Origin of the sequence: Pseudomonas sp. S4_EA_1b (genome assembly GCF_016307435.1) — a bacterium.
Lineage (GTDB): Bacteria > Pseudomonadota > Gammaproteobacteria > Pseudomonadales > Pseudomonadaceae > Aquipseudomonas > Aquipseudomonas rhodesiae.
Window position 1 is genome coordinate 56703 of the sequence record NZ_JAEILC010000048.1, and the last position, 52603, is coordinate 109305.

Genomic DNA, 52603 nt, shown 5'->3' on the forward strand with positions numbered 1-52603 from the left:
GCTTCGGCCGGGGAAATGCTCGGAATCGCCTGGGCAGTCATTGGTATATTGCTGGGGTTGTAGGCCACGAACAGCATCTCGTTGACCGCCCCAGGGTGGACCACCAGTTCATCGGCCTTGGAGCGAAACTCCCAGACCATGTCGATGGCATTGGTGGCCAGAAACTGCACGCGCACCTGGCGCGACGGGTCCACTACCTGCGAGCCCTCATACTGCCCTGCGGTCTTGCCGTTGATGCCGAACGCCTTGCACATCACGTCGTAGATGGGCACCAGGGCGAACCCGAAGGCGAACATCGCCACCACCAGGATCAACAGCCGGGTGACCAGGCGCTTGAGGGGCACGGGGTCAGCCATGACGTCCACCTGCTGCGTTGCAAACCAGGGTGATGTCGGCTGGCATACCATCATCGGGGGCAAGCCCCCTCCCACAGGGGATTAGCGTCTTCATTTGACCTCCGGCGGCGTGGTGAAGGTGTGGTACGGCGCCGGCGATGGAATGCTCCATTCCAACCCTTCGGCGCCATCCCACGGTTTGGCCGGTGCCGGTGGGCCGCCACGGATGCACTTGATCACGATAAACAGGAAGAAGATTTGCGTGGCGCCGAACATAAACGCGCCGATCGACGAGACCATGTTGAAGTCGGCGAACTGCAGGTTGTAGTCCGGCACCCGCCGCGGCATGCCCGCCAGGCCCACGAAGTGCATCGGGAAGAACGCCATGTTCATGCCCACGAAAGACAGCCAGAAGTGCAGCTTGCCCAGGGTTTCGTCGTACATATGGCCGGTCCATTTCGGCAGCCAGTAGTACGCCGAGGCGAAGATGCCGAAGATCGCGCCGGGCACCAGTACGTAATGGAAGTGCGCCACCACGAAGTAGGTGTCGTGGTACTGGAAGTCCGCCGGCGCAATCGCCAGCATCAGGCCGGAGAAGCCGCCGATGGTGAACAGAATCACGAAGGCCACGGCAAACAGCATCGGCGTCTCGAAGGTCAGCGAGCCTTGCCACATGGTGCTGACCCAGTTGAACACCTTCACCCCCGTGGGCACGGCGATCAGCAACGTGGCGTACATAAAGAACAACTCGCCCACCAGCGGAATGCCCACCACGAACATGTGGTGCGCCCACACGATAAACGACAGAAACGCGATGCTCGCCGTGGCGTAGACCATCGAGGTGTAACCGAACAATGGCTTGCGCGAGAAGGTCGGGATGATCGAGCTGACGGCGCCGAAGGCCGGCAGGATCATGATGTACACCTCAGGGTGGCCGAAGAACCAAAACACATGCTGGAACAGCACCGGATCACCGCCACCGGCGGCACTGAAGAAGCTGGTACCGAAGTGGATATCCATCAGCATCATGGTCACACAGCCGGCCAGCACCGGCATGACCGCGATCAGCAGGAACGCGGTGATCAACCAGGTCCACACGAACAGCGGCATCTTCATCAATGTCATGCCGGGCGCACGCAGGTTGAGGATGGTAGCGACCACGTTGATCGCACCCATGATCGAACTGATGCCCATCAGGTGAATCGCGAAGATGAAGAACGTCACGCTTTCCGGCGCATAGGTCGTGGAGAGCGGCGCGTAGAAGGTCCAGCCGAAATTCGGCCCACCGCCTGGCGTGAACAAGGTCGACACCAACAACAGGAACGCCGCCGGCAACAGCCAGAAACTGAAGTTATTCATGCGCGGCAGGGCCATGTCGGGGGCGCCGATCATTAGCGGAATCATCCAGTTGGCCAGGCCGACAAATGCCGGCATCACCGCGCCGAACACCATGATCAGGCCGTGCATGGTGGTCATCTGGTTGAAGAACGCGGGTTCCACAATTTGCAAACCCGGTTGGAATAACTCGGCGCGAATCACCATGGCGAAGGAGCCGCCCAACAAGAACATGGTGAAGGCAAACCACAGGTACATCGTGCCGATGTCTTTATGGTTGGTGGTCAGCACCCAGCGCATCAAACCTTTGGCGGGGCCGTGGGCATGGTCACTGGCGTGGCCATGGTCATCGATCACAGCGCTCATGGCCGTTCTCCTGCAAACGAAGGGGCGGGGCGGTTCAGGGCATTTGCAATGAAAGGAGTCATTTGCTTTCCGCCTGCTTGATGGCCAACACGTCTTTAGGCGTGACCATGTCGCCTTTGTTGTTGCCCCAGGCGTTGCGCTCGTAAGTCACTACGGCGGCGATATCAACTTCCGAGAGCTGCTTGCCGAACGCGGCCATCGCGGTTCCCGGCTTACCGTGATACACGATGCTCAGGTGATCGGCCGCAGGCCCCGTGGCGATCTTCGAGCCCTTGAGCGCCGGGAACATCGGCGGCAGGCCCTGGCCCTCGGCCTGGTGGCAGGCCACACAGGTGGTGTGATAGACCTTGTCGCCACGAGCCACCAGCTCGTCGAGGGTCCACTCTTTGGATGTCAGCTCCTTAAGCTTGGCGGCTTCGGCCTTGCGCTCGCCCAGCCAGGTGTCGTAGTCGGCCTTGGACTTGACCTCCACCACGATGGGCATGAAACCGTGGTCCTTGCCGCACAGCTCGGCGCATTGGCCACGGTAGAGGCCGGGCTTCTCGACGCGGGTCCAGGCTTCGTTGACGAACCCCGGAATGGCATCGCGCTTGACGGCGAAGGCCGGCACCCACCAGGAATGGATCACGTCGGCGGCCGTCACCAGAAAGCGCACCTTGGCGCCCACCGGCAGCACCAGCGGCTGGTCGACTTCCAGCAGATAATGCTCGCCCTTGGTAGCCTGGTTACGGATCTGTTCGGCGGGTGTGGCCAGGTTGCTGAAGAACTCCACATCCTGGCCCAGGTATTTGTAGTGCCACTTCCACTGATAGCCGGTGACTTGGATATCGATATCCGATTCACTGCTGTCGTAGATATTGATCAGGGTCTTGGTGGCCGGGATGGCCATCGCGATCAGGATCAGCAGAGGGACCACGGTCCAGAGGATTTCCACGGTGGTGCTCTCGTGGAACTTGGCGGCGACCTGCCCGGTGGAGCGGCGGTGGACCATCATCGACCAGAACATGGCGCCGAACACGACGATGCCGATCACCACACAGATCCAGAAAATGGTCATATGCAGGTCGAACACAGCGTGACTGACTTCTGTCGCCCCTGGCGCCATATTCGTGGTCCAAGCGGCGTGCGCCTGGCCGAATACCGACCACAACAGGAGGCCCATCCAAACGTGTGGATGTCGCATCATTGCGGGTTCCCCTTATCGTTCTTGTTATCCCGCCGGTTTGCACCTGCGTCGAAGGGAGCGGCTTCCATACTGCTTACAACCGCTTAGCCTTGCCTGCTTATGCAGTCTGGCGTCATCAGCTAATCGCGTACAAATCCGAGTATAGACAGGGTCTGCAACCCCGCAATGTGTAGGGGCAAATGAGCCGAAAAGGCTGGGTGGAAACCCAATGGAAGCGGGGAGCGGAATCGTTTTTCCGACGAACGATGGCTATCCGATATAACGCCTGCGTATAACCGTGAAATAATTATGACAAATGCATCTGAGGCTCTCGTATAAACGAGCTACCTTATGCTCTTTCTTCTTATGCCTGCACTACTGGAGCGTTCATGAACACCGCCGCATTGCGCGAGCAGATTTCCCGTGCCCATCAACACGAGACCGAAACGGGCCAGCTGGGTTGCCAGCTGGAAAAACAATTGCCGCACCTGCATTCGGCCATTTCCCTGGCTGACGGTGATCACGTCGCCATCATGACCCGCTTTGTCACTGCCTACATCGACCTCGTGCCGGACCTGCTGGATGCGGCCAACGAGGTGGCGCGCGAGGCCGGTATCGAAAGTCAGATCAAACCCGTCCTGAAGATCGCCGAGCATTTTTTCCTGCAACCCCCCGCTTTGCTGCAAGGCCACGAAGAGCTCGACGGTCTGCTGGATGAAGCGTACCTGGCCCATCGTCTGGTGGAAGAGGTCAACGACTTGTATATCAAGCACTTTGGCCAGCCATTGATTCCGGTGGATATCACCGTCGCCAACGTGATCGCCCATCAGTTGATCGGCGAGGCATTCGCCAACCAGCTGGATGAAGCCGTACACCACGCCGTGGATGAAATGCTCAACGAAGACAGCTTTGCGCTGGAGTCTGTGGAGACCTATCGCGAGCAGCTCAAAAGCCCGGAAACGGAAGCCGCGTGGAAGCGCTGGCCGTGCCTGTCGCGCCAGTTGGGTGTTGAGCTGGAGCTGGATCAGCCGGCTTGAACTTTCAATCTAATGCGGGAGGGTGGTAACCCTCTCCCGCATTTGATCCGGCTCCGTCAGCCGATAGAGGGTGCCGAGCCGATCCCCGTCGTCGTCCTGATTCGGCCTTCGAGCCTGCGCTTCAACCCCCGCGCCTCAATCACCAACTTCGACCCTTTGGCCGCATTTGCCCGGCCCCATTCTTCCAGCAACTCCAGGCAGGAATGGTCGATGTAGCTCAGGTTGTTAAGCGGCACATGCACCGTGGTGCCGGTAGGCACGGTCGACAGCACTTGAGTCAGCGCCGGGACTTTGAGAAACGTCGCCGCGCCAATCAACCGCAGTTCCATCTCGCCGTCCTGAGGCAGATCGATCAGGCTGACTTTCAAGCGCGACGCCTTGAACGCCAGCTTGACCAGGGTCAGCCCGAAGCCCACCAGCACACCCGTCAGCAAGTCGGTGAAGATGATTGCCAGCGCTGTGGCGGCATAGGTGAACATCGGCATCCGTCCGTAGCGTCCCAGCGCCTTGAACGCCTTGACGTCCACCAGCTTGATCCCGGTGTACACCAGCACACCCGCCAGGCTTGCGACCGGAATGCTTTGCAGCACACTCGACAGCAGCAGCACAAAACCCAGCAGCCACACGCCGTGGAACATCGCCGACAGCCGCGTGGTAGCGCCTGCTTGGACGTTAGCCGAACTGCGCACAATCACACCGGTCATCGGCAGGGCGCCCACCAGACCACACAGCATGTTGCCTACACCTTGGGCAGATAATTCCTTATCAAAATCGGAACGTTGACCACTGTGCATGCGATCCACAGCCGCCGCGGAGAGCAGGGTTTCGGCGCTGGCAATGAAAGCAACGGCGAACGCGGCGATCAGCAGTTGGGGGTCAGCCAGGTTGAGCAGGTCGCTGGGGCGCAACCAGTCGATGGCATCGGCGAGGTTCTCCGGCACCTCCACCCGCTTGACCTGCAGCGCCAGCACCAGGCTGGTGACCGTCGCCAGGCCAACACCGAGCAAGGCTCCCGGCACGAATCGTAGTGACTGCGGGCGCAGTTTGTCCCACAGGTACATCACCAGCATGGTGGACAAACCAAGCAGTCCCGCTTGCCAGCCGAGGCCACCGCCAAGGGTGGGGATCGCCTCGGCCAGCGCGGCCGGGAAGCCCGCCAGGTTATCCAGCCCTGAAGGCTTGGGCGCGGCGTCGAGCATCACATGGACCTGCGACAGCACAATCAGCACGCCAATCCCCGCCAGCATGCCGTAGACCACCGCCGGTGCGGTCACACGAAACCAGCAGCCCAGGCGCAATCGTCCGGCCACCAGTTGCAGGAAACCCGCCAGCAGCAGGATAGGCCCGAGCATCAGCATGCCGTGCTGGCGCACCAACTCGAACACCAGCACTGCCAAACCCGCCGCCGGACCGCTGACTTGCAACGGCGACCCCGCCAGCCAGCCCACCACCAGGCCACCGATGATGCCGGTGATCAGGCCCTTGGCCGGCGGCATGCCGGACGCAATGGCGATGCCCATGCACAGGGGCAGGGCGACCAGAAACACAACCACCGAAGCGAGCAGCTCCCGTGGCAGTACAGCTTTCAATTGAGCAGCACGCATGATGGCTCTCCCGAGGCATTCGCCGGGCGCGGTAAAGCCTGGCTGCGTCCATGGCAGCCACCGCTTTACCCGGCAGGGAAGTGTTTTAGAAGCGCGCTTTAGGCGTCGCGCAAGGGATAGGTCCGGAACCGCTCAACGGTCGGAACGCTGATTGCTCCGCGTCGTACGCGCGAATTTCACTGGTCTCGATGTTGTAAATCCAGCCGTGGATAAACAATTGACCGTTGGCCATGCGCGAAGCCACCGAAGGGTGGGTGCGCAAATGCTGCAACTGGGCGATGACGTTTTCTTCGGTCAGCACCTTCATGCTCTCGCCTTCATTGGCGCAGTCGCAGTTGTCATGAACCATGGCCTTGGCGACCTCGGCGTGCCGCAGCCAGGCCCTGACCGTGGGCATTTTCTCCAAGCTGTCGGGGTTGAGCACCGCGCGCATGGCGCCGCAATCGGAATGCCCGCAGACGATGATGTGCTGTACACCCAGGGCAAGCACCGCGTACTCGATCGCCGTGGAAACACCGCCGTTCATCTGCCCGTAAGGGGGCACCACATTACCGACGTTACGGGTAACGAACAGGTCGCCGGGCGAGCTTTGGGTGATCAATTCAGGGACGATGCGCGAGTCTGCGCAGGTGATGAACATCGCTCTTGGGCTCTGGGCCGTGGCGAGTTTCTTGAAGAGTTCTTCCTGCTGAGGGAAGACGTCGTGATGGAAATGCAAAAAACCGTCAACGATATGTTGCAACGCTGCATCGGCGGATTCTGCCACCTGAGGGGCTGATGCCGACGCAGCCAACGGCTGTTTATCCTTGTCACTCATGATTCATCCTCTTAATTAATGCAGGGGAGTTTTCAGGTCAGTTCGACGCCTGGCTAGTGGAATAGTTGTAAACCCCCACGGACTCCAGGGCCGACTCATCAGTCACTCGCTGAACAAGGTAACCATCGAAACTTAACTCAAACTGAATGAACCGCTCTAGATCGCGGGTTTCAGTGATGTCAAAACGCGACTATTCCTACAGGAATGGTGCATCCGTCCCAGCCAGTCTACAACAATGCCATTTGTCGGCCAGGTGGACAGAACGCCTCGCAATCCAGATTGAAGCCTTCCCGACGATTCAGACCCAAACGCTTGATCGCTTTGCTGAAGCGCTGGGCCAGTAGATCGGCAAACGGCCCTTCACCACGCATGCGCACGCCGAAACGGCTGTCATACACCTCTCCGCCGCGCACCTGGCGCACCAGGCTCATCACATGGGCCGCGCGCTGCGGATAATGCGCCGCCAGCCATTCTTCGAACAGCGGCGCCACCTCCAACGGCAAGCGCAGCATCATGTAGGCCGCGCTCTGGGCACCGGCGGCATGGGCTTCGCTCAGCAGGCTTTCCAGCTCGCTGTCGTTGATCATCGGGATCATCGGCGAACACAGCACGCCCACCGGGACCCCCGCCTCACGCATCACCCGAATCGCTCGCAGACGCGCCTTGGGCGCCGCCGTGCGTGGCTCCAGGATGCGCTTGAGCTCATCGTCCAGGCTGGTGAGGCTGATCATCACCGCCACCAGACGCTGGCGCGCCAACTCGGTGAGCAAGTCCAGATCGCGCAGGATCAGCGAGCCCTTGGTGATGATGGTCACCGGGTGCCGGTATCGCAGCAACACTTCCAGGATCTGTCGGGTGATGCGGTGCTCGCGCTCGATGGGTTGGTAGGGATCGGTGTTGGAACCGAGGTTAATCGGCGCACACACATAGCCCGGTTTCGACAGCTGCTGCTCCAGCACCTGGGCGGCATTGTGCTTGGCGATCAGACGGGTTTCGAAATCCAGCCCTGGGGACATGTCCCAATAGGCATGGCTGGGCCGCGCGTAGCAGTAGATACAGCCGTGCTCGCAGCCACGATAAGGGTTGATCGAGCGGTCGAACGGCAAGTCTGGTGAGTTGTTGCGCGTGATGATGGTCTTGGCCGTCTCGATACGCACTTCGGTGCCCTGGGTCGGCGGTACTTCCTGATGCCAACCGTCATCCTCGACCACGCTGACCGTGGGCGCAAAGCGGTTGTGCAGGTTGGTGGCCGTGCCCCGGCCCCGGGGTGGCAGCGCAGTCGACATAAGAACGCCTCGATACTGTTTTTATATACAGTATCGAGGCGCAAGGTGTCTGACCAGTGCCGTTTGGCGGTCAATGCAAGATCAGTGCTTTTTCGTCACTTGCCCCAGGTCATCGCCGGAGGTGGTGCGCATGTCGTCTTTGCGCAGGTCCGCCACGTCGCTGGCCTTGACTGGCCCACCTTGGTTGCCCCAACTGCCCCGGATAAAGCTCACCACATCCGCCACTTCCTGGTCCGACAGACGCCAGGCGAACGCCGGCATGGTGAAGGTGGACGGTGCCGCGTGGGTGGCCGGTAATGTGCCGCCGTTCAACACGATGTTGATCAGCGACGTCGCATCCGCCGTCTGCAACACCGGGTTGCCCGCCAGCGCCGGGAACACCCGCGTATAACCATGCCCGTCGGTACGGTGGCAGGCCGCGCAGTTGTCGATATACACCGACGCACCCCGCTGGCTGTCGTCGCCTTTCCACAGGGCTTGCGCCACCTGCTTGTCGTACTGGTGCGGCTGATCCTTGGGATCCACCGCCGGTAGACTCTTGAGGTACCGGGCGATAGCGGTCAGGTCGTCTTGCGACAGGTATTGCATGCTGTGCACGACCACATCGCTCATGCCGCCAAACACCGCGCTGCGGTCACTGCGACCGGTCTTGAGGAATTGCACCAGTTGCTCTTCGCTCCAGCTGCCGAGCCCATCCTTGTGGTCGCCGCGCAGGCTTTTGGCGATCCAACCTTCCAACGGCGCACTGCCGGACAGAAACGCGCTGCCGTCCTGAGCACTCAGGGCTTTTTCCTGCATGGTCAGGGCGCGCGGCGTATGGCATGCGCCACAGTGGCCAAGGCCCTCCACCAGATAGGCGCCGCGACTGATCACCGGGTCGGAGCCCGCTACGGCCTGATAATCCTCAACGGCCGGCGCAAACATCCAGCGCCACGCCGTCAACGGCCAGCGCATGCTCAAGGGCCAGGGAATATCGCTGTCCTTGTTCGCTTGGGCGACCGGTTCGACGCCTTTCATGAAATACGCGTACAACGCCTGCATATCGCTTTCGCTGACACGAGCGTAAGACGGGTAGGGCATGGCTGGGTAAAGCGTACTACCGCTTTTGGCGACGCCATGGCGCACGGCCTTGTCGAAGTCCTCGAAGCTGTAATCACCCAGGCCGGTCTTGTCCGGGGTGATGTTGGTGGAATAGATCACACCGATGGGGGTTTCCATCGGCAGGCCACCGGCAAAGGGTTTGCCGCCCTTGGCGGTGTGGCAGGCCACGCAGTCACCGGCGCGGGCCAGGTACTCGCCTTGCTTGATCAGGTCGGTTTCAGCGGCGCTGATCGAGCAACTGCTGAGCAGCGCCAAGGTCGCGATAACAAATGCTTTCATGGTCATCGCTCCTTATGCCTGAACCAGCGGGCCGGGGTTTTTCAGGTACTGCTCGCGGATCGCTCGGGCCGACCAGTAGGTCAGCGCCGCCACCAGGCCGGTAGGGTTGTAACCCAAGCCTTGTGGGAAAGCGGATGCGCCCGGGACAAATACGTTGTGCACATCCCAGGACTGCAGGTAGCGGTTGACCGCGCTGGTTTTCGGGTCGGTGCCCATGATCGCGCCACCGTTGAGGTGGGTGGTCTGGTAGGACGCGGTATTGAAGTGCTCACCGACCTTCTTGCCCAGCAGAGCGATCGCCTTGGGGTTCATGGCCTGCGCCACCTTGCCCATTTTCTCGACCATGAAGCGGTTCATTTTGATGTCGTTTTCCTGCCAGTCGAATGTCATCCGCAGCAGTGGCAGGCCGTAGGCATCGCGATATACCGGGTCCAGATCCAGGTAGTTGCCCCGGTAGGATTGATGAGCGCCGTGGGCATCCATTGACACCTGATGGGTGTAGTAATCGGCGGTGGCGCGCTTCCACGCACTGCCCCAGGCGGGGGTGCCCGGCGGGTTGGACGTACCTGCGATCGGCCGGCTGCCGGCCTGGTTGACCCACATCGGCGAACCGCCCACAAAGCCGTGGGGGCCGTGGTCGAAGTTGTCGGCGTTGAAGTCATCAATGGCCACGCCGTTGCCGCCGGCACCGATGAAATTGTTGGTGTGGGTGTCCTTGTCAAAGAACGCTTTGATGGTGGCCATGTTCTGGTAAGCGAAGTTCTTGCCGACCACGCCTTCGCCGCTGATCGGGTCGTAGGGCTTGCCGATACCCGATAACAGCATCAAACGCACGTTATGGAACTGGAACGCACCGAGGATTACCAGGTCCGCCGGCTGCTCGCACTCGCGGCCCTGGCCGTCGATGTAGGTCACACCGGTGGCCTTGCGCTTGGTGCTGTCGAGGTTGACCTTGAGTACGTGGGAATTGGGCCGCAATTCGAAATTCGGCACCTGCCGCAGGGCCGGCAGGATGTTCACGTTCGGCGACGCCTTGGAGTACATGTAGCACACGTAGCCACTGCAGAAACCGCAGAAGTTGCACGGCCCCATTTGCGCACCGTAGGGGTTGGTATAAGGCCCCGACGTGTTGGCCGACGGCAGGTTGTAGGGCTTGTAACCCACCTCCGTAGCGGCTTTCTGAAACAGCTGTGCAGAGACGGTATTTTTCTGCGCTTGCAGGGGGAACGGGTTGGAGCGGTCCGGCGCATAAGGGTTGCCGCCGCGCCCTTCGCCCACCAATTGACCTTTGACGGTCCAGGCCTGGCCTGAGGTGCCGAAGACTTTTTCCGCATAGTCGAAGAACGGCTCCAGCTCTTCATAGCTGACGCCGAAGTCCTGGATGGTCATGTCCTTGGGTATGAAGTGCTTGCCGTAGCGCTCTTCGTAGTGGCTGCGCATGCGCAGCTCAATAGGGTCGACGCGAAAATGCACGCCCGACCAGTGCAAGCCCGCACCGCCCACGCCATTACCGGGCAAGAATGCACCGAGCTGCCGATTGGGCAAGGCTACGTCATTCACACTATGGCGAATGGTTACGGTCTCTTTGGAAATATCCTGGAAGAGCTTTTTACGCACGCTGTAGGTCAGTTCGTCGATGACCTGGGGATAGTTGCCGTCGGGGTAGGTGTCCTGCATCGGGCCGCGCTCCAGCGCAACCACGTTCAAGCCCACTTCCGTCAGTTCCTTGGCCATGATCGCGCCGGTCCAGCCAAAGCCTACGATCACTGCATCGACTTTCTTCATGATGGTCGCCACGCTTATGCCCTCTCACCGCGGATGGAAACTGCCGGGAAGGGGTATTGCTCGTTGCGTTCCACCCAATCCATAAAGTCGGCGCGCGCGCCGGGGAAACCGATCAGTGTCCAGCCGACCATGCCTTTATTGCCCCCGTGAATCGGGTCGCAGAAAAATCCTTCTTTGGTGTTCTGCAGTAACAGGTTGAAGAACATCTTCGCCGGCACCGCATCGAAATGGGCCGACACCTCGCCGCCGCCAGCTTCAAGGCGACGCAGCATATCGTCCTGGGTAGCGCTGTCTTGAGCGGCAAAGGCTTTGCCGTTGAATGCCTTCGACCAGGCATCGGTCGCGGCAATGCCCAGGCGATAGATCTCTTTGGGCACCAACTTGCTCTGCCAGCCCATCTCTGGGGCGGCATCGGCGTTGAATGGCCCCTGCATGTACCACAACGCCCCACTGGCATAGGGCGTGTTCATCTGACGGTCGATGTACTCCGGCGCACCCGCTTCAAGGGCGCCGGGACCTTGGGCATCGGCAGGGATCAAGCGCGCGACGGCAGCCTGGATAAACGCCCATTCCTCAGCCGTGAAATAGCTGGGTTCGTAGGCTTTTTCGCTAACCGCTGGCTTGGCCGCGCTGGCCTGCGCCGGCTCAGGCGTGGCCATCAGCATCGAACCACCCAGGCCGGTACTGGCAACCGTGACCACCGGGATCAAGGTCAAGGATTTGCGTAAAAAGTCACGCCGGGGGTTGTCTTGATCTTGATCAGACATGGAGCACCTCATCATGTGGTCACGGATTGAACAGCCGCTTCTGGCGAGCGGCTTGAGCGTCTACAGGGCAATTGGATCCAACTGTTTCAGAGAGATAGAACACAGCTGACATGAATAGTTACGAATGATAGCAGGCTAAGCATCGAGGAAAATCGATTCAGCTGAAAATCACCGGCCACAAAGCCCGCCAAATCACGCTTCTTTGACGACCGACTCACACGGCATTGACCCGACGTCACCCAATCTGAAAGCCATTAGCTCCTTTCGGTTACGTCGACCATGTTGAAACACGCCTTATTTGCGGCTCTCTGCCTCACGCTCGTCAGCCTGTTCGCCACTACCCCCGTGCAGGCCGATGAGATCATCACTTCCGTGCGCTCACCCGAATGGGCGCAACCGATTGATACCCACTACAACTTGCACCAGATGACCCCCACGTTGTACCGCAGTGGCTTACCGGATAGCGGCGCGCTGCCATTGTTGGAAAAGCTGAAGATCGGCACGGTGATCAATTTCCTACCGGAATCCGATGCCACTTGGCTTAAAACAGCCGATATCAAGCAAGTGCAACTGACTTATCGCACCAATCACGTTGATGATTCGGACGTACTGGCGGCGCTACGCGCCATTCAGCAAGCAGAGAGCAACGGCCCAGTGCTGATGCACTGCAAGCATGGTTCGGACCGTACGGGCTTGATGGCAGCGATGTACCGGGTAGTAATTCAAGGGTGGAGCAAAGAAGACGCGCTGAACGAAATGACCCTGGGTGGATTTGGCAACAGTAATGGTTTCAAGGACGGCGTTCGCTACATGATGCGGGCCGATGTCGGCAAATTGCGCACAGCCTTGGCAAACGGAGATTGCAGCACTAGCGCGTTTGCACTGTGTTCGATGAAGGATTGGATCTCCACCTCAAACAAGGAGGGAGCAGATGCAGTAGGGGCGGACGTGATCAAAACAATGCAGCCACGTGAATGACCGCATTGTCTTGAGGCTCTTTGCGAGCCCCCAGCTCCTAAATGATTGCGTGAGGTTTCTTCAGTCTTTTTTCAGCTTTGGGTTCGGAAAGAACTGCACCGCCTGCACCTTCGGATCCGGCACTTTCAGCGCCGAGGTATTGACCCGCGTACCCAGTTCCTTGGGCACCGACAAGCCTTGGTCATTGAGCGTGTCGGTATAGCCGCAGGCCACGCATTCGCGATGGGGCACGTTGTCCTCCGTCCACATTTTCAGCTTGTCCGGCTCGCTGCACGCCGGGCACACAGCCCCGGCGATAAATTGCTTTTTGGTGATTACAGGTCCTTGGCTCATGCTGCTTCCTCGCTCAAGCCGCTGTGACGCAAGAGAGCGTCAATGGAAGGCTCGCGGCCGCGGAAATCGACGAACAGCACCATCGGTGCCTGGGAACCGCCACGCGCCAGGATCGCATCACGGAACGCACGGCCGGTTTCAGCATTGAGCACGCCCTCTTCTTCGAACTTGGAGAAGGCATCCGCCGATAGCACTTCGGCCCATTTGTAGCTGTAGTACCCCGCCGCGTAACCACCGGCGAAGATGTGCGCAAAGCTGTTGGGGAACCGGTTGTAGGCCGGCGGGCGCATGACCGAAACCTCGTCGCGTACTCCTTCAAGCACCTGCGCCACGCTGCGACCATCGCCATGAGTGGCATGCAGTTCGAAGTCGAACAGCGAGAACTCCAGCTGCCGCACCATCATCAGGCCGGATTGGAAGTTCTTCGCCGCAAGCATTTTTTCCAGCAGGTCCTGGGGCAGCGGCTCGCCGGTTTCATAGTGGCCGGAGATCAGCGCCAGACCCTCGGGCTCCCAGCACCAGTTCTCCATGAACTGGCTCGGCAACTCCACCGCATCCCACGCCACACCGTTGATCCCGGAGACACCAGCGTGGTCGACACGGGTCAGCAGGTGGTGCAGGCCGTGACCGAATTCGTGGAACAACGTGGTGACTTCATCGTGGGTCAGCAGAGCAGGCTTGCCGCTGTCGGCCGGGGCGAAGTTGCACACCAGGTTGGCCACCGGGCTTTGCAGCACGCCATCGATGGTGCGACGACGGTCGCGCGCGCCGTCCATCCAGGCGCCGCCGCGCTTGTTGGCGCGGGCGTACAGGTCGAAAAAGAAGCGTCCGACGTGCTGGCCGTTTTCCTTGATTTCGAACAGGCGAACGTCCGGGTGCCAGGTGTCGAAACCCTTTTGCTCGGCGATCTCAATGCCATACAAGCGCTGCACGATGGCGAACAGGCCGCTCAGCACTTTGTCGATCGGGAAGTAGGCGCGCAGGGCTTCCTGGGACACGCTGTAGCGCTGCTCGCGCAGTTTTTCGCCGTAGTAACCGCTGTCCCAGCTCTGCAAATCGGCACAGCCCTGTTCGGCGGCGTAGGCTCTCAGCTGCTCCAGGTCCTGAGCGGCAAACGGCTTACTGCGCTTGGCCAGGTCACGTAGGAAGCTCAGCACTTGGTCGCTGGACTCGGCCATTTTGGTGGCCAGGCTCAGTTCGGAGAACGAGGCGTAGCCCAGCAGGCTGGCCAGTTCCTGACGCAGGTCGAGAATCTGTTCCATCACCGGGCCGTTATCGTTCTGACCGGCATTCGGGCCTTGGTCCGACGCACGGGTGCAGTAGGCTGCGTAGATTTCCTCACGCAGGGCGCGGTCCTGGGCGTAGGTCATCACCGCGTAGTAGCTAGGGAATTCCAGGGTGATCAGCCAACCTTCGAGGCCCACGGCCTGTGCGGCGGCGGCCATCTGCGCCTTGGCCGAGTCAGTCAGGCCGGCGAGGATGGCTTCATCGGTGACGTGCTTGGTCCAGGCCTGGGTGGCGTCGAGCAGTTGGTTGGAAAACTTGCTGCCCAGCTCGGAGAGTTTGCTTTGCACTTCGGCATAACGTTTTTGCTGCTCGGGCGGTAAATCGATACCCGACAGGCGGAAGTCGCGCAGGGAGTGTTCGAGGATGGTTTTTTGCGCCACATCGAAGCCAGCGGCTTCCGGGCTATTGGCCAAGGCTTCGAAGGCCTGGAACAACTCGCGGTTCTGGCCCATTTCGGTGGAATAAGCACTCAGTGCCGGCAGGCACGCCTCGTAGGCTTCACGCAATTCAGCGCTGTTACACACGGCGTTGAGGTGGCTCACCGGGCTCCAGGCCGCGCCCAGGCGATCATTGAGTTCATCCATGGCCAGGACCAAGCCGGCCCATGTCGGATTTTTCCCCTGGCTTTGCAGGATGCCTTCGATGGCAACGCGGCTGTCGGCGAGGATCTGTTCAATGGCCGGCTGAACGTGCTCGGCACGGATCGCCGAGAACGGCGGCAGGTCGTAGGGCTGCAGAAGAGGGTTGTTCGCGCTCACGGTGGGTACCTTGGCTGGAGAAACATGTAAGAACAAAGATGGGGCCATCTTAATTACAATCAATGCCCACCGCAGCTATCAGCAAAAGAGAGAGAAGCTATCGTGACCCTTCGCACCTATCAGAACCACACGCCAACCCTGGGCGTCGGGGCGTTTGTCGATATTTCGGCGGTGGTGATCGGCGATGTCGAAATCGGCCCCGACAGCTCCGTATGGCCGCTGACCGTGATTCGCGGCGACATGCACCGCATCCGTATCGGCGCGCGCACCAGCATCCAAGATGGCTGCGTGCTGCACATCACCCACGCCGGGCCCTTCAACCCCGACGGTTTCCCGCTGCTGATCGGCGACGATGTGACCATCGCCCACAAGGTCATGCTGCATGGTTGCACGGTGGGCAGCCGTATCCTGATCGGCATGGGCAGCATCGTGATGGACGGCGCAGTGGTGGAGGATGACGTGATCATCGGCGCCGGCAGCCTGGTGCCGCCGGGCAAGACGCTGGAAAGCGGTTTTTTGTATGTGGGCAGCCCGGTGAAACAAATCCGTGCGCTGACTGACAAGGAACGCGCCTTTTTCACCTACAGCGCGGCGAACTACGTGAAGCTCAAAGACCTGCACCTGGCGGAAGGATTCGACCGATGACCCTGCATTACTCCACCGTGCTGTTCGATCTGGACGGCACCCTCACCGACCCGCGCGAAGGCATCACCCGCTCGATCCAGTACGCCCTCGCCAAGTTGGGCATTGATGAACCAGACCTGACCCGCCTGGAACACTTCATTGGCCCGCCGTTGCTGCAAGCCTTTATGCAGTTCTATGACTTCGATGAAGCCAAGGCCTGGGACGCGGTGAATTTCTATCGCGAGCGCTTCAAGGTCACCGGGCTGTACGAAAACCGCGTATTCGACGGGGTGATGCCGTTGCTGGAGGCACTCAACAACCAAGGCCGCCAGCTGTACATCGCCACCTCCAAGCCGTGGGAATTTGCCCGGGAAATTGCGCGGCATTTCGACTTTGCCAAGCACTTCAAGGTGATTTACGGCAGCGAGCTGGACGGTACCCGCACAAATAAGGTCGAGCTGATTGCCCACCTGATCAAAGAAGAGAGCCTGGACCCGGCCAACACCCTGATGATCGGCGATCGCAAGCACGACCTGATCGGCGCCCGTAGCAACGGGCTGGATTCGGCGGCGGTGGGGTATGGATTTGGCAGCTTTGAAGAATTGAATGCCGAAGCGCCGACCTGGCATTTCGAGACATTGGCCGCGATGCACGGGGCGTTTTTGCAGCGGCCTTAAAAATCGTCACCGGGGGCAAGCTGTGCAGCGTAAAAAGGTGGGAGGGGGCTTGCCCCCGATGAGGCCCTACAAGCCCACACCCTCCAACTGCCTTAACGCAGCCTTGCGCTGCATCTGCGGCATCTCGCCCATCTTTTCCACCGCGGCGTAGAATTTCAGCCAATCCCCACCTTGCTGGGCAAACAACGCCGCAAACGCCGGCACCCACTGGTCATACAGCCCAAACGGCAGCAGCCGAGCGTTATTCATCGGCTGATTGATCCAGGCGTCATAGCGTTTATCGCCCGCCCACTGGGTGTCGCGCAGTTGTCGATAGTCGTGGCGCAATTGCTCGAACTGCGCCGCCTTGGCCTGCCGCATCACCTCCGGGGCCAAGGGCTGTGCGTAGAGTTTTTCCAGGCATTGGCGGGTGTCGAGGATCAGGCGGATAAATTGCTCGCGCTGCCGCGCCTGGGTATTGCTGATCGGCCCCAGCCCCCTCGCTGCACGCCATTGGCGCGTGCCTTCTTGCTCGACGAAACTGGCAAACGACTCGTTGAACTCCGTGTCGTCTTTTACATAGAAACGCTGGTGAGCCAATTCATGGAAGATCAACGTGGCCAGCCGCTCATCGCCCCAGTTCATCATCGAGTTCATGATCGGGTCGTCGAACCACCCCAGGGTGGAATAAGCCTCCACGCCGCCGATCGCCACATCCATGCCTTGCAGTTTCAACACTGCCGCCTCGCCGCGTGCGGCGCCCTGGTTGTAATAACCGCGATAGGCCACGCAGCCGGCAATGGGAAAGCAATGGGTCTGAGGCGTCAGAGAAAACTCCTGCGTGGCAAAGACATTCCAGACCACATAGGGACGACCGATGTCCGCGTACAGCCTGTAACTCAGGTTATCGGGCAAGTGCAGATGGTCGCTGGCGAAGGTGCGTGCCTTCTGCGCTTGTGCCAGGTGTTCGCGCAGTACTTGCGGGCGCGTCGGGTCGGCAATGACTTGGGCCACGGGCTCGCGGGCGCGCAATAACTGCCATTGACCGCTCGCCAATTGGCTGTAGTAAGTGACACTGGAGCAACCGCTCAGCAGCACAGTCAACGCCGCAACAACAAAACGCCTGACCATATTCCGACTGCTCCTGGGTAATGTGCGCGCCAGACTAGCGTGCCTGCCGGGAATTTTTCCACGGCCTGAGGTGTTTATACTCAAACCTCATCCTGCATAGAGACTGTGCCATGCGCCCATTGCTTTTTGCCGCCGCTGCCTTACTTCTGAGTGCCTGCACCACAACACCGGTGCCGTCGGCCGACCCACAACAGGCATGGGTCGATTTCATCACGCCCACTCCGGGGGCGAAGCTGGTGATGGCACAGCGTCTGGACGGCAAGAATCTCGACGACGGGCGCTACTTCCAAATGCCGCCCGGCGCCCATGAACTGATGGTGCGGTTTGATTTTGAGGTGCCGGCGGGTGGCGGCCTAGGTAGCCTCAGCCAGATGATGTACCGAACCTGCTTTATGACGTTGCAGTACGACCACTTCCAGGCCGGCCAGCGCTACCTGCTGGAAGGTCGCTCGCTGGCCTTCACGCCCAACATCCGGCTCTACGACTCGGGCCGTCAGTTGCTGGCAGAGGAGCGCAGTGTGAACTGCCTTTAATCAGTCGTTGTTTTTCTGGTAGATGATGCGTTTGGTGCCGTTTTCGCACGTACCGACGATCATGGCGCTGTCGTGGTTCTTCGCTTCTTCGGCGGTGATGATTTCCAGGGTGTAGGACGGAATCGCCTTGGCCTGGATCTTCACTTCGATCTCTTTCCTGAGTTCTTCACAATCTTTTGGAGCGGCCACGGCCGATGTGGCCAACACACCGCAGATGATCGCCAAGGCAAAACGTTTCATGTTGAAGCTCCCTGAATGCATTGCGCACGAGTGTGCGACTAGGCTGCATAGGGTATAGGACCACAGTTGCGAATCGGGAGTTCTGATTTAACGCAGAACATCGCGGGAGGCGGCTTACGCCCTCCCACGATGGACCTTGTGTCAGTTTACGAGCGTGCCATCCAGGGTGATGGTTGCATTCAACACCTTGGATACCGGGCAACCTTCCTTGGCCTTTTTGCTTAGTTCATCGAACTGGGCCTGGCTGGCGCCTGGGATCTTGGCCTTGAGCGTCAGGTGCACGGCGGTGATCGCAAAGCCACCGTCGACCTGGTCCAAGGTCACGTCTGCCTGGGTGTCGATGCTGTCAGCCTTAAGGCCGGCATCGCCCAGAATCATGGAAAACGCCATGGAGAAACAGCCGGCGTGGGCGGCGCCGATCAGTTCTTCCGGGTTGGTGCCTTTGCCGCCTTCAAAACGGGCCTTGAAACCATAAGGCGCTTCACGCAGTACGCCGGTTTCGGTGGAAATGGAGCCCACACCTGTCTTCAGATCACCTTCCCAATGCGCGGATGCCTTTTTAACGATACTCATAGCTTTCTCCTCGAACGGTGGTTTTGCTTCAGTAAGGTTCTGAGGATAGAAGCTCTGGCAAAGTTCAGTCATAGGAAAAACCCAGCAATTAAGTAGGATTTTTTACACGCACTATTGAATCTCGGGTATATGCCCTCATTGCATAGAACATGCACATGAAGCGGCAGGTTTTGGTTCGTCTTAAGAAGCCTGCGCCCCTACTGGAGAAGCAGGCTTATGAAATCGCTGTCCGACATTAAGTTTTCCGCCCTCGACCTGGTGCCCGTGCGGGCCAATGGCAGCCCGGCGCAGTCCTTGCGCAATTCCCTGGACCTGGCTCAGCACCTGGAAAAATTCGGCTACAACCGCTTCTGGGTGGCTGAACACCACAACATGGATGGCATCGCCAGCTCAGCCACCTCAGTATTGCTCGGCTATCTGGCCGGCGGCACCTCGACGATTCGCGTCGGCTCCGGCGGTGTGATGCTGCCCAACCACGCGCCGCTGGTGATCGCCGAGCAGTTTGGCACCCTCGAAAGCCTGTACCCCGGGCGCATTGACCTGGGCCTGGGCCGCGCGCCTGGCTCCGACCAGATGACCGCCCGCGCCCTGCGCCGTGAGCGCTCGGGCAGCGCCGATGACTTCCCCGAAGACGTGGCCGAACTGATGGCCTACCTGGGGCCGCGCACGCCAGATCAAAGGGTCATCGCTGTTCCCGGCACCGGCACCAACGTACCGGTGTGGCTGCTGGGTTCGAGCCTGTTCAGTGCGCAACTGGCCGGCGAGCGCGGTTTGCCTTACGCCTTCGCCTCCCATTTCGCACCGCGCCTTATGCACGAAGCGATTCGCGTGTACCGCAACCACTTCAAGCCTTCAGCCGTGTTGGATAAACCCTACGTGATGTTGGGCATTCCGCTGGTGGCAGCCGATACCGACGAGCAGGCCGATTACCTGGCGACGTCCGTCTACCAGCGCATCCTCGCCTTGATGCGCGGCCAGAGCCTGGTGCAGCGCCCACCGGTGAAAACCATGGACGGCCTGTGGTTGCCCCATGAAAAGGACGCAGTCGGAAGTTTCCTCGGCCTGGCCATGGTGGGCAGCCCGGCGAAGATCCGCGCCAAACTTGAGGTGCTGATCGAACAGACCGGCGCGGACGAGTTGATCTTCACCTGCGATCTGTACGAACACGCCGACCGGATTCATTCCTACGAGTTGCTGGCGCAGCTGATGAAGGGCTGACCCAACCTCAGGCGAAAAAAAACCGACGCACCCGCGTCGGTTTTTTATGTCTGCAACACGGGGTTAGCCGCGTTTGTAGACGATTTCCTTGGTACCGCCTTCGCAACTACCGACCACTTGGGCGTCGGTCGAAGCGCCTTTGTCGACGATTTCCAGCGAATAGCCCGAAGCACCTTTGGCGTCGATTTTCGCGGCAATTTCGCTTTTGAGCTCTTCACACGGCTTACCCGCGGCCAGTGCGGAGCCTGCAATGCTCAACAAACCTACTGCTAACAGGAGCTTCTTCATCCGTTACTTCCTTGCGCTGATCGAAATGGACATACCGTTGCAATGGCATCGGCACCCGAACGGTGTAGCGCAGGTTATGGCAATCGGCCAGTCAGCAAGTTCAACTCACGGGATCAACTGCTGGCAATCCGGAATCCCACTTTCAACGTCACCTGGTAATGCGCCACCTTGCCGTTTTCGATATGGCCACGGGTTTCGGTGACTTCGAACCACTCCAGATGCTTGAGGCTCTTGTTCGCTTCGGCGATGGCATTGTTGATTGCGTCTTCAATGCTGGTGGTGGACGAACCCACCAATTCGACTTTCTTGTACGTGTGATGATCGCTCATGGTGTTTCTCCTAAGGGTGGTTTATGCAGCCTAGCAGTCAATCTTCGTACTGCTTCTGGCGGCCGTTCCTACCCGAAAGTTCAGATTTACTGCACTTTCTGCAAACCCCGCAGTCGGTATCTACACACGCCACTCAATCACTTCAGGAGAGTCCACATGGCCAACACTTCTTTACGCAAAGCGTCGCTGGAAAGCATGGAAGCCGAGATTTCGAGCCTGCTCAAGTCCCTTGAAAGTCTCAAGGACGATGCGTCCGATGAGTCGCGCAAAACCTTGAAGGCCCTGAAAAGCAATGCCGAGAACGCGCTCAAGCATTCCCGTCACCTGATCACCGACGCCTACGAAGAAAGCAAAGTCAAACTGCGCGAAACCGGCGTGGCGACTCGCGATTACGCACAAGAGCACCCATGGACCACCGCCGGCGTCGCCGTTGGCGCACTGGGCCTGCTGGCGGCTTACCTGCTGTGCAAGCGCGGTGACTAAACCAGTTGGCGCGACAGCTCAGCCTTGAGCCATTGCGCCAACTGCCGAGCGCGCCCATCCGCGGCGCGCTTGGGTAGCCACAACGCCAGGTGCGCCGGGGTTTCGCTGAAACCCCACGGCGCCACCAGGCGACCGGCCCGCAGATCCTCTGCCACCAACGGCTCCGGCGCGATCGCCACGCCCAGCCCGGCCACTGCCGCCTCCAGCAAATAATACAAATGCTCAAAGCCTTGCCCGTGCTTTAACGCCGCCGGTGCGATGCCATATTGCTGCGCCCAGCTGGGCCATGCCTGAGGTCGTGAAGTGGTGTGCAACAGCGCCTCGCCACACAACGCCGAGGCGGGCGCCTGGCGCAAACGCTCGTAGCCGCTGAAGCGCGGGCTCATTACCGGCCCGATACGTTCACTGGCCAACTCGTACACTTGCATATCCGCCGGCCATGGCGGTTCGGCGAACACCAGCAAGGCATCCAGCCCAGGCCGACGCGGGTCCAGATCGCCATCGCCCGCCGAAAGATGCAGGCGCAGGTCCGGCAGATCGGCATTCAGCCGGCCAAGCCGCGGGATCAACCAGCGCGCGAGCAAACTGCCTGAGCAACCGAGCACAAATGGGGCATCCACGCTGCTCTGAGTAAGTTCGGCACACACATCCCTCAAGCGCTCGAACGCCTCGCCGCTGGCATCCCGCAGCCGTACCCCGGCATCTGTGAGTTTAAGGCCACGACCCTCTTTGACGAACAGGCTGACGCCCAGGTGTTCTTCGAGCACCTTCAACTGGCGACTTACTGCGCCGTGGGTCACATGCAGTTGCTCAGCGGCCTGGCTGACGCTGTTAAGGCGCGCGGTGGCCTCGAATGCACGCAAGGCATTGAGGGGCGGGAGGTCTCGGCTCATCTGTGAGTTTTCCTGACAGGTTGCGGCGATCTTATCGGTTTTCAGCATCGAATGTGAGGGGTAGAGTGGCCCTCATTGCTTCCCACACGAATTCTTTCCTGGAGCGTCCCATGACTCAGTCCCAGACCGATCTACGCAACGGCCCAGACGCCAGCGGCCTGTTTGGCGCGTTCGGCGGCCGCTACGTCGCTGAAACCCTGATGCCGTTGATCCTCGACCTGGCCCGCGAATACGAAGCGGCCAAGATCGATCCGGCATTCAACGAGGAATTGGCTTACTTCCAACGCGACTACGTCGGTCGCCCAAGCCCGCTGTATTTCGCCGAACGCCTGACCGAATACTGCGGCGGCGCCAAGATCTACCTCAAGCGCGAAGAGCTGAACCACACCGGCGCGCATAAGATCAACAACTGCATCGGCCAGATCCTGCTGGCGCGACGCATGGGCAAAAAACGCATCATCGCCGAGACCGGCGCTGGCATGCACGGCGTGGCCACTGCCACCGTGGCTGCGCGTTTCGGCCTGCAATGCGTGATCTACATGGGCACCACCGACATCGAGCGCCAGCAGGCCAACGTGTTCCGCATGAAGCTGCTGGGCGCTGAAGTAATCCCAGTGGTCGCCGGCACCGGCACCCTGAAAGATGCGATGAACGAAGCCCTGCGCGACTGGGTCACCAACGTCGACAGCACCTTCTACCTGATCGGCACCGTGGCCGGCCCGCATCCGTACCCGGCGATGGTGCGCGACTTCCAGGCCGTGATCGGCAAGGAAACCCGCACCCAGCTGCAAGCCCAGGAAGGCCGCCTGCCGGACAGCCTGGTGGCGTGCATCGGCGGTGGTTCCAACGCCATGGGCCTGTTCCACCCATTCCTGGACGACAAGAGCGTGGAAATCATCGGCGTCGAAGCGGCCGGCCACGGCATTGAGACCGGCAAGCACGCCGCCAGCCTCAACGGCGGCGTACCGGGCGTACTGCACGGCAACCGCACCTTCCTGTTGCAGGACGACGACGGCCAGATCATCGACGCCCACTCGATTTCCGCCGGCCTGGACTACCCCGGCATCGGCCCGGAACACGCCTGGTTGCATGATATCGGCCGCGTCCAGTACACCTCGGTGACCGACCACGAAGCCCTCGATGCTTTCCACAAATGCTGCCGTCTGGAAGGGATTATTCCTGCACTTGAGAGCGCCCATGCCCTGGCCGAAGTCTTCAAGCGCGCACCGACGCTGCCGAAGGATCACCTGATGGTGATCAACCTGTCCGGCCGTGGCGACAAAGACATGCAGACCGTGATGCACCACATGGAACAGTCTCAGCAGGAGAAACACTAAATGAGCCGCCTGCAAACCCGCTTTGCGCAACTCAAGGAACAAAACCGTGCCGCCCTGGTGACCTTCGTCACCGCCGGCGACCCCGGCTATGATGCCTCCCTGGCGATCCTCAAAGGTCTGCCGGCTGCCGGTGCCGATGTGATCGAGCTGGGCATGCCCTTCACCGACCCAATGGCCGACGGCCCGGCCATTCAACTGGCCAACATCCGCGCGCTGGCCGCCAAGCAGAACCTGGCGAAAACCCTGCAGATGGTTCGCGAGTTCCGCAAGGACAACAACGAAACACCGCTGGTGTTGATGGGCTACTTCAACCCGATCCACAAATACGGCGTGCCCGCCTTTATCGACGATGCCAAAGCCGCCGGTGTGGACGGTTTGATCGTGGTCGACATGCCACCTGAGCATAACGGCGAGCTGTGCGACCCGGCCCAGGCCGCAGGCATGGATTTTATCCGCCTCACCACGCCGACCACCGATGACGCGCGCCTGCCGACCGTACTCAACGGCAGTTCCGGGTTTGTGTATTACGTGTCGGTGGCCGGTGTGACTGGCGCCGGCGCCGCCACCTTGGAACACGTCGAAGAAGCCGTCACGCGTCTGCGTCGGCACACCGATCTGCCGATCAGCATCGGTTTCGGTATTCGTACGCCGGAACAGGCCGCCGCAATTGCACGGCTGGCGGACGGTGTGGTGGTGGGCTCGGCGTTGATCGATCACATCGCCAATGCCAGCAGCGACCAGCAGGCTATCGACGGCGTGCTCAGCCACTGCGCAGCATTGTCGGAAGGTGTACGTAACGCTCGTAAGTAAAGGCCTCAGGCTCCCGACTGATCTAGGCTAGGCTGAAGGTGGGCATTGCGCCCCACCTTCAACGCACTTCTTGCCTATTGCTGTCTAACCACCTCTGCAAGCCCCACCGTTCTTGCTCCGTCGGTCGTTAAGTTAGTTGCATCAGAAGTCATCATTGTCTCCCTGGAGTCCATCATGGCATTTGATCTCGTCCCACCTTCAGACCCGCGTCACTCCACCTTGCAAAAAGGCTTCAACCTGCGCTGGCCAAAAGGCAACGTTCAGGGCGAGTCGTCGCCCGACGGCGCCAACCTGATATACCTGTGTCACACCCCCCAGGACATCATCGACGCCGCCGCCCAGGCATTGGCGATGCCCAACGGCCGCATCACCGTGCGCAGCGGCGGCCACTGTTACGAGGGCTTCGTCTCCAACGTGATGCCCAATGCGCCTGGCGAGGCATTATCGATTTTGGATGTAGGCCAGATGAACCAAGTGGCCTACGACCCCAGCGGGCAGATTGGCTCAGTGCTGATGCCCGACTCGACCTACCGCTACAGCGTGCGCCTGGAACCCGGTTGCCAGAATTGGGACACCAGCGTCGCGCTGTACAAGCTGGCGGGCAAAGCCTTGCCGAGCGGTTCCTGTTATTCGGTGGGGCTGGGCGGGCATATCTGCGGCGGCGGTTACGGGTTGCTATCGCGCAAATACGGGCTGGTCTGCGACTGGCTGGACGGTGTGGATATCCTGGTGGCCGATGCCACCGGTACAGGCCTTGAACCGGTGCATGTGTCCCGCGACAGCACCGATAGCGACGAGCTGGATTTGTTCGCGGCCTGCTGCGGTGCCGGTGGCGGCCAGTTCGGCATCATCACCAGTTACTACTTCAAGGCGCTGCCGCCAGCACCGAAGGAAGTGCTTTGGCTGCCGTTGGAATGGGATTTGAACGAACTGGACCGCACCAAGCTCGGCGGGCTGCTGGACGCTTATCAGCTCTGGTTTGCAAGCCATCAGGCGGACCCCAGCACCTGGGGCCTGGCCACCAAGCTGGAGATGCGTCACGCCAATACCGGCAACGTCACTCTAGGCATTCATTACGTCGACAAGGATGGCCAACTCGATGACCTCGCGCCCTTCGACGACTTTGTCAGCAGCATGCTCGCTGCGGTCGGCGGGAGTGCACGGGAATCATTGTTGCCGTTTCATGTGGTGCACCAGCCCAGCGGCATGAATAAGGGCCGCCACATCACCTCCCTGCGCACCGCCCATGACGCCGCCAGGCGCCTGGACTGGCTGTACGCCACGCAATCGCTCAACGGCTCTGGCGACAATCAGCGCGGTCGCTATAAATCGGCGTATCAGAAAGGCGCGTTCACGCTACAGGTCAAGGACGCGATCTGGAACACTTTGAAATGGCCCGACCCAGCGCAATACCTGACCCAGAGCCTGATACAGATCCAATCGTTCGGCGGGCGCATCAACGAAATGGAGGCTCCGATCCTGGCGCAGACCTCCGCCGCCCAGCGTTCCTCGTACCTCAAATGGCAACCGCAGTGCTATTGGCATTCGGCGGACGATGCAGTGGACCAGGCCCATGCCAACTGGATTCGCGGACTTTTTAAAGCGGCGTTCAGCACCGGCGTGCCGGACGATGCGCAATTCGAGGGCTGCTACATCAACTACCCGGACTTGGATATGACCTACATCGGCGGCGACCCGGCCAATGCCAAGAACCCGTCGTGGTATGGAATTTTCTTCCCCAACCCCCTCATCGAGAGCCGTCTGCGTAGAACCAAGCAACGCTGGGACCCATTGAATGTGTTCCGCAACGAAATGTCGGTGCCACTCCCATAACGACCGGCCTCTTAGGCTACAGCCCCGCTGGCGAGGGCATTGCGCCTTCGCCAGCGGGTGGCTGGTTTACAGCTCGATGCGCTCGACCTTGCCTACCAGCAGCACGTAGGACAACGCCCCCAGCAACGCCAGCAGCGCGATGTAGGTGATCGCTGGCGCAAACGAATCGCCGCTGGCCAGGAAACCGATGACGATTGGCGTGGTAATCGCCGCCAGGTTGCCGATGAAGTTGAACACCCCGCCGGTCAGGCCCAGCAGGCGCGCCGGGGCGAGGGTCGAGACCAGCGACCAGGTGATCGAAGCCAGCCCGTTGCCGAAGAACGCCACGGCCAGGAAGGCGATAACCAGCAGGGTCGATTCGACGAAGTTGGCGCCGATGATCGCCGTGGAGATCAGCAGGCCGCTGATGATCGGCAACTTGCGCGCAAAACCCACGCTCGCGCCGCGACGGATCAGCCAGTCGGAAAACAGCCCGGAACACAGCACCCCAACGAATGCCGCGAGAAACGGCAGCGACGCGAGCATGCCGGACTTGATGAAGTCCATGCCGCGGTACTTCACCAGATACGTCGGGAACCATGTCAGGAAGAACCACAGCGTGGAGTTCAGGCAGAACTGCCCGAGGTAGATCCCCCACAGTTTGCGCTTGCTCAGGACAATACCCAGGTCGACCCAGCTGAATGGCGTCTTGGTCTTGGCTGTTTGAGTGCTGAGGTCCACCAGCCCGCCACCGTCGCGGATCAGGTCGATTTCGGCCTGGTTGATACCTTTGAAATCACGCGGCTCGCGGTACACCGCGTACCAGATCGCCGCCCACAGAATGCCGACGCCACCGGTCACCACAAACACCATGTGCCAGCCATAGCGATGCTGCAGCCAGGCCAGGACCGGCGTCAGGAATGCCAGCCCGACGAATTGCCCGGAGGTGTAAAAGCCAATGGCGGTGGCGCGTTCACGCTCTGGAAACCAACTGGTGACCACGCGGCTGTTGATCGGATAGGCCGGCGCTTCCAGCGCACCGACTGCCATGCGCAACACGAACAGCGCGATGAAGCTGGCGGCAAACCCCAGCATCACGGTAGCGATGGACCACAGCAGCAGGGCAGCAGTGTAGAGAATGCGCGGCGGCACCCGGTCCACCAGCCAGCCGCCGGGGATTTGCATGGCCGCGTAGGTCCAGCCGAAGGCCGAGAAAATCAGGCCGACGTGCACCGGGTCGATACCAAGGTCACTGGTCAGGGCCGGAGCTGCAATCGAGAGGTTGCTGCGGTCCAGGTAGTTGATCACCACGGTGATAAACAGCAGCACCATGATGAAGAAGCGCTTTCGGCTAGGCGTGACTAAAGGAGCCTGCCCGGTCAAGGATTCAGGTTGCATGGGGGTAGTCTCTTCTTATGTTTATTGAGGACAAGTCTTACTGAAGAAACCGGATTGAATGTGGAGGGGAGGTTGCCGCCGATAGCTGAGTGTCAGTCGACATCGTCAGTGGCAGGGCCATCGCAATCGGGGGCAAGCCCCCTCCCACATTTTTTAACCGGCGCTCTTCATTGGGTGATCACCACTCGGCGAAGCTGCCGTCGGCGTGGCGCCAGATCGGGTTGCGCCAGCGGTGGCCGATGGCCGCGCGCTCGATCACGTATTCCTCGTTGATCTCGATGCCCAGGCCCGGGCCGTTAGGGATCTTGACGAAGCCCTGCTCATAGTCGAACACGCCGGGGTCACGCACGTAGTCGAGCAAGTCGTTGCTCTCGTTGTAGTGGATCCCCAGGCTTTGCTCCTGGATAAACGCGTTGTAGCAGGCCGCATCCAGTTGCAGGCACGCCGCCAGCGCAATCGGGCCCAGCGGGCAGTGCAGGGCCAGCGCTACGTCATAGGCTTCGGCCATGTTGGCGATCTTGCGGGTTTCGGTGATGCCGCCGGCGTGGGAGGCGTCCGGCTGGATGATGTCGACATAACCTTCGCTGAGCACGCGCTTGAAATCCCAACGCGAGAACAGGCGCTCGCCCAGGGCGATCGGGGTGCTGGTCAACGGCGCCAGCTCCTTGAGCGCTTCGTAGTTTTCGCTGAGTACGGGCTCTTCGATAAACATCAGCTTGTACGGGTCCAGCTCTTTCATCAGCACCTTGGCCATCGGCTTGTGCACGCGGCCGTGGAAGTCGACGCCGATGCCGACGTTGGGGCCGACCGCATCACGCACAGCGGCGACGTTGGCCAGGGCCAGGTCGACTTTTTCGAAGCTGTCGAGGAATTGCAGCTCTTCGGTGCCGTTCATTTTCACCGCAGTGAAACCACGCGCCACGGCGTCTTTGGCCGCGCGGGCAGTATCAGCGGGGCGGTCGCCGCCGATCCATGAATACACGCGGATTTTGTCGCGCACCTGGCCGCCCAGCAGATCGCTGACGGAAACGCCGAGGGCCTTGCCTTTGATGTCCCACAGCGCCTGGTCGATACCGGCGAGGGCGCTCATGTGCACCGCGCCGCCACGGTAGAAACCGCCGCGGTAGAGCACGGTCCAGATGTCTTCGATGTTGCGTGGGTCTTTACCGATCAGGTAGTCGGACAGTTCTTCAACGGCAGCAGCCACGGTGTGGGCGCGGCCTTCGACCACAGGCTCACCCCAGCCGGTCACGCCCTGGTCGGTTTCGACCTTCAGGAAGCACCAGCGCGGCGGGACGATAAAGGTCGTCAGTTTGGTGATTTTCATCTGTTATCTCTCTTGTAGATGCAGCGCCAGGGGCGCGGAACTTGAATTCAGCTCAGGGCTTTCCAGGCGGCGACATAAGCCTGGGCGCGGCTCGCTACCTGATCCACTGTCATACCCGGTTTGAACAACCCGGAACCCAGCCCGAACCCCTTGGCGCCGGCGTCGGTGAACACCTGCATGTTGTCCGGGGTAATGCCGCCCACCGGCAGCAACAACGTGCCCGCCGGCAATACCGCCAACCACGCCTTGATCACCGGCGGGCCCATTTGCTCGGCCGGGAACAGCTTCAACACGTCGGCGCCTTCGGCCAGTGCGGCAAAGGCCTCGGTGGGCGTGGCCACACCCGGCGACAGGTACAGGCCCGCCGCTTTGGCAGCGCGCAATACCTTGGCGTCACTGTGGGGCATGACGATCACTTGACCACCGGCGGCTTTCACCTGCTCGACCTGCTCGGGCGTCAACACCGTGCCGGCACCGATCAGGCAATCGGCGGGCAAGCTGTCACGCAGGATGCGGATGCTGGTGTAAGGGTCCGGTGAATTAAGGGGTACTTCGATCACGCGAAAGCCGGCCTGGTACAGCACCTGGCCGACCGCCTGGGCTTCCTCCGGGCGCAGGCCACGCAGGATGGCGATCAAACCGTTTTGAGCGAGTGCTTGCTTGAGCATGTCAGGCCTCCGTTGCAGGTTGAGTGAGCCCGGCCGCCAGCGCCAATTGCCACAGGCCGCGCTCGGTGGCTTCTTCGGCCAGGCTGACATGGGCAAAGCCGCAGAGGGCGAGGGCGCGTTGGTAGCGCGCGCATAAAGGGCCGGCGCCGACCAGGATGATCGGGGTGTGCCGGGCGCGCTCAGGCAGACCGGCCAGCTCATGACCGATCATCAGACCGGACAGGTAGTCCGCTTGCTGATCGGGCGCGAGTTCGGCGGTCAGACCTAGGGTGCGAGCGCTGAACAGCGTCGACAGCACGCCGCGCTGGCCATCCTGAGAGCGCGCCACTTGCACGCCGCGATCAAAGGCTTCGGCCTGGAAATGCTCGCAAGGCTGTTGCGTACGCCCCAGGATGCTGTGCTTGCTGAGGATCGCGAACACTTCACCGGTCATAAAGGTGTCGAAATGGGTGATGCAGCCACCGACCACCTCGACCCACTTGGAGTGGCTGCCCGGCAGGCCGATCAAGACTTCACCGCCGGCAGGCCGGTTGTGCAGCACGCCGAGCACCTGGGTTTCTTCGCCGCGCATTACGTTGGGCAAGCGGCCTTGCTCGATCACGCCGGGCACGATATGTACCGCCACGCCACGCAGGCTGCGTACGCTGTGCAAGGCTTTGCCGAGACTGGCGACGTCCACCGGCGTATTGCGGTATGCCGCTTCGCTCCAGCCCTGAGCGCTGCCCACCATGCCGCAGGCGATCACCGGCAGGTGTGGCTCGGCGTCGAGCCAATCCCCACACGCCGCGTCGAACGCCAACTCAAAACCATCGCTGCAGAGCACGCCGGCAATGTCGCGGGGTTCGCTGGGCAGATGCATGATGCCCGACGCCAGCGAGCGTTGTTCCAGCACCACGCCTGCGGGGCCGAGTTTGTAAGCACGAAGGGAGCTGGTCCCCCAGTCGAGCGCGATCAATTGCGCCTGCATCGCTTCACCTGAAATGTGTGGGTGCTGAAATAAGCAGATGGGCGACTATAAACCTATGCCGTGAAATATCTCAATATATAAATGGCTATCCCACATAGTGGGAGATAGACAAGCAAAGTCCTACGTGTCATCGGGAATGTGCGGACTTGCGTCTTGCAAGAAGCGGTTAAAAAACCGACAGATCCAGCTCGCGCATCGCACCCATCCAGATCGCGTAGTCGGTGTGGTCCTTCAACTCATCGCCGGTATCGGGGTGCAGGAACACCACCAGTCCGTTTCGATGCAGCGCCAGCCACGGCAGCATGACGCCGATGTACTCAGCGTCGAAGGCCAGTTGGCAGCTCCAGTCTGGGTGCGGGCCTACGGGGCGCTCATGCACACGGCCCATGCGTATCGGGAAGAGCTTGGCCGCGTCCTCGCACAAGGCGCGCGCTTGTTCGAGCGTGCTGGCATCAAAGTAGATATGAGCGTGATAACCCTTGATACGGTGCATGACCGGCTCCGATGGGGATGTGCGCCAGATGCTAGACCGCAATCGAGGGCAGGGCCAGTCCGGTCAGCGATTGCGCGCTGCTGGCTTGTTCGGCCACCAGCCAATCGACGAAGCGCTCCACCAGTTGCCCACGCCGTTTGCGCTGCGGTTGCACCACGTAATAGCCGAAGCGCGAGATCACCGTGTCGCTGAATGGCCGGCACAGCCAGTTCTGTTCCAGCAGGTTATCCACCAGATGACGCCAGCCAATGGCCACGCCTTGGCCGGCGATCGCCGCCTGGATCAGCAAGGTGTAATTGTCGAAGCGTAATTGGCCGGGGGGCGGTGCGGCGCTGAGGCCCAATTCGCGGAACACGCCGCTCCAATCGAACCACTGGCTGTTGTTTTCCTGGCGCAGGTGCAGCAGGGGGCAGTCGGGCAAGTCCTGCACGGTCAAGGCTTTGTATTGGCCCTTGAGCCACTGCGGGCTGCACACCGGGAAAACCTCCTCGTTGAACAACCACAGACTGTCGCCCTGCTTGAACCGGCCATCGCCGAACAACACCGCCACGTCGATATCGCTGCGCAAGGTGGCGTGGTTGCGTTCGCTGGTCACCAGGCTTACATCCACCTGCGGGTTGGCCTGGTGGAATCGATGCAGGCGCGGCATCAGCCAGTAAGCGGCGAAAGCAAAGTCGGTGGCCACTTGCAGCACTTCGTGCTGGCTGTGCTGGGTGATCGTACTCAGGCCTTGGTTGATAGCCTGCAGGCCGCCTTGGACGTGTTCGAACAGCAGAGCGCCAGCGTCGGTCAGTTCAATGCCACGGTAGATGCGGTCGAACAGGCGAATCGCCAATTGTTCTTCCAGGCGCTTGATCTGCTGGCTGATGGCCGGCTGGGTGGTGCCCAGCTCCATGGCGGCGGCGGTAAAACTACGGTGGCGCGCGGCGGCTTCAAATGCGCGCAGCAGGTCCAGTGACAGATCTCCCAGGGCTTCATACATAAGCTGTGCTTATCCTAGACATTGCTTTTCATGGGCTTTACCCCATTTTTCATGGGCTGCATGCTCACTGGCATAAACATCGCCTATGGAATGCCGATAACCCATGAAGCGCAAGAACATTCTTTTCATCATGGCCGATCAAATGGCCGCGCCGCTGCTGCCGTTCTACGGCGCCTCGCCAATCAAGTTGCCCAACCTCAGCCGTCTCGCCGCCCAGGGTGTAGTGTTCGACGCCGCTTATTGCAACAGCCCGCTGTGTGCGCCCTCGCGTTTCACCTTGGTCAGCGGCCAGTTGCCAAGCAAGATCGGCGCCTACGACAACGCAGCGGATTTCCCCGCCGATGTACCGACCTATGCCCACTACCTACGCCGCCTCGGTTATCGCACTGCGCTGTCGGGCAAGATGCACTTCTGCGGCCCCGACCAATTGCACGGCTACGAAGAACGCCTGACCAGCGACATCTACCCCGCCGACTATGGCTGGGCGGTGAACTGGGACGAGCCGGACGTGCGCCCCAGCTGGTATCACAACATGTCCTCGGTGCTGCAAGCCGGCCCGTGCGTGCGTACCAACCAGTTGGATTTTGACGAAGAAGTAGTGTTCAAAGCCCAGCAATACCTGTTCGACCATATCCGCGAAGACGGTGACCAACCGTTCTGCCTCACCGTGTCGATGACCCATCCCCACGACCCGTACACCATTCCCAAGGCGTTCTGGGATTTGTACGACGACAGCGATATCCCCTTGCCCGCCACACCGGCCCAAGGCGACCTCGATCCCCATTCCCAACGCTTGCTCAAGGTCTATGACCTGTGGGACAAGCCGCTGCCTGTGGATAAGATCCGCGACGCCCGCCGCGCCTACTTCGGTGCGTGCAGTTACATCGACAGCAATGTCGGCAAACTTCTGCAAACCCTGGAAGACACCGGCTTGGCCGACGACACCCTGATCGTGTTCTCCGGCGACCACGGCGACATGCTCGGCGAGCGCGGCCTCTGGTACAAAATGCACTGGTTCGAGATGGCCGCCCGCGTGCCGCTGCTGGTATACGCGCCGGGGCAATTCGCGGCGGGCCGGGTGAGCGCTGCGGTGTCCACCGCCGACCTGCTGCCGACCCTGGTGGAACTGGCCGGTGGCGAACTGGACCAACGCCTGCCGCTGGACGGCCGCTCGCTGGTTCCGCATCTGCAAGGGCAGGGCGGCCATGACGAGGTATTCGGCGAGTACATGGCCGAAGGCACCATCAGCCCACTGATGATGATCCGCCGGGGCGCCTATAAATTCATCTACAGCGAGGACGACCCATGCCTGCTGTTCGATGTACACAACGACCCGCACGAGCGGGAAAACCTCAGCCAGTCACCGGAACACCGGCCACTGTTCGAGGCGTTTTTGCAGGAAGCGCGGGCTAAATGGGACATCCCGGCGATCCACCAGCAGGTGCTCGCCAGCCAACGCCGTCGTCGCCTGGTGTTCGAGGCGCTGACCCACGGCAAGCTGAAGAGCTGGGATCACCAGCCACTGGTCGACGCCAGTCAGCAGTACATGCGCAACCATATCGACCTCGACGACCTGGAGCGCAAGGCACGTTATCCACAACCCTGCCAACACTAATAAAACTGAGGGAAGGCCATGCAAAAGTTAACGGTAGTACTGAGCATCCTGGCGCTGACCAGCGCCAACGTGTACGCAGACACCAGTTGCGAGACGGTGAAGATGGCCGACCCAGGCTGGAGCGACATCGCCGCGACCAATGCCATCACCGGTTTTCTGCTGACGGGCATGGGCTACAAACCCAAGGTCGATACCCTGGCCGTGCCGATCACATTCGGCGGGCTCAAGGACGGCCAAGTGGATGTGTTCATGGGCAACTGGATGCCGGCACAGCAAGGCTTCTACGACAAATTCGTGGCCAATGGCGACGTGGTGCAACTGGCGAAAAATCTCGACGGCACCGAGTTCACCCTCGCCGTGCCGGACTACGTATGGGATGCCGGTGTGCACAACTTTGCTGACCTGAACAAATTTGCCGACAAGTTCGACAAGAAGATCTACGGCATCGGCTCCGGCGCACCGGCCAATATCTCGCTGCAAGAGATCATCAAGAAGAACGACTTCGACCTGGGCCAGTGGAAGCTGATCGAATCCAGCGAACAGGCGATGTTGGCCGAAGTGTCGCGAGCGGTGAAAAAACAGCGTTTCGTCACCTTCCTGGGCTGGACCCCGCACCCGATGAACGTGCAATTGAAAATGCACTACCTCAAGGGCGGCGAGAAGTACTTCGGTGACACCGGCAGCGTCTACACCCTGACACGCAAAGGTTATGCACAGGCCTGCCCGAACGTAGGAAAACTGCTGACCAACTTGAGTTTTACCCAAGAGATGGAGAACAGCATTATGGCCGAGGTCGCCCACAACAAAGTCAGCAATGCCGACGCGGCGAAGGCATGGATCAAGGCGAACCCAGCGGTGCTGGACAAGTGGCTCGACGGCGTAAAAACCCTGGACGGTCAAGAGGCATTGCCGGCGGTAAAAGCCAAACTCTAAAGGCTGACATTGTGGGAGGGCCCCCTCCCACAAACTTCGGTGTGTACTGATACCCTGATTCAAACCTTTTCAACCGAGTTATAAATGCCCCGGCTCAACCGCCACACTCTCTTGCCTTTCCTCAGTTGGCTGCCGCGCCAGACCCGCGCCAGCGTGGGCCGCGATGCAATAGTCGGCCTCAGCGGCGCGGTGTTGGCGTTGCCGCAGTCGATTGCCTACGCGCTGATCGCCGGTCTACCACCGGAATACGGGCTGTACGCCGCGATCATCCCGGTGCTGATCGCCTGCCTGTGGGGTTCGTCGTGGCACTTGATCTGCGGCCCGACCGCCGCGATTTCCATCGTGCTCTACGCCAGTGTCAGCCCTCTGGCCGTGCCCGGATCGCAGGACTACATCACCTTGATCCTGTTGCTCACCTGTATAGCCGGCGTTTTCCAGTGGTTGCTGGGCATGCTGCGCTTCGGCGCGCTGGTCAATTTCGTCTCCCATTCGGTGGTGCTGGGGTTCACCCTGGGCGCCGCGGTGGTGATCGCGCTGGGGCAACTGCCCAATTTGCTGGGGCTGGATTTGCCCAGCCAGGCCACGGCGATTAACAGCCTGCTGGCGCTGATCGAGCACCGCGGCGAATGGGACCACGCCTCGCTCGCTCTGGGCCTCGGCACATTGCTGGCGGGGGCGCTGCTCAAATACTGGAAACCGCGATGGCCGACGCTGTTGATCGCCCTGGCCCTCAGTAGCCTGGTGGCCTGGCTGTGGCCGGCGATGTTCGGGCAGGTGGCGCGGGTCAGTTCATTCGTGGGCAAATTGCCGCCGTTCAGCCCGTTGCCGATGGACCTGGACACGATTCTGCGCCTGCTCCCCAGCGCCGTGGCCGTGGGCATGCTGGGGCTGGTGACCAGCCTGTCGATTGCGCGCTCGCTGTCGGCCCGCTCGCAACAGCTGCTCGATGCGAATCAGGAAATTCGCGCGCAGGGACTCTCCAACATCATCGGCGGATTTTTCTCCGGATACCTGTCAGCCGGGTCCTTTACCCGTTCCGGGCTCAGTTATGAAGCCGGCGCCTGCTCACCGCTGGCTGGGGTGTTTTCCGCGTTATGGGTGGCACTGTTCGCGCTGTTTGGCGCGGCATTGATCTCACAAATCCCGATCCCGAGCATGGCCGCCAGCATCCTCCTGATCAGTTGGGGCCTGGTGGATCACCGCGGTATTCGCGCATTGTTCCGGGTCAGCCGCGCCGAATTTGCGGTGATGGGCCTGACCTGCGTGGCCACCTTGCTGCTGGAGCTGCAAACGGCGATTTATGCCGGTGTGCTGGCCTCGCTGTTTTTCTACCTCAAGCGCACCTCGCAGCCCCGCGTCCACCATTGGCGCGACGGTGACGAGGATGTGCTGCGCGTCGGCGGCTCGATCTTTTTCGGCGCCAGCCACTACCTGCAAGCGCGCTTGCAACGCTTACAGGGCGAACGCGTGGTTATCGAGGCGCAGCAGATCAACTTTATCGACTATTCCGGGGTGGAGATGCTGCACCAGGAAGCGCGGCGTTTACGCAGGTTGGGGCGCAGCCTGACGTTGCGTCGGGCCAGGCCGCAGGTGGTCGAGGAACTGAAGAAGCTGGAAGGGGCCGACCACTGCCCCATCCATTTCGAAGACTGACCAGAGGGGCGTCAGGCCAACTGTCGACGCAACTCAGCCAGCACCGGGGCAGATGACGGGCGCACGTCACGCCACAGGAAGAACGCTTCGGCCGCCTGTTCCACCAGCATGCCCAAGCCATCCATCGAGACGGCGGCACCGTGCTGCGTGGCCCAGCGGCAGAAGGGGGTAGGGTCCTTGGCGTACATCATGTCGTAGCAAAAAGTCCTACCCGGTTCGATCAGGCTGCTGGCAATCGGCGGTACATCGCCTGACAAGCTGGCGGAGGTGGCGTTGATAATGACGTCCACTGGCTCACGCAGCCAATCAAAACCACTGGCCGACACTGGGCCCAGGTCATCGAACAACTCGGCGAGCAATTCGGCTTTTTCCACTGTGCGGTTGGCGATGATCAGCGAAGCCGGGTGTTCGGCCAACAACGGTTCCAGCGCCCCACGCACCGCGCCGCCGGCGCCCAGCAGCAGGATGCGTTTACCGTTGAGGCTCAACCCGGCATTGACCGTCAGGTCACGCACCAGCCCGGCGCCGTCGGTGTTATCGCCCAGCAGGGTGCCATTGGCGAGTTTGCTCAAGGTGTTCACCGCACCGGCGCGCTTGGCGCGTTCGGTGAGGGTGTCGGCCAGGCGATAAGCGTCTTCCTTGAACGGCACGGTGACATTGGCGCCACGGCCCTGTTGAAAAAACTCACGGGCACAGCCGGTAAAGTCCTCCAGCGGTGCAAGCAACGTGCTGTAGTCCAACTGTTCGCCAGTCTGCTCGGCGAACATCCGGTGAATCAGCGGCGATTTGCTGTGGCCGATGGGGTTGCCGAAGACGACGTAGCGATCCATCAGTTCGCCGCCTTGGGGGCCGCGATGCCGAGCCAGTCGCGGTCCTGCAGGAAGTAATCGGTCAGACGCGCTTCTTCGCTGCCGGCCTCGGCTTTCCAGTCATAGCTCCAGCGCACCTGCGGCGGCAGCGACATCAGGATCGACTCGGTACGGCCACCCGATTGCAGGCCAAACAAGGTGCCGCGGTCGTAGACCAGGTTGAACTCGACGTAGCGGCCACGACGGAACTCCTGGAACTCGCGTTGTTGCTCGGTATAAGCCATGGCCTTGCGGCGCTGCACGATCGGTAGGTAGGCGTCGATATAGGCGTCGCCGATGGCGCGAATAAAGGCGAAACAGGTGTCGAAGCCCCACTCGTTCAAGTCATCGAAGAACAGGCCGCCGATGCCACGCGGTTCGTTGCGGTGCTTGATGTGGAAGTAGGTGTCGCACCAGGCTTTGTAACGCGCGTAGACGTCGGGGCCGAACGGCGCACACGCCTGCTCGGCCACACGGTGCCAGTGGATGCAGTCTTCTTCGTTGGCGTAATAAGGGGTGAGGTCGAAGCCGCCGCCAAACCACCACACCGCTTCTTCGCCTTCTTTTTCAGCGATGAAAAAACGCACGTTGGCGTGGGACGTCGGCACATAGGGGTTGTGCGGGTGAATCACCAGTGACACGCCCAGCGCTTCAAACCCGCGACCGGCCAACTCTGGGCGATGGGCGCTGGCGGACGGTGGGAGGCCGCTGCCGAACACGTGGGAAAAGTTAACACCGCCTTTTTCGATCACCGTCCCGTTCGCGATCACACGGGTGCGACCGCCGCCGCCGGCAGGCCGGGTCCAGGCGTCTTCGATAAAGCGAGTGTCCGTCTCGAAGGTTTCCAGGGCGCTGCAAATGCGGTCTTGCAGGTCAAGCAGGTAGGCCTTTACAGCCTCGGTGCGGGTAGTCATGGCATCACCTTGAATCGGGCAAAGCTACGCGAGGCCATCAGGCGTCGGCGGCAAATGGGCGCACAGGATACCACCGCGCTTAATGAGCACTGCACTTAGGTGCGCCGCAGTTGACGAAGATCAAGCATAGGAGTCCGATAGGGGCCTTCGTGAAAACGACCCAAGGAGAAGTGCAGATGGCCAAGCGTATCCAGTTCAGTGCCCATGGCGGCCCCGAAGTACTTGAATATGTGGACTACACGCCGGCGGAACCGGGCCCACAGCAGGTTCGCGTACGTAATGAGGCGATAGGCCTGAACTTCATCGACACCTATTTCCGCAGCGGCCTCTACGCACCGCCATCCCTGCCATCGGGGCTGGGCGCAGAAGGGGCCGGCGTGGTGGATGCAGTGGGCAGCGAGGTCACGCAATTCAAGGTCGGCGATCGCGTCGCCTACGGCAGCGGCCCGTTGGGCGCCTATAGCCAGTTGCATGTGCTGCCTGCCGCCAACTTGGTGCACTTGCCCGACGACATCAGCTTCGAACAAGCCGCCGGGGCCATGCTCAAGGGTCTGACGGTGCAGTACCTGCTGCGCCAGACCTATGAATTGAAGGGTGGTGAAACCATCCTGTTCCATGCCGCCGCCGGTGGCGTGGGCTCGCTGGCCTGCCAATGGGCCAAGGCCCTGGGCGTTAAGTTGATCGGTACGGTAAGTTCGCCGGAGAAAGCCGCATTGGCCAAATCCCTCGGCGCGTGGGAAACCATCGACTACAGCAAGGAAGATGTCGCACAGCGAGTGCTGGAATTGACCGACGGCAAAAAAGTCCCGGTGGTGTATGACGGCGTCGGCAAGGACACCTGGCTGACCTCGCTGGACAGCGCCGCGCCACGCGGGCTGGTGGTGAGCTTCGGCAACGCATCGGGCGCGGTGGATGGGGTAAACCTGGGGATTCTGGCGGCGAAAGGTTCGCTGTATGTCACCCGGCCAACCCTGGCGACCTACGCCAACAATCCACAAAACTTGCAGGCAATGGCTGACGATCTGTTCTCGATGATCCAAAGCGGCAAGGTACGCATCGATATCAACCAGCGGTATGCGCTGGCCGAGGCGGCCAAGGCGCAGACCGAGCTGTCGGGGCGGCGTACAACGGGGTCGACCATCCTGTTACCTTGACGGGCTGAGGTGCCTGGGCTGGTTGGCCTCCTTAACAGGCCAACCGAAACCAGCGCCTTCGCCCCAGGGTAGGTGCGAGGATCAAGACGGGCGGACCACCTTGCCCGTCGCCAGGTCGCGAATCAGGCTCGGGTTCTTGCGTCCGCCCAGGGCACCACCCAACACCAGGTCTAGCTGGCCACGGAAGTACTGCTCCACGCGGATCCGCGTTCGTGCCGCCGGGCGGCCCTGGGGGTTGGCGGAGGTTGAAATCAGCGGCCCCACCAGTGCGCACAAGTCCCGTACCAGCGGATGATCGCTTACCCGCAACGCTACCGTGTCGTGCACGCCGGTGACCCATTCCGGCAACAGATTCTGATGCGGCACCAGCCAGGTATTGGGCCCGGGCCAGGTACTGGCCATGCGCTCGATCCAGGCCTGCGGGAAGTCTTCGAACAGAAAATCGAACTGGCGGATATTGTCCGCCACCAGGATCAGGCCTTTGTCCACCGAACGATTCTTGATCGCCAGCAGCCGATCCACCGCCTCTTCGTTCCAAGGGTCGCAGCCCAGGCCCCAGACCGCCTCGGTCGGATAGGCAATCACCGCGCCTGCGCGAACCTCTTGTGCGGCTTTCAGCACACGCCACCTATTGACCATGGTTTAACTCTCCGGACTAAAGCTGTGCGCAGTTTACCCATCTTCTTTGCAAAACCTAGCAGCACAAAAACCTAGCCACGCGCGAGCCAGCGCCCGCTCTCGCAGATGACCTGGCCTTCCAGCTCCAGCTCGGTGAGCGTCGCCAGCACTTGGGATAATGTGCGCCCGCTGGCAATGGCCAACCCCTCGCTGGTCTGGGGAGCAGCGTGCAGCAGTGCGACCAGCGGATGAGTAACCGGGATCGGCGCCGGCTGAGATAACGCCTGCCAGCCACGCAAGCCTTCCAGAATATGCTCGATGGTTTCCACCAGCACCGCACCCTCGCGGATCAACTGATGGCAGCCCTTGGCGCCAGGGTGATGGATAGAGCCAGGGATTGCGTACACCTCACGGCCCTGCTCGGCCGCCAGTTTGGCCGTAATCAGCGAACCACTGGCCATGCTGGCTTCCACCACCAGTACGCCCAGGGACAGCCCGCTGATGATCCGGTTACGCCGTGGAAAGTTGGCAGCCTGGGGCGCGGCATCCAGCGGAAACTCAGAAACCACCGCGCTGCCTTGAGCAATCATCGCCGCGGCAAGGCGCCGATGACGTTGTGGATAAAAATTTTCCAGTCCCGTGCCCAGCACGCCGATTGTCTGACCGCCCACCTCCAGCGCAGCCTGATGCGCCGCGCCGTCGATACCCAACGCCAAGCCACTGGTGATGACAAACCCGGCACCCGCCAGGCTGCGGGAAAACGCAGCGGCGGTGTCCATACCTGGGCGGGATGCGCGACGACTGCCGACCACCGCCAACTGCGGTTTTTCCAGAATGCCAGGGTCGCCGGCAATGAATAACAACGGCGGTGCATCATCGATCTGAGCCAACAGTGCCGGGTATTCAGGCTGATCCCACATCAACAAATGCTGGGCCGGATGCTCAAGCCACGCCAATGCCGCGCTGGCACCGTCGCGGATTTCCTGGCTTCGCCGTGCCTCGGCGCTGATGGCCGGCAAGCCCAGAGATCGCCAGGCACTGGCAGGGGCGCTGATGGCTTTGGAGGCGCAACCGAACGCCTCAATCAACAAACGAAAACGCTTCGGCCCCAGCTCTGGCAGCCTGTGCAACCGTAGGCGGGCCTCCAGTTCTGATGGGGAAATTTCGTGGCTGTTTATTGGAGTCATCTGATCATCCTTGACCGGAACAAGCTGTGGATAAGTCTGTTGGTAACTTATTTAGCAGGCTACTTATTGGGTTTGACGGGCAGTCTCGAAACGGTCCATCACCGCCAATGATTGTGAAGCGCTGAGCACCAGACCAAAGCTGAGCTTTTCATAGGTGCGAAACACCAGCAGGGTGCCGGCGGGCTCATCGGGAAGCGTTACCGGGGAGTCATTCAGGGAGTCCCTGACGGTGGCACCGGCTTTTATGACGGTCAGCAACTGGCCTTCGACCAAGCCATCGCGACGACCTTTGTCCAGAGTGACGGCGTCGAGTACCCCAATCTGGGTGACGCCTCGGGGGACATCGATGATGCGCCCTTCGATAAACGCCGCATTCAGCGGCACTTTGAGCCTTGCCAGGTCCATCGCAGGCTCGGCACGCAGCAAGCGATCACCGGGGCGTACCTCTTGGGTCACCCGTTGCAGCACCAGGGTGCTCAGATCACCAGCGTAGATAAAGCGAGCAGTGCCGATATCGTCGGCATTGACGCCCAGAAATTCATGGGTGGCAGGGTCGGTGTAAAGCTTGCCGCGCCGCACCACGGCGTAGGCGGGCTGGGCGGGATCCAAAACGCCACGGGCATGCACACGCTCACCGTTGGTGCCCATGACCCGACCGTTGTCGGCCGCGATAATGTAAGGCGCTGTGTCCAGATCCTCGGGTTTATCCAGAATGCGGTTATGCAGCAGGAAGCGTTGGATGGCCTGTTGCGTCGATGGATCGAGAGGCTGGTCTGGCCGCGGCGAGAACGCCATGGCAAACGGCGCCCACAGCAGCAAGACGAGTAGCGATTTCCTCATGGGGTCAATCTCCTTTATTATGTGCGTTCGCGTGAAATGCCTTGGCCTTCGCGGCTTTCGAGCGTTTCACACCGGCCGTATGGGTCCATCCCACCGCCGATTTGCCTTTACCTCACATGTGCAGCAATTACGCTTATGGCTATTTTGAACATCCTCGAATTTCCCGACTCGCGCCTGCGCACGATCGCCAAACCGGTGGCCGTAGTGGACGACAAGGTTCGTCAGTTGGTCGATGACATGTTTGAAACAATGTATGAAGCCCCGGGCATCGGCCTCGCCGCGACCCAGGTCAACGTGCATCAGCGCGTCGTGGTCATGGACCTGTCGGAAGATCGCAGCGAACCACGGGTGTTCATCAACCCCGAATTCGAACCGCTGACCGACGAGATGGGCGAATACCAGGAAGGCTGCCTGTCGGTGCCGGAGTTCTACGAGAACGTCGAGCGCCCGTTGCGCGTGAAAATTAAGGCTCTGGACCGTGATGGCAAGCCCTATGAACTGATCGCCGACGGCCTGCTTGCGGTATGTATCCAGCACGAGTGCGACCACCTCAACGGCAAACTGTTTGTCGATTACCTGTCCACGCTTAAGCGTGACCGGATCAAGAAGAAGCTGGAAAAAAAGCATCGCCAGCAAGCTTGATGCCCCTCTTCCAAAGGCTTGCTGCGGCAAGCCTTTTTCTTTTGTGACTGTTTTTAACCGAGAACGCCCATGACCGAGCCACTGCGCATTGTTTTTGCCGGTACACCCGAATTTGCCGCCGAACACCTCAAGGCGCTGCTCGCCAGCCCCTATGAGGTGGTCGCGGTGTACACCCAGCCGGATCGCCCGGCCGGGCGTGGGCAAAAACTGATGCCGAGCCCGGTCAAGCAACTGGCGCTGGAACACAACATCCCAGTGCTGCAGCCGCCGACCCTGCGCAACGCCGAGGCCCAGGCCGAATTGGCCGCGTTACAACCGGACCTGCTGGTGGTGGTGGCCTATGGTCTGATCCTGCCTCAGGCCGTCTTGGATATCCCACGCCTGGGCTGCATCAACAGCCACGCCTCGCTATTGCCGCGCTGGCGCGGTGCGGCGCCGATCCAGCGTGCCGTCGAGGCCGGCGACAGCGAAAGCGGCGTGACCGTGATGCGCATGGAAGCAGGCCTGGACACCGGCCCGATGCTGCTGAAAGTCACCACCCCAATCACCGCCGAAGACACCGGCGGCAGCCTGCACGACCGCCTCGCCGAGTTGGGCCCGCCGGCCGTGATCCAGGCCATCGCCGGCCTGGCTGCCGGTACCCTGCAAGGCGAAGTGCAGGACGACAGCCTGGCCACTTACGCACACAAATTGAACAAAGACGAAGCACGCATCGACTGGCGCCGCCCGGCCGTGGAGCTGGAGCGCCTCGTGCGGGCCTTCAACCCCTGGCCGATCTGCCACAGCGCCCTCAATGGCGAAGCCCTGAAAGTGCTGGCCGCTACCTTGGCCGACGGCACCGGCGCGCCCGGTGAGATCATCGGCGCCAGCAAGGACGGCCTGCTGGTGGCCTGCGGCGAACAGGCGCTATGCCTGACTCGTCTGCAATTGCCCGGTGGCAAAGCGCTGAATTTCAGCGATTTGTTCAACAGCCGACGTGAGAAGTTTTCCCTGGGTACCGTCCTCGGGGCAGCCGTCCAATGAACCCTCGTCTGGCCGCCGCCAAGGCACTCGCCGCCGTTCTCAACGGCAAGGCATCGCTCAACAGTTCGCTGCCCACACAGTTGGATAAGGTTGAAGATCGCGATCGCGGTTTCACTCAGGACCTGGCCTTCGGCACAGCCCGCTGGCAACCACGTTTGTCGGCGTTGGCAGCCAAGCTGTTGCAAAAGCCGTTCAAGGCGGCGGATGCGGATGTCGAAGCGCTGCTTTTGGTGGGCCTCTATCAACTGCTCTACACCCGGGTGCCGGCCCACGCCGCCATCGGAGAAACCGTCGGCTGTGCCGACAAACTGAAAAAGCCCTGGGCCAAGGCCCTGCTCAACGCCGTGCTGCGCCGCGCCCAGCGTGAAAGCGAAGCGCTGCTGGCCGAGCTTGAACATGACCCGGTGGTGCGTACCGCGCACCCACGTTGGTTGCAGAAATCCCTGAAAGCTTTTTGGCCGCAGCAGTGGGAAGCCATCTGCGCAGCCAACAATGCGCACCCGCCGATGATCCTGCGAGTCAATCGCCGCCATCATCAGCGCGACGCCTACCTGAAACTGCTCAGCGATGCCGGTCTCAGCGCCACGCCATGCGCCTACAGCGTCGACGGCATCGTGCTCGAAGCCGCCACCGATGTGCGCAGCCTGCCGGGGTTTGCCGAGGGTTGGATCAGCGTGCAGGACGAAGCCGCACAGCTGGCCGCCGACCTGCTTGATCTGGCGCCAGGCCAACGTGTGCTGGATGCCTGCTGCGCGCCGGGCGGTAAGACGTGTCACATTCTGGAAGTGGAAAAAGACCTGGCGCAGGTAGTCGCCGTCGACTTGGAAGCCAAGCGCCTGGTGCGTGTACGGGAAAACCTTGCGCGCCTGGGCCTGAGCGCCGAACTGATTGCCGCCGACGGTCGCGACACCGCCACTTGGTGGGACGGCAAACCTTTCCAGCGCATTCTGCTCGATGCGCCATGCTCTGCCACCGGCGTGATCCGCCGCCACCCGGACATCAAACTCACCCGCCAAGCCGATGACATCGCCGCCCTCGCCGCGCTGCAAGGGGAGTTGCTCGATGCCCTGTGGCCAACCCTGGAAGTTGGCGGCATTCTGCTCTACGCCACTTGCTCCACTTTACCCACCGAGAACACCGAGGTCATTGAAGCCTTTCTCGCGCGCACCAGCGGGGCGCGGGAGCTGGACCTCGCCACCGCGGCCGGTATCAAACAGCCCCATGGCCGCCAACTGCTTGCGCAGGAAGGCGGGCACGATGGCTTCTACTACGCCAAACTGATCAAGATCGCCGCCGCGCGCGGCTAAAGGCTTTGAGGGAGTGACCGGATGAAAATCATCATCCTAGGCGCAGGGCAGGTCGGTGGCACGTTGGCTGAACATTTGGCCAGCGAAGCCAATGACATCACCGTGGTGGACACCGACGCCGAGCGTCTGCGGAATTTGGGTGACCGCCTGGATATCCGAACCGTACAAGGCCGCGCCTCGTTTCCTACCGTACTGCGCCAAGCCGGTGCCGACGACGCCGACATGCTGGTCGCCGTGACCAATAGCGACGAAACCAACATGGTCGCCTGCCAGGTCGCCCACACGTTGTTTCACACGCCGACCAAGATCGCCCGGGTGCGTGAGGCCGCCTACCTGACCCGCGCAGGGCTGTTCGATAACGATGCGATCCCGGTGGATGTCTTGATCAGCCCGGAGCAGGTGGTTACCCACTACATCAAGCGCCTGATCGAGATCCCCGGCGCCTTGCAGGTGATCGACTTCGCCGAAGGCAAAGCGCAGCTGGTAGCGGTGAAGGCCTATTACGGCGGGCCTTTGGTGGGCCAGCAGTTGCGCCAATTGCGCGAACATATGCCGAACGTCGAAACCCGCGTGGCGGCGATTTTCCGTCGTGATCGGCCGATCCTGCCCCAGGGCGACACGGTGATCGAAGCCGACGACGAAGTGTTTTTCATCGCCGCCAAAGCGAATATTCGCGCAGTCATGAGCGAAATGCGCCGACTGGACGAAACCTACAAGCGCATCGTCATCGCCGGCGGCGGGCAAATCGGTGAGCGTTTGGCAGAGGCCATCGAAAGCCGCTACCAAGTCAAGATCATCGAGATGAGCCCTGCACGCTGCCGGCATTTATCCGACACCTTGGACAGTACGGTCGTACTCCAAGGCAGCGCTTCGGACCGCGACCTGCTGGTGGAAGAGAACATCGCCGACGCCGATATTTTCCTGGCGCTGACCAACGATGACGAGGCCAACATCATGTCGTCCCTGCTAGCCAAGCGCCTGGGGGCAAAAAAGGTGATGACCATCATCAACAATCCGGCCTATGTGGACCTGATCCAGGGTGGCGATATCGACATCGCCATCAGCCCGCAACTGGCGACCATCGGCACTTTGCTCGCCCATGTGCGCCGTGGCGATATCGTCAGCGTGCACTCCCTGCGCCGGGGCGCGGCGGAAGCGATTGAGGCGATTGCCCACGGCGATTCGAAGTCGAGCAAGGTCATCGGCAAGGCCATTCGCGACATTGGCCTGCCGCCGGGCACCACCATTGGCGCGATCATTCGCGATGAAGAGGTGATCATTGCCCACGACGACACGGTGATCGCCACTGGTGACCACGTCATCCTTTTCCTTGTGGATAAGAAACATATCCGTGACGTGGAGAAACTGTTCCACGTGGGGCTGAGCTTTTTCTGATTTAGGAGTACGCCGGCATGCTTGAATCCCTGGAGAAAATGCTCGCCAAGGGTGTGGATAACTCGCTGCTGCGCTTTGGCCTGGGCAAGGGTTATTTGGATTTGAAGGACAACGCCAAGGCAGCGGAGCATTTGCAGCGGTGCGTCGGCTTTGATCCGAAATATTCGGCGGCGTGGAAGTTGTTAGGCAAGGCGCAATTGGGCCTGGGCGATAACACCGCAGCACGACAGGCGTGGGAGAAGGGCGTCGAAGCGGCCCAGGCCCACGGCGACAAGCAGGCCGAGAAAGAGATGATGGTGTTCCTGAAGAAACTCGACCGCTGAACCCGAGCAGATCGAAAATGTAGGAGGGGCGGTGCGACGATTCGACTTGCCCCCTCCCACATTTGGTTTGCCGTTGTTTTTCGGTCAGCAGTAGGTCAGTACCACCGTGCTTCACCCGGCGGACGTTTCTTGAAGCGCTTCATGCTCCACATGTACTGGCTCGGGTAGGCGCCGACGTAACGTTCCACCACCTTGCTCATCGCCGCGCAGGACGTGGCGGTGTCGGTGCTGTACATGTCTTCCGGCGCCGCTTCCAGGATCACTTTGTAGCCCGAACCGTCCGGCAAGCGCAGGGCATGCAGGAACACGCCCACAGCCTTGTGGCCGGCGAGCATGTTGGGCACGAATTTGCTGGTGAGGGCTTGGGTGGCGAAGAACGGTACGAAGATTCCCGCGGACTCCGCCGGTTCCGGGTCGGCGGGAATACCCACCTGGCCACCTTTGCGCACTTCCTTGATCACACTCAGGATGCCTTCCTTGGTGGACGCAGCTACGCGGTTGCCCAGTTGCACCCGCTGCTTGCGCAGCAATTCGTCCACCGCCTTGAGCTTGGGCGGGCGGTAGAAAATGATCGGTTTGCACTGGCTGCAATAGAAGTGGTTCAACACCTCCCAGTTGCCCAGATGACTGGTGATGCCCACCACGCCTTTACCCGACGCCAGAGCCTCGTGCAGGACTTCCAGTCCTTCGACTTCACGCACAAGGTCGATGGAGCGCTGGGCCGGCCAGATCCAGGCGCAGGCGCTTTCGGTCAGGGACTTGCCGATGTCCATCAGACTGCGGCCGACTAGCCGCTCGCGCTCGGCGGGGTCCATGTCCGGAAAGCATTTGGAGAGGTTGATCCGCACCGTGTCGCGAGAGCGGTTGGGGGTTTTCCACATGACCCAGCCAATCGCGGTACCGACGGCCTGGACAGCGCGCCAGGGCAGTAGGGCGAACAACCGGAGAGCGCCTACCAACAAGGCGCCTTTAAACTTTTCCACAGGTCACTCCTGATCGTGTGCGGTGCGCAAAGCGCGCATTCTAACCGGCGTTGACCAACTGCGCGTAACGGTCGCAATCCTGAGTGTGATCCATGACCATGCCCGAGGCCTGCATAAAGGCGTAGCAAATGGTCGGACCGACAAAGGTGAAACCGGCTTTTTTCAAGGCTTTGCTCATCGCCTCGGCCTCTGGCGTGATCGCCGGAACTTCACTGCGATCCTTGAAGTGATTGATCTTGGGCACGCCACCGACGAAAGACCATAGCAAGCCCACCGGGTCTTCCAGCGCCAGCCAGGCAGCCGCATTGCGGCGGGTGGCGTTGAGCTTCAAGCGATTGCGCACGATGCCTGGGTCCTGCATCAACGCTTCGATTTCATCATCGCTCAAGCGCGCCAGGCGCTGGGCATCGAAGCCGAACAACACCTTTCGATAATGCTCGCGTTTGCGTAAAACGGTGATCCAGGACAGGCCCGCCTGGAACCCTTCGAGCAATAACAACTCGAACAAACCCTGCGCATCGCGCAGCGGCGTTCCCCACTCTTGATCGTGATAAGCCATGTACAGCGGATCTTCAGAACACCAAAAGCAGCGTGGCATAAGGCTCCAGGGGATGGTGGCGCGGCCGAATCGGGTATACTCCCGCTCTTTAAATCGCAGCCCAAGTAACAGGTGAATTTCGTGAGCCAGCCTACGCCAGCCGTGCGTACCTTCCAAGACTTGATCCTCGCCCTCCAGCAATACTGGGCCGAGCAAGGTTGTGTGGTACTTCAGCCCTACGATATGGAAGTAGGCGCCGGCACTTTCCACACCGCAACATTCCTGCGGGCCATCGGCCCGGAAACCTGGAACGCCGCTTATGTGCAGCCCAGTCGCCGCCCGACTGACGGCCGCTACGGCGAAAACCCGAACCGTCTGCAGCACTACTACCAGTTCCAGGTGGTATTGAAGCCCAACCCGGACAATTTCCAGGAACTGTACCTGGGCTCGCTCAAGCATGTGGGCCTGGACCCTCTGGTACACGACATCCGTTTCGTCGAAGACAACTGGGAATCGCCGACCCTGGGCGCCTGGGGTCTGGGCTGGGAAGTCTGGCTCAACGGTATGGAAGTGACGCAATTCACGTACTTCCAGCAGGCCGGCGGCATCGAGTGCTACCCGGTGACCGGCGAAATCACCTACGGCCTGGAACGCCTGGCGATGTACCTGCAAGGTGTGGACTCGGTCTACGACCTGGTATGGGCTGACGGCCCGTTCGGCAAAGTCACCTATGGCGACGTGTTCCACCAGAACGAAGTGGAGCAGTCGACCTATAACTTCGAACACGCCAATGTCGACAAGCTGTTCGAACTGTTCGATTTCTATGAAAGCGAAGCCAAGCGCCTGATCGAGTTGGATCAGCCGCTGCCGTTGCCGAGCTATGAAATGGTGTTGAAGGCTTCCCATACCTTCAACCTGCTGGACGCCCGCCGCGCCATCTCGGTGACCGCGCGTCAGCAATACATCCTGCGTGTACGCACCCTGGCGCGTTCCGTCGCCCAAGCCTACCTGCTGGCACGCGCCAAGCTGGGCTTCCCGATGGCAACCCCGGACCTGCGTGATGAAGTGTTGGCTAAGCTGGAGGCTGCACAATGAGTGCTCAAGATTTCCTGGTTGAACTGGGCACCGAAGAGCTGCCACCCAAGGCACTCAATACCCTGGCCGATGCGTTCCTGGCCGGGATCGAAAAAGGCCTGCAGACCGCAGGTTTGAAGTTTGAAGCGAAAAAAGTCTACGCCGCGCCGCGCCGCCTGGCGGTGTTGCTGACCGCGCTGGAAACCCAACAGCCGGACCGCAGCATCAACCTCGACGGCCCGCCGCGCCAGGCCGCGTTCGACGCCGAAGGTAACCCGACCCAGGCCGCCCTTGGCTTTGCCAAAAAATGTGGCGTCGAGCTGAGCGACATCGATCAAAGTGGTCCGAAACTGCGCTTTAGCCAGGTGATTACCGGCAAGCCGACCGCCAGCCTGTTGCCGACCATTGTCGAAGACTCCCTGAACGACCTGCCGATTCCCAAGCGCATGCGCTGGGGCGCGCGCAAGGAAGAGTTCGTGCGTCCGACCCAGTGGCTGGTGATGCTGCTCGGTGACCAAGTCATCGACTGCACCATCCTCGCCCAGAAGGCTGGCCGCGACTCCCGCGGTCACCGTTTCCATCATCCGCAAAGCGTGCGCATCACCTCGCCGGCCAATTACCTCAGTGACCTGCGCGGCGCTTACGTATTGGCCGATGCCAATGAACGTCGTGAACTGATCAGCAAGCGCACCGAAGAGCTGGCCCGCCTGCAGGAAGGCACCGCCATCGTGCCGCCGAACCTGCTCGACGAAGTAACCGCGCTGGTTGAATGGCCGGTGCCGTTGGTGTGCTCGTTCGAAGAGCGCTTCCTCGACGTGCCGCAGGAAGCCCTGATCACCACAATGCAGGACAACCAGAAGTATTTCTGCCTGCTGGACATGGATGGCAAGTTACTGCCGCGCTTTATCACCGTGGCCAACATCGAGAGCAAGGACCCGCAGCAGATCATCGCCGGTAACGAGAAAGTCGTTCGCCCGCGCCTGACCGACGCCGAGTTCTTCTTCAAGCAAGACAAGAAGCAGAAGCTGGAAGACTTCAACCTGCGCCTGCAGAACGTGGTGTTCCAGGAAAAACTCGGCAGTGTCTATGACAAGGCCGTCCGGGTTTCGAAACTGGCCGCTTACATTGCACCGCGCATTGGCGGTGATGCCGCCTGGGCCGCGCGTGCGGGCTTGCTGTCCAAGTGCGACCTGGCCACCGAGATGGTCGGTGAGTTCCCCGAGATGCAAGGCGTCGCCGGTTACTACTACGCCCTCAACGACGGCGAGCCGAACGACGTGGCTTTGGCGCTGAACGAGCAGTACATGCCGCGCGGTGCCGGCGCCGAGTTGCCGTCCACCCTGACCGGCGCGGCCGTGGCCATCGCCGATAAGCTGGACACCCTGGTCGGCATCTTCGGTATCGGCATGCTGCCGACCGGTAGCAAAGACCCCTATGCCCTGCGCCGTGCGGCCTTGGGCGTGCTGCGCATTCTGATCGACAAGAAGCTCGACCTCGACCTGACCCAGGCCGTGGTGTTCGCGGTCGGCCAGTTCGGCGGCAAGGTCAAGCAGGCCGGCCTGGCTGAACAAGTGCTGGAATTCGTGTTCGACCGTCTGCGTGCGCGTTACGAAGACGAGGGCGTGGACGTGTCGGTGTACCTGTCGGTTCGCGCTCTGCAACCGGGCTCGGCACTGGACTTCGACCAGCGCGTACAAGCCGTGCAGGCGTTCCGCAAGTTGCCGGAAGCCGACGCACTGGCGGCCGTGAACAAGCGTGTGTCGAACCTGCTGAGCAAGGCCGAAGGCCTGGGCAATGCCGACGTCGACCCTGGCCTGTTTGCCGATGCCAAGGAGTTCTCGCTGAACTCGGCCATCGCCAAGGCCGAGAATGCGGTGAAACCGCTGATTGCAGAACGCAATTACGCCGAAGCACTGGCGCGCCTGGCTACCTTGCGTGAGCCGGTGGATGCGTTCTTCGAAGCGGTGATGATCAATGCCGAAGATGCCGGTGTACGGAAAAACCGCTACGCCATGCTCGCGCGTCTGCGCGGCTTGTTTGTCAATATCGCCGATATTTCGACCCTGAGCTGACCATGCTGAAACTGCTGATTCTCGATCGGGACGGGGTGATCAATTACGACTCCGACGCTTACATCAAGTCGGTGGAGGAGTGGATTCCACTGCCCGGCTCGATCGAGGCCATTGCGCAGTTGAGCAAAGCCGGCTGGACGGTGGCCGTCGCCACCAACCAGTCCGGCATTGCCCGTGGCTACTATGACCTCGCAACCCTGGACGCCATGCACGCGCGCTTGCGCACGTTGGTGGCCGAGCAGGGCGGTGAGGTGGGGTTGGTGGTGTACTGCCCCCATGGACCGGACGAGGGCTGCGATTGCCGCAAACCCAAGCCGGGCATGTTGAAAACCATTGCAGAACATTACAACGTGCCATTGGCTGGGATATGGTTCGTCGGGGACAGCCTCGGTGACCTGGAGGCGGCCAAGGCCGTCGACTCTCAGCCAGTTTTGGTAAAGACCGGGAAAGGCGAAAAGACCCAGGCGAAAAACCTGCCGGTAGGCACTTTGATTTTTGACGATCTGGCGGCAGTTGCCGCAGAACTTATCAACAACTAGCCGCCCTCGACTTCCTGACCAAGGATTGTTCGGGAGTGCGCTGTTCAACAGGCGGGCCGTGTCCCGCAACGGTAAATGCCGCCATGTCGATCTTGCAGGCCATCAGAACCTTTTTCTTTTACCTGCTGCTGGGCACCAGTTCGTTTCTCTGGTGCACCCTGAGCTTTTTTATTGCGCCGTTCCTGCCGTTCAAGGCGCGCTATCGCTTTATCAACGTCTACTGGTGCCGCTGCGCTTTGTGGTTGGCCAAGGTATTCCTGAATATCCGTTTCGAGGTCAAGGGCGCGGAAAACGTCCCGCAGCAGCCTTGCGTGATTCTGTCGAACCATCAGAGCACCTGGGAAACGTTCTTTCTCTCGGCATACTTTTCGCCCCTGAGCCAGGTGCTCAAGCGCGAGCTGCTGTATGTTCCGTTCTTCGGTTGGGCCATGGCCATGTTGCGGCCGATCGCGATTGATCGAGACAACCCCAAAGCCGCGCTCAAGCACGTTGCCAAGAAGGGCGATGAGCTACTCAAAGATGGTGTGTGGGTACTGATCTTCCCCGAAGGCACACGAGTACCCTACGGCACTGTGGGCAAGTTCTCCCGTGGCGGGACGGCTTTGGCGGTCAACGCCAATCTGCCGGTATTGCCGATTGCCCATAACGCCGGCAAATTCTGGCCAAAAACTGGCTGGGCCAAACGCGAAGGCACGATCACTGTGGTGATTGGCGAACCGATGTACGCCGAAGGAGAGGGCCCAAGGGCTATTGCAGCGCTGAACGACCGTGCTCAGGCGTGGAATGAAGCGCAGCAACGGGCCATGGGCTCACTGCCTCCGGAGCCGGTGGTGGTGGACACGCCCGTCGTTTGAAGTTCTGTGGATAACCTGTGCACGGATTGTTGGCAAATGGCTCTTTTTTCAAAATAAATAGATGATTTTATTGAATATTCAAAAAAAGATTAAAAT

At 60.8% G+C, this 52603-nt stretch carries 53 protein-coding genes (1 of these 53 running past the window's edge); 23 read left to right on the plus strand and 30 right to left on the minus strand.

Features of this window, described 5'->3' with window-relative positions; translation table 11 throughout:
• From YA0848_RS17270 to coxB, 3 genes are all read right to left on the minus strand, one after another.
• Positions 1–356 carry the 5' portion of a cytochrome c oxidase assembly protein gene (locus YA0848_RS17270; RefSeq protein ID WP_034101691.1) on the minus strand. The gene continues 196 nt to the left of window position 1, outside the view, so the window shows 356 of its 552 coding nt (coding positions 1–356); its start codon is at positions 354–356; its stop codon lies off the left edge, out of view.
• A gap of 90 nt (positions 357–446) precedes the next feature.
• Positions 447–2036 (minus strand): cytochrome c oxidase subunit I, encoded by a 1590-nt coding sequence (gene ctaD, locus YA0848_RS17275; protein ID WP_034101690.1) that lies wholly within the window; start codon positions 2034–2036, stop codon positions 447–449.
• 58 nt (positions 2037–2094) lie between these two features.
• Positions 2095–3222, minus strand: coding sequence for a cytochrome c oxidase subunit II (gene coxB / locus YA0848_RS17280; protein ID WP_034101688.1), 1128 nt, complete (start codon positions 3220–3222; stop codon positions 2095–2097).
• A 368-nt stretch (positions 3223–3590) separates the two neighbouring features.
• On the opposite strand from coxB, the gene YA0848_RS17285 reads away from it, so the two are divergent.
• Complete coding sequence (locus tag YA0848_RS17285; RefSeq protein WP_169902270.1) at positions 3591–4238, plus strand: hypothetical protein; 648 nt, start codon at positions 3591–3593, stop codon at positions 4236–4238.
• 56 nt (positions 4239–4294) lie between these two features.
• Here the strand turns inward: YA0848_RS17285 and YA0848_RS17290 are convergent, their stop codons facing one another.
• From YA0848_RS17290 to YA0848_RS17315, 6 genes are all read right to left on the minus strand, one after another.
• The gene (locus YA0848_RS17290) at positions 4295–5842 is read right to left on the minus strand and encodes a SulP family inorganic anion transporter (protein ID WP_034101685.1); all 1548 of its coding nucleotides are present in this window, start codon (positions 5840–5842) and stop codon (positions 4295–4297) included.
• Between the two features lie 85 nt (positions 5843–5927).
• Positions 5928–6659 carry a carbonic anhydrase gene (locus YA0848_RS17295; protein ID WP_034101684.1) on the minus strand — a complete coding sequence of 244 codons (732 nt, stop codon included), beginning with the start codon at positions 6657–6659 and terminating at the stop codon, positions 5928–5930.
• Positions 6660–6886: 227 nt separating this feature from the next.
• Positions 6887–7945 carry a PA0069 family radical SAM protein gene (locus YA0848_RS17300; RefSeq protein WP_169902271.1) on the minus strand — a complete coding sequence of 353 codons (1059 nt, stop codon included), beginning with the start codon at positions 7943–7945 and terminating at the stop codon, positions 6887–6889.
• An 81-nt stretch (positions 7946–8026) separates the two neighbouring features.
• The gene (locus YA0848_RS17305) at positions 8027–9325 is read right to left on the minus strand and encodes a cytochrome c (protein WP_034101681.1); all 1299 of its coding nucleotides are present in this window, start codon (positions 9323–9325) and stop codon (positions 8027–8029) included.
• Positions 9326–9337: 12 nt separating this feature from the next.
• Complete coding sequence (locus tag YA0848_RS17310) at positions 9338–11122, minus strand: GMC family oxidoreductase (protein ID WP_034111126.1); 1785 nt, start codon at positions 11120–11122, stop codon at positions 9338–9340.
• 2 nt (positions 11123–11124) lie between these two features.
• Positions 11125–11877 (minus strand): gluconate 2-dehydrogenase subunit 3 family protein, encoded by a 753-nt coding sequence (locus tag YA0848_RS17315; RefSeq protein WP_034111123.1) that lies wholly within the window; start codon positions 11875–11877, stop codon positions 11125–11127.
• 279 nt (positions 11878–12156) lie between these two features.
• Between YA0848_RS17315 and YA0848_RS17320 the strand changes: the two genes are divergently transcribed.
• Positions 12157–12855, plus strand: a complete 699-nt coding sequence (locus tag YA0848_RS17320; RefSeq protein WP_047882309.1) for a dual specificity protein phosphatase family protein — start codon at positions 12157–12159, stop codon at positions 12853–12855.
• 60 nt (positions 12856–12915) lie between these two features.
• Here the strand turns inward: YA0848_RS17320 and YA0848_RS17325 are convergent, their stop codons facing one another.
• Both YA0848_RS17325 and prlC read right to left on the minus strand, forming a co-directional pair.
• On the minus strand, positions 12916–13188 hold the full coding sequence (locus tag YA0848_RS17325; protein ID WP_034101676.1) for a YheV family putative zinc ribbon protein: 273 nt from the start codon (positions 13186–13188) through the stop codon (positions 12916–12918).
• Positions 13185–15281, minus strand: a complete 2097-nt coding sequence (gene prlC, locus YA0848_RS17330; RefSeq protein WP_169902272.1) for an oligopeptidase A — start codon at positions 15279–15281, stop codon at positions 13185–13187. The genes YA0848_RS17325 and prlC overlap by 4 nt, the downstream gene beginning before the upstream one ends.
• Positions 15282–15335: 54 nt before the next feature.
• Between prlC and YA0848_RS17335 the strand changes: the two genes are divergently transcribed.
• Positions 15336–15878, plus strand: coding sequence for a gamma carbonic anhydrase family protein (locus tag YA0848_RS17335; protein WP_034111115.1), 543 nt, complete (start codon positions 15336–15338; stop codon positions 15876–15878).
• A complete protein-coding gene (locus YA0848_RS17340) occupies positions 15875–16534 on the plus strand; it encodes an HAD family hydrolase (protein ID WP_034101672.1) in 660 nt (219 codons plus the stop codon). Before YA0848_RS17335 ends, YA0848_RS17340 begins: the two co-directional genes overlap by 4 nt.
• Positions 16535–16600: 66 nt before the next feature.
• On the opposite strand, the gene YA0848_RS17345 is transcribed toward YA0848_RS17340, so the two are convergent.
• Positions 16601–17644 (minus strand): aminopeptidase, encoded by a 1044-nt coding sequence (locus tag YA0848_RS17345; protein ID WP_169902274.1) that lies wholly within the window; start codon positions 17642–17644, stop codon positions 16601–16603.
• 110 nt (positions 17645–17754) lie between these two features.
• Between YA0848_RS17345 and YA0848_RS17350 the strand changes: the two genes are divergently transcribed.
• A complete protein-coding gene (locus tag YA0848_RS17350) occupies positions 17755–18177 on the plus strand; it encodes a PA0061/PA0062 family lipoprotein (RefSeq protein WP_034101670.1) in 423 nt (140 codons plus the stop codon).
• Here the strand turns inward: YA0848_RS17350 and YA0848_RS17355 are convergent, their stop codons facing one another.
• Together YA0848_RS17355 and YA0848_RS17360 are read right to left on the minus strand one after the other, a co-directional pair.
• Positions 18178–18417: a DUF1161 domain-containing protein gene (locus YA0848_RS17355; RefSeq protein WP_034101669.1), complete on the minus strand. Its 240-nt coding sequence runs from the start codon at positions 18415–18417 to the stop codon at positions 18178–18180.
• A 141-nt stretch (positions 18418–18558) separates the two neighbouring features.
• On the minus strand, positions 18559–18990 hold the full coding sequence (locus YA0848_RS17360) for an OsmC family protein (RefSeq protein WP_034101667.1): 432 nt from the start codon (positions 18988–18990) through the stop codon (positions 18559–18561).
• 216 nt (positions 18991–19206) lie between these two features.
• Between YA0848_RS17360 and YA0848_RS17365 the strand changes: the two genes are divergently transcribed.
• Positions 19207–20208, plus strand: coding sequence for an LLM class flavin-dependent oxidoreductase (locus YA0848_RS17365; protein ID WP_034111111.1), 1002 nt, complete (start codon positions 19207–19209; stop codon positions 20206–20208).
• A 63-nt stretch (positions 20209–20271) separates the two neighbouring features.
• Here the strand turns inward: YA0848_RS17365 and YA0848_RS17370 are convergent, their stop codons facing one another.
• Both YA0848_RS17370 and YA0848_RS17375 read right to left on the minus strand, forming a co-directional pair.
• The gene (locus YA0848_RS17370; protein ID WP_034136332.1) at positions 20272–20496 is read right to left on the minus strand and encodes a DUF1161 domain-containing protein; all 225 of its coding nucleotides are present in this window, start codon (positions 20494–20496) and stop codon (positions 20272–20274) included.
• Positions 20497–20609: 113 nt separating this feature from the next.
• Positions 20610–20825, minus strand: coding sequence for a dodecin (locus tag YA0848_RS17375; protein ID WP_003170747.1), 216 nt, complete (start codon positions 20823–20825; stop codon positions 20610–20612).
• A 156-nt stretch (positions 20826–20981) separates the two neighbouring features.
• On the opposite strand from YA0848_RS17375, the gene YA0848_RS17380 reads away from it, so the two are divergent.
• Positions 20982–21308 (plus strand): DUF883 family protein, encoded by a 327-nt coding sequence (locus YA0848_RS17380; RefSeq protein WP_034101663.1) that lies wholly within the window; start codon positions 20982–20984, stop codon positions 21306–21308.
• On the opposite strand, the gene YA0848_RS17385 is transcribed toward YA0848_RS17380, so the two are convergent.
• Positions 21305–22201 (minus strand): LysR family transcriptional regulator, encoded by an 897-nt coding sequence (locus YA0848_RS17385; RefSeq protein ID WP_169902275.1) that lies wholly within the window; start codon positions 22199–22201, stop codon positions 21305–21307. The two genes, YA0848_RS17380 and YA0848_RS17385, sit on opposite strands and share 4 nt — an antisense overlap.
• Before the next feature lie 110 nt (positions 22202–22311).
• Between YA0848_RS17385 and trpB the strand changes: the two genes are divergently transcribed.
• The 3 genes from trpB to YA0848_RS17400 all read left to right on the plus strand — a co-directional run bounded on the left by trpB (position 22312) and on the right by YA0848_RS17400 (position 26181).
• Positions 22312–23538 carry a tryptophan synthase subunit beta gene (gene trpB / locus YA0848_RS17390; protein ID WP_169902276.1) on the plus strand — a complete coding sequence of 409 codons (1227 nt, stop codon included), beginning with the start codon at positions 22312–22314 and terminating at the stop codon, positions 23536–23538.
• Entirely contained in the window at positions 23539–24348 is an 810-nt protein-coding gene (trpA, locus tag YA0848_RS17395; RefSeq protein WP_034101661.1) for a tryptophan synthase subunit alpha, read from the plus strand.
• A 174-nt stretch (positions 24349–24522) separates the two neighbouring features.
• Positions 24523–26181, plus strand: a complete 1659-nt coding sequence (locus YA0848_RS17400) for an FAD-dependent oxidoreductase (RefSeq protein ID WP_169902277.1) — start codon at positions 24523–24525, stop codon at positions 26179–26181.
• 66 nt (positions 26182–26247) lie between these two features.
• Here the strand turns inward: YA0848_RS17400 and YA0848_RS17405 are convergent, their stop codons facing one another.
• From YA0848_RS17405 to YA0848_RS17430, 6 genes are all read right to left on the minus strand, one after another.
• Entirely contained in the window at positions 26248–27558 is a 1311-nt protein-coding gene (locus tag YA0848_RS17405; protein ID WP_184316444.1) for an MFS transporter, read from the minus strand.
• Between the two features lie 178 nt (positions 27559–27736).
• Positions 27737–28885 carry a galactonate dehydratase gene (dgoD, locus tag YA0848_RS17410; protein ID WP_034111103.1) on the minus strand — a complete coding sequence of 383 codons (1149 nt, stop codon included), beginning with the start codon at positions 28883–28885 and terminating at the stop codon, positions 27737–27739.
• 47 nt (positions 28886–28932) lie between these two features.
• A complete protein-coding gene (locus YA0848_RS17415; protein ID WP_034101657.1) occupies positions 28933–29553 on the minus strand; it encodes a 2-dehydro-3-deoxy-6-phosphogalactonate aldolase in 621 nt (206 codons plus the stop codon).
• A 1-nt stretch (position 29554) separates the two neighbouring features.
• A complete protein-coding gene (locus YA0848_RS17420; protein ID WP_169902278.1) occupies positions 29555–30520 on the minus strand; it encodes a 2-dehydro-3-deoxygalactonokinase in 966 nt (321 codons plus the stop codon).
• Between the two features lie 166 nt (positions 30521–30686).
• Positions 30687–31013, minus strand: coding sequence for a DOPA 4,5-dioxygenase family protein (locus YA0848_RS17425; protein ID WP_034111099.1), 327 nt, complete (start codon positions 31011–31013; stop codon positions 30687–30689).
• 31 nt (positions 31014–31044) lie between these two features.
• Positions 31045–31995 carry a choline sulfate utilization transcriptional regulator gene (locus YA0848_RS17430; protein WP_169902279.1) on the minus strand — a complete coding sequence of 317 codons (951 nt, stop codon included), beginning with the start codon at positions 31993–31995 and terminating at the stop codon, positions 31045–31047.
• A 103-nt stretch (positions 31996–32098) separates the two neighbouring features.
• Here YA0848_RS17430 and betC point away from each other — a divergent pair, with 103 nt between their 5' ends.
• The 3 genes from betC (at position 32099) to YA0848_RS17445 (ending at position 36196) form a co-directional block, all read left to right on the plus strand.
• Positions 32099–33610 (plus strand): choline-sulfatase, encoded by a 1512-nt coding sequence (gene betC / locus YA0848_RS17435; protein ID WP_099312977.1) that lies wholly within the window; start codon positions 32099–32101, stop codon positions 33608–33610.
• Between the two features lie 18 nt (positions 33611–33628).
• The gene (gene choX / locus YA0848_RS17440) at positions 33629–34543 is read left to right on the plus strand and encodes a choline ABC transporter substrate-binding protein (protein WP_169902280.1); all 915 of its coding nucleotides are present in this window, start codon (positions 33629–33631) and stop codon (positions 34541–34543) included.
• Positions 34544–34627: 84 nt separating this feature from the next.
• The gene (locus YA0848_RS17445; protein WP_034101650.1) at positions 34628–36196 is read left to right on the plus strand and encodes a SulP family inorganic anion transporter; all 1569 of its coding nucleotides are present in this window, start codon (positions 34628–34630) and stop codon (positions 36194–36196) included.
• A gap of 11 nt (positions 36197–36207) precedes the next feature.
• Here YA0848_RS17445 and aroE read toward each other — a convergent pair whose 3' ends face one another.
• Together aroE and hemF are read right to left on the minus strand one after the other, a co-directional pair.
• Entirely contained in the window at positions 36208–37026 is an 819-nt protein-coding gene (aroE, locus tag YA0848_RS17450; RefSeq protein WP_034111091.1) for a shikimate dehydrogenase, read from the minus strand.
• Positions 37026–37958 carry an oxygen-dependent coproporphyrinogen oxidase gene (gene hemF / locus YA0848_RS17455; RefSeq protein WP_034101647.1) on the minus strand — a complete coding sequence of 311 codons (933 nt, stop codon included), beginning with the start codon at positions 37956–37958 and terminating at the stop codon, positions 37026–37028. Before hemF ends, aroE begins: the two co-directional genes overlap by 1 nt.
• Positions 37959–38134: 176 nt before the next feature.
• Here hemF and YA0848_RS17460 point away from each other — a divergent pair, with 176 nt between their 5' ends.
• Entirely contained in the window at positions 38135–39112 is a 978-nt protein-coding gene (locus YA0848_RS17460; protein ID WP_034101646.1) for a quinone oxidoreductase family protein, read from the plus strand.
• Between the two features lie 81 nt (positions 39113–39193).
• Here YA0848_RS17460 and YA0848_RS17465 read toward each other — a convergent pair whose 3' ends face one another.
• The 3 genes from YA0848_RS17465 to YA0848_RS17475 form a co-directional block, all read right to left on the minus strand.
• A complete protein-coding gene (locus YA0848_RS17465; protein ID WP_034101645.1) occupies positions 39194–39751 on the minus strand; it encodes an L-threonylcarbamoyladenylate synthase in 558 nt (185 codons plus the stop codon).
• Between the two features lie 71 nt (positions 39752–39822).
• The gene (gene dprA, locus YA0848_RS17470; protein ID WP_034101644.1) at positions 39823–40917 is read right to left on the minus strand and encodes a DNA-processing protein DprA; all 1095 of its coding nucleotides are present in this window, start codon (positions 40915–40917) and stop codon (positions 39823–39825) included.
• 63 nt (positions 40918–40980) lie between these two features.
• A complete protein-coding gene (locus YA0848_RS17475) occupies positions 40981–41757 on the minus strand; it encodes a peptidoglycan-binding protein (RefSeq protein ID WP_169902281.1) in 777 nt (258 codons plus the stop codon).
• A gap of 135 nt (positions 41758–41892) precedes the next feature.
• Between YA0848_RS17475 and def the strand changes: the two genes are divergently transcribed.
• From def to YA0848_RS17500, 5 genes are all read left to right on the plus strand, one after another.
• A complete protein-coding gene (gene def / locus YA0848_RS17480; protein ID WP_034101640.1) occupies positions 41893–42399 on the plus strand; it encodes a peptide deformylase in 507 nt (168 codons plus the stop codon).
• A 69-nt stretch (positions 42400–42468) separates the two neighbouring features.
• On the plus strand, positions 42469–43422 hold the full coding sequence (gene fmt / locus YA0848_RS17485) for a methionyl-tRNA formyltransferase (RefSeq protein ID WP_099312973.1): 954 nt from the start codon (positions 42469–42471) through the stop codon (positions 43420–43422).
• Positions 43419–44729 (plus strand): 16S rRNA (cytosine(967)-C(5))-methyltransferase RsmB, encoded by a 1311-nt coding sequence (rsmB, locus tag YA0848_RS17490; RefSeq protein WP_034101636.1) that lies wholly within the window; start codon positions 43419–43421, stop codon positions 44727–44729. The genes fmt and rsmB overlap by 4 nt, the downstream gene beginning before the upstream one ends.
• Positions 44730–44750: 21 nt before the next feature.
• Positions 44751–46124: a Trk system potassium transporter TrkA gene (gene trkA, locus YA0848_RS17495; protein WP_034101634.1), complete on the plus strand. Its 1374-nt coding sequence runs from the start codon at positions 44751–44753 to the stop codon at positions 46122–46124.
• A gap of 17 nt (positions 46125–46141) precedes the next feature.
• The gene (locus tag YA0848_RS17500; RefSeq protein WP_047882303.1) at positions 46142–46447 is read left to right on the plus strand and encodes a tetratricopeptide repeat protein; all 306 of its coding nucleotides are present in this window, start codon (positions 46142–46144) and stop codon (positions 46445–46447) included.
• A gap of 95 nt (positions 46448–46542) precedes the next feature.
• Here the strand turns inward: YA0848_RS17500 and YA0848_RS17505 are convergent, their stop codons facing one another.
• Entirely contained in the window at positions 46543–47430 is an 888-nt protein-coding gene (locus tag YA0848_RS17505) for a lysophospholipid acyltransferase (protein ID WP_034101631.1), read from the minus strand.
• 40 nt (positions 47431–47470) lie between these two features.
• Positions 47471–48028 (minus strand): DNA-3-methyladenine glycosylase I, encoded by a 558-nt coding sequence (locus tag YA0848_RS17510; protein WP_034111085.1) that lies wholly within the window; start codon positions 48026–48028, stop codon positions 47471–47473.
• 81 nt (positions 48029–48109) lie between these two features.
• Between YA0848_RS17510 and glyQ the strand changes: the two genes are divergently transcribed.
• The 4 genes from glyQ (at position 48110) to YA0848_RS17530 (ending at position 52507) form a co-directional block, all read left to right on the plus strand.
• Positions 48110–49063 (plus strand): glycine--tRNA ligase subunit alpha, encoded by a 954-nt coding sequence (gene glyQ, locus YA0848_RS17515; RefSeq protein ID WP_003187265.1) that lies wholly within the window; start codon positions 48110–48112, stop codon positions 49061–49063.
• Entirely contained in the window at positions 49060–51114 is a 2055-nt protein-coding gene (gene glyS / locus YA0848_RS17520) for a glycine--tRNA ligase subunit beta (RefSeq protein WP_034101629.1), read from the plus strand. The genes glyQ and glyS overlap by 4 nt, the downstream gene beginning before the upstream one ends.
• A gap of 2 nt (positions 51115–51116) precedes the next feature.
• Entirely contained in the window at positions 51117–51653 is a 537-nt protein-coding gene (gmhB, locus tag YA0848_RS17525) for a D-glycero-beta-D-manno-heptose 1,7-bisphosphate 7-phosphatase (RefSeq protein WP_167389864.1), read from the plus strand.
• An 83-nt stretch (positions 51654–51736) separates the two neighbouring features.
• Entirely contained in the window at positions 51737–52507 is a 771-nt protein-coding gene (locus YA0848_RS17530; protein WP_034101628.1) for a lysophospholipid acyltransferase family protein, read from the plus strand.
• The last annotated feature ends 96 nt before the right edge of the window (positions 52508–52603 follow it).

Bases quoted from the DNA above. Each gene is read 5' to 3' on its own strand.
- YA0848_RS17305 (WP_034101681.1), bottom strand. From the start codon at position 9,325: ATGAAAGCATTTGTTATCGCGACCTTGGCGCTGCTCAGCAGTTGCTCG.
- YA0848_RS17445 (WP_034101650.1), top strand. From the start codon at position 34,628: ATGCCCCGGCTCAACCGCCACACTCTCTTGCCTTTCCTCAGTTGGCTG.
- dprA (WP_034101644.1), bottom strand. From the start codon at position 40,917: ATGACTCCAATAAACAGCCACGAAATTTCCCCATCAGAACTGGAGGCC.
- YA0848_RS17370 (WP_034136332.1), bottom strand. From the start codon at position 20,496: ATGAAGAAGCTCCTGTTAGCAGTAGGTTTGTTGAGCATTGCAGGCTCC.
- YA0848_RS17365 (WP_034111111.1), top strand. From the start codon at position 19,207: ATGAAATCGCTGTCCGACATTAAGTTTTCCGCCCTCGACCTGGTGCCC.
- fmt (WP_099312973.1), top strand. From the start codon at position 42,469: ATGACCGAGCCACTGCGCATTGTTTTTGCCGGTACACCCGAATTTGCC.
- YA0848_RS17355 (WP_034101669.1), bottom strand. From the start codon at position 18,417: ATGAAACGTTTTGCCTTGGCGATCATCTGCGGTGTGTTGGCCACATCG.
- hemF (WP_034101647.1), bottom strand. From the start codon at position 37,958: ATGACTACCCGCACCGAGGCTGTAAAGGCCTACCTGCTTGACCTGCAA.
- YA0848_RS17295 (WP_034101684.1), bottom strand. From the start codon at position 6,659: ATGAGTGACAAGGATAAACAGCCGTTGGCTGCGTCGGCATCAGCCCCT.
- YA0848_RS17315 (WP_034111123.1), bottom strand. From the start codon at position 11,877: ATGTCTGATCAAGATCAAGACAACCCCCGGCGTGACTTTTTACGCAAA.
- rsmB (WP_034101636.1), top strand. From the start codon at position 43,419: ATGAACCCTCGTCTGGCCGCCGCCAAGGCACTCGCCGCCGTTCTCAAC.
- gmhB (WP_167389864.1), top strand. From the start codon at position 51,117: ATGCTGAAACTGCTGATTCTCGATCGGGACGGGGTGATCAATTACGAC.
- betC (WP_099312977.1), top strand. From the start codon at position 32,099: ATGAAGCGCAAGAACATTCTTTTCATCATGGCCGATCAAATGGCCGCG.
- YA0848_RS17465 (WP_034101645.1), bottom strand. From the start codon at position 39,751: ATGGTCAATAGGTGGCGTGTGCTGAAAGCCGCACAAGAGGTTCGCGCA.
- choX (WP_169902280.1), top strand. From the start codon at position 33,629: ATGCAAAAGTTAACGGTAGTACTGAGCATCCTGGCGCTGACCAGCGCC.
- YA0848_RS17430 (WP_169902279.1), bottom strand. From the start codon at position 31,995: ATGTATGAAGCCCTGGGAGATCTGTCACTGGACCTGCTGCGCGCATTT.
- trkA (WP_034101634.1), top strand. From the start codon at position 44,751: ATGAAAATCATCATCCTAGGCGCAGGGCAGGTCGGTGGCACGTTGGCT.
- YA0848_RS17460 (WP_034101646.1), top strand. From the start codon at position 38,135: ATGGCCAAGCGTATCCAGTTCAGTGCCCATGGCGGCCCCGAAGTACTT.
- YA0848_RS17500 (WP_047882303.1), top strand. From the start codon at position 46,142: ATGCTTGAATCCCTGGAGAAAATGCTCGCCAAGGGTGTGGATAACTCG.
- ctaD (WP_034101690.1), bottom strand. From the start codon at position 2,036: ATGAGCGCTGTGATCGATGACCATGGCCACGCCAGTGACCATGCCCAC.
- YA0848_RS17385 (WP_169902275.1), bottom strand. From the start codon at position 22,201: ATGAGCCGAGACCTCCCGCCCCTCAATGCCTTGCGTGCATTCGAGGCC.
- YA0848_RS17380 (WP_034101663.1), top strand. From the start codon at position 20,982: ATGGCCAACACTTCTTTACGCAAAGCGTCGCTGGAAAGCATGGAAGCC.
- def (WP_034101640.1), top strand. From the start codon at position 41,893: ATGGCTATTTTGAACATCCTCGAATTTCCCGACTCGCGCCTGCGCACG.
- YA0848_RS17325 (WP_034101676.1), bottom strand. From the start codon at position 13,188: ATGAGCCAAGGACCTGTAATCACCAAAAAGCAATTTATCGCCGGGGCT.
- YA0848_RS17400 (WP_169902277.1), top strand. From the start codon at position 24,523: ATGGCATTTGATCTCGTCCCACCTTCAGACCCGCGTCACTCCACCTTG.
- YA0848_RS17300 (WP_169902271.1), bottom strand. From the start codon at position 7,945: ATGTCGACTGCGCTGCCACCCCGGGGCCGGGGCACGGCCACCAACCTG.
- dgoD (WP_034111103.1), bottom strand. From the start codon at position 28,885: ATGAAAATCACCAAACTGACGACCTTTATCGTCCCGCCGCGCTGGTGC.
- YA0848_RS17290 (WP_034101685.1), bottom strand. From the start codon at position 5,842: ATGCGTGCTGCTCAATTGAAAGCTGTACTGCCACGGGAGCTGCTCGCT.
- YA0848_RS17360 (WP_034101667.1), bottom strand. From the start codon at position 18,990: ATGAGTATCGTTAAAAAGGCATCCGCGCATTGGGAAGGTGATCTGAAG.
- YA0848_RS17425 (WP_034111099.1), bottom strand. From the start codon at position 31,013: ATGCACCGTATCAAGGGTTATCACGCTCATATCTACTTTGATGCCAGC.
- YA0848_RS17350 (WP_034101670.1), top strand. From the start codon at position 17,755: ATGCGCCCATTGCTTTTTGCCGCCGCTGCCTTACTTCTGAGTGCCTGC.
- prlC (WP_169902272.1), bottom strand. From the start codon at position 15,281: ATGGCCCCATCTTTGTTCTTACATGTTTCTCCAGCCAAGGTACCCACC.
- YA0848_RS17510 (WP_034111085.1), bottom strand. From the start codon at position 48,028: ATGCCACGCTGCTTTTGGTGTTCTGAAGATCCGCTGTACATGGCTTAT.
- YA0848_RS17375 (WP_003170747.1), bottom strand. From the start codon at position 20,825: ATGAGCGATCATCACACGTACAAGAAAGTCGAATTGGTGGGTTCGTCC.
- YA0848_RS17475 (WP_169902281.1), bottom strand. From the start codon at position 41,757: ATGAGGAAATCGCTACTCGTCTTGCTGCTGTGGGCGCCGTTTGCCATG.
- YA0848_RS17530 (WP_034101628.1), top strand. From the start codon at position 51,737: ATGTCGATCTTGCAGGCCATCAGAACCTTTTTCTTTTACCTGCTGCTG.
- YA0848_RS17345 (WP_169902274.1), bottom strand. From the start codon at position 17,644: ATGGTCAGGCGTTTTGTTGTTGCGGCGTTGACTGTGCTGCTGAGCGGT.
- YA0848_RS17320 (WP_047882309.1), top strand. From the start codon at position 12,157: ATGTTGAAACACGCCTTATTTGCGGCTCTCTGCCTCACGCTCGTCAGC.
- YA0848_RS17405 (WP_184316444.1), bottom strand. From the start codon at position 27,558: ATGCAACCTGAATCCTTGACCGGGCAGGCTCCTTTAGTCACGCCTAGC.
- YA0848_RS17415 (WP_034101657.1), bottom strand. From the start codon at position 29,553: ATGCTCAAGCAAGCACTCGCTCAAAACGGTTTGATCGCCATCCTGCGT.
- glyS (WP_034101629.1), top strand. From the start codon at position 49,060: ATGAGTGCTCAAGATTTCCTGGTTGAACTGGGCACCGAAGAGCTGCCA.
- YA0848_RS17340 (WP_034101672.1), top strand. From the start codon at position 15,875: ATGACCCTGCATTACTCCACCGTGCTGTTCGATCTGGACGGCACCCTC.
- YA0848_RS17285 (WP_169902270.1), top strand. From the start codon at position 3,591: ATGAACACCGCCGCATTGCGCGAGCAGATTTCCCGTGCCCATCAACAC.
- trpA (WP_034101661.1), top strand. From the start codon at position 23,539: ATGAGCCGCCTGCAAACCCGCTTTGCGCAACTCAAGGAACAAAACCGT.
- coxB (WP_034101688.1), bottom strand. From the start codon at position 3,222: ATGATGCGACATCCACACGTTTGGATGGGCCTCCTGTTGTGGTCGGTA.
- YA0848_RS17420 (WP_169902278.1), bottom strand. From the start codon at position 30,520: ATGCAGGCGCAATTGATCGCGCTCGACTGGGGGACCAGCTCCCTTCGT.
- aroE (WP_034111091.1), bottom strand. From the start codon at position 37,026: ATGGATCGCTACGTCGTCTTCGGCAACCCCATCGGCCACAGCAAATCG.
- trpB (WP_169902276.1), top strand. From the start codon at position 22,312: ATGACTCAGTCCCAGACCGATCTACGCAACGGCCCAGACGCCAGCGGC.